The organism is Lysinibacillus sp. CTST325 (assembly GCF_054665055.1).
The window spans coordinates 1-56,938 of record NZ_BAAFHO010000017.1 but is presented as its reverse complement, the minus strand read 5'-3'; the positions used below and the strand labels follow the sequence as shown (position 1 = coordinate 56,938).

General features: G+C 35.6%; 62 protein-coding genes, 1 pseudogene and 1 riboswitch (1 of these 64 cut by a window edge). Of the genes and pseudogenes, 35 read left to right on the top strand and 28 right to left on the bottom strand.

The features are described from left to right. From ACYQ73_RS24670 to ACYQ73_RS24650, 5 genes are all read left to right on the top strand, one after another. Positions 1-205, top strand: the 3' end of a protein-coding gene (locus ACYQ73_RS24670; RefSeq protein WP_460014870.1) for a GNAT family N-acetyltransferase. The gene continues 320 nt to the left of window position 1, outside the view; 205 of the gene's 525 nt are visible here — the last part of the coding sequence; its start codon lies beyond the left edge, outside the window; it ends in the stop codon at positions 203-205. A gap of 28 nt (positions 206-233) precedes the next feature. Next, positions 234-578 (top strand): YunG family protein, encoded by a 345-nt coding sequence (locus ACYQ73_RS24665; protein WP_460014869.1) that lies wholly within the window; start codon positions 234-236, stop codon positions 576-578. A 425-nt stretch (positions 579-1,003) separates the two neighbouring features. Next, positions 1,004-1,597: an NADPH-dependent FMN reductase gene (locus tag ACYQ73_RS24660; protein WP_460014868.1), complete on the top strand. Its 594-nt coding sequence runs from the start codon at positions 1,004-1,006 to the stop codon at positions 1,595-1,597. A 241-nt stretch (positions 1,598-1,838) separates the two neighbouring features. Next, positions 1,839-2,777 carry a ring-cleaving dioxygenase gene (locus ACYQ73_RS24655; RefSeq protein ID WP_460014867.1) on the top strand — a complete coding sequence of 313 codons (939 nt, stop codon included), beginning with the start codon at positions 1,839-1,841 and terminating at the stop codon, positions 2,775-2,777. A 14-nt stretch (positions 2,778-2,791) separates the two neighbouring features. Next, complete coding sequence (locus tag ACYQ73_RS24650) at positions 2,792-3,400, top strand: flavin reductase family protein (RefSeq protein ID WP_460014866.1); 609 nt, start codon at positions 2,792-2,794, stop codon at positions 3,398-3,400. 45 nt (positions 3,401-3,445) lie between these two features. On the opposite strand, the gene ACYQ73_RS24645 is transcribed toward ACYQ73_RS24650, so the two are convergent. Continuing rightward, positions 3,446-4,381, bottom strand: coding sequence for an aldo/keto reductase (locus tag ACYQ73_RS24645; protein ID WP_460014865.1), 936 nt, complete (start codon positions 4,379-4,381; stop codon positions 3,446-3,448). 132 nt (positions 4,382-4,513) lie between these two features. Continuing rightward, a complete protein-coding gene (locus tag ACYQ73_RS24640) occupies positions 4,514-5,266 on the bottom strand; it encodes an IclR family transcriptional regulator (protein ID WP_460014864.1) in 753 nt (250 codons plus the stop codon). A 371-nt stretch (positions 5,267-5,637) separates the two neighbouring features. Between ACYQ73_RS24640 and ACYQ73_RS24635 the strand changes: the two genes are divergently transcribed. From ACYQ73_RS24635 to ACYQ73_RS24620, 4 genes are all read left to right on the top strand, one after another. Further along, positions 5,638-7,038 carry an amino acid permease gene (locus ACYQ73_RS24635; RefSeq protein WP_460014863.1) on the top strand — a complete coding sequence of 467 codons (1,401 nt, stop codon included), beginning with the start codon at positions 5,638-5,640 and terminating at the stop codon, positions 7,036-7,038. Between the two features lie 990 nt (positions 7,039-8,028). Beyond that, the gene (locus ACYQ73_RS24630; protein ID WP_460014862.1) at positions 8,029-9,081 is read left to right on the top strand and encodes an AI-2E family transporter; all 1,053 of its coding nucleotides are present in this window, start codon (positions 8,029-8,031) and stop codon (positions 9,079-9,081) included. A gap of 292 nt (positions 9,082-9,373) precedes the next feature. Then, positions 9,374-9,637 (top strand): CD3324 family protein, encoded by a 264-nt coding sequence (locus ACYQ73_RS24625; protein ID WP_460014861.1) that lies wholly within the window; start codon positions 9,374-9,376, stop codon positions 9,635-9,637. Positions 9,638-9,761: 124 nt separating this feature from the next. Then, complete coding sequence (locus ACYQ73_RS24620) at positions 9,762-10,301, top strand: GNAT family N-acetyltransferase (RefSeq protein WP_460014860.1); 540 nt, start codon at positions 9,762-9,764, stop codon at positions 10,299-10,301. 59 nt (positions 10,302-10,360) lie between these two features. Here the strand turns inward: ACYQ73_RS24620 and ACYQ73_RS24615 are convergent, their stop codons facing one another. Together ACYQ73_RS24615 and ACYQ73_RS24610 are read right to left on the bottom strand one after the other, a co-directional pair. Beyond that, positions 10,361-11,710, bottom strand: coding sequence for an MATE family efflux transporter (locus ACYQ73_RS24615; protein WP_460014859.1), 1,350 nt, complete (start codon positions 11,708-11,710; stop codon positions 10,361-10,363). Beyond that, on the bottom strand, positions 11,697-12,164 hold the full coding sequence (locus tag ACYQ73_RS24610; protein WP_460014858.1) for an N-acetyltransferase family protein: 468 nt from the start codon (positions 12,162-12,164) through the stop codon (positions 11,697-11,699). Before ACYQ73_RS24610 ends, ACYQ73_RS24615 begins: the two co-directional genes overlap by 14 nt. Before the next feature lie 167 nt (positions 12,165-12,331). Here ACYQ73_RS24610 and ACYQ73_RS24605 point away from each other — a divergent pair, with 167 nt between their 5' ends. From ACYQ73_RS24605 to ACYQ73_RS24595, 3 genes are all read left to right on the top strand, one after another. Continuing rightward, entirely contained in the window at positions 12,332-13,162 is an 831-nt protein-coding gene (locus ACYQ73_RS24605) for a MerR family transcriptional regulator (protein WP_460014857.1), read from the top strand. 358 nt (positions 13,163-13,520) lie between these two features. Next, positions 13,521-14,795, top strand: coding sequence for an SMI1/KNR4 family protein (locus tag ACYQ73_RS24600; protein ID WP_460014856.1), 1,275 nt, complete (start codon positions 13,521-13,523; stop codon positions 14,793-14,795). Positions 14,796-14,813: 18 nt separating this feature from the next. After that, complete coding sequence (locus ACYQ73_RS24595) at positions 14,814-15,989, top strand: DUF4272 domain-containing protein (protein ID WP_460014855.1); 1,176 nt, start codon at positions 14,814-14,816, stop codon at positions 15,987-15,989. A gap of 49 nt (positions 15,990-16,038) precedes the next feature. Here ACYQ73_RS24595 and ACYQ73_RS24590 read toward each other — a convergent pair whose 3' ends face one another. From ACYQ73_RS24590 to ACYQ73_RS24580, 3 genes are all read right to left on the bottom strand, one after another. Beyond that, positions 16,039-17,463 carry an erythromycin esterase family protein gene (locus ACYQ73_RS24590; RefSeq protein WP_460014854.1) on the bottom strand — a complete coding sequence of 475 codons (1,425 nt, stop codon included), beginning with the start codon at positions 17,461-17,463 and terminating at the stop codon, positions 16,039-16,041. Between the two features lie 180 nt (positions 17,464-17,643). Continuing rightward, a complete protein-coding gene (locus ACYQ73_RS24585) occupies positions 17,644-17,997 on the bottom strand; it encodes a hypothetical protein (RefSeq protein WP_460014853.1) in 354 nt (117 codons plus the stop codon). Between the two features lie 24 nt (positions 17,998-18,021). Then, positions 18,022-18,717 (bottom strand): DUF2225 domain-containing protein, encoded by a 696-nt coding sequence (locus ACYQ73_RS24580; protein ID WP_460014852.1) that lies wholly within the window; start codon positions 18,715-18,717, stop codon positions 18,022-18,024. 420 nt (positions 18,718-19,137) lie between these two features. Here ACYQ73_RS24580 and ACYQ73_RS24575 point away from each other — a divergent pair, with 420 nt between their 5' ends. Then, positions 19,138-19,911: a Cof-type HAD-IIB family hydrolase gene (locus tag ACYQ73_RS24575; RefSeq protein WP_460014851.1), complete on the top strand. Its 774-nt coding sequence runs from the start codon at positions 19,138-19,140 to the stop codon at positions 19,909-19,911. Positions 19,912-20,108: 197 nt separating this feature from the next. Continuing rightward, entirely contained in the window at positions 20,109-20,705 is a 597-nt protein-coding gene (locus tag ACYQ73_RS24570; protein WP_460014850.1) for a DedA family protein, read from the top strand. Positions 20,706-20,916: 211 nt separating this feature from the next. Here ACYQ73_RS24570 and ACYQ73_RS24565 read toward each other — a convergent pair whose 3' ends face one another. The 3 genes from ACYQ73_RS24565 to ACYQ73_RS24555 form a co-directional block, all read right to left on the bottom strand. Then, positions 20,917-21,654, bottom strand: coding sequence for a cyclase family protein (locus ACYQ73_RS24565; protein ID WP_460014849.1), 738 nt, complete (start codon positions 21,652-21,654; stop codon positions 20,917-20,919). Between the two features lie 98 nt (positions 21,655-21,752). Continuing rightward, positions 21,753-21,858: riboswitch (SAM riboswitch) on the bottom strand. Positions 21,859-22,004: 146 nt separating this feature from the next. Continuing rightward, positions 22,005-22,415, bottom strand: coding sequence for a hypothetical protein (locus ACYQ73_RS24560; RefSeq protein WP_460014848.1), 411 nt, complete (start codon positions 22,413-22,415; stop codon positions 22,005-22,007). 330 nt (positions 22,416-22,745) lie between these two features. Further along, positions 22,746-23,930, bottom strand: coding sequence for an MFS transporter (locus ACYQ73_RS24555; protein ID WP_460014847.1), 1,185 nt, complete (start codon positions 23,928-23,930; stop codon positions 22,746-22,748). A 110-nt stretch (positions 23,931-24,040) separates the two neighbouring features. On the opposite strand from ACYQ73_RS24555, the gene ACYQ73_RS24550 reads away from it, so the two are divergent. Further along, entirely contained in the window at positions 24,041-24,424 is a 384-nt protein-coding gene (locus ACYQ73_RS24550) for a winged helix-turn-helix transcriptional regulator (protein ID WP_460014846.1), read from the top strand. Between the two features lie 82 nt (positions 24,425-24,506). Here ACYQ73_RS24550 and ACYQ73_RS24545 read toward each other — a convergent pair whose 3' ends face one another. Together ACYQ73_RS24545 and ACYQ73_RS24540 are read right to left on the bottom strand one after the other, a co-directional pair. Next, positions 24,507-25,352 (bottom strand): aldo/keto reductase, encoded by an 846-nt coding sequence (locus tag ACYQ73_RS24545; protein WP_460014845.1) that lies wholly within the window; start codon positions 25,350-25,352, stop codon positions 24,507-24,509. A 330-nt stretch (positions 25,353-25,682) separates the two neighbouring features. Next, the gene (locus ACYQ73_RS24540; protein WP_460014844.1) at positions 25,683-25,808 is read right to left on the bottom strand and encodes a hypothetical protein; all 126 of its coding nucleotides are present in this window, start codon (positions 25,806-25,808) and stop codon (positions 25,683-25,685) included. A gap of 277 nt (positions 25,809-26,085) precedes the next feature. Here ACYQ73_RS24540 and ACYQ73_RS24535 point away from each other — a divergent pair, with 277 nt between their 5' ends. Then, complete coding sequence (locus ACYQ73_RS24535; protein WP_427505950.1) at positions 26,086-26,526, top strand: VOC family protein; 441 nt, start codon at positions 26,086-26,088, stop codon at positions 26,524-26,526. Between the two features lie 102 nt (positions 26,527-26,628). On the opposite strand, the gene ACYQ73_RS24530 is transcribed toward ACYQ73_RS24535, so the two are convergent. The 4 genes from ACYQ73_RS24530 to ACYQ73_RS24515 form a co-directional block, all read right to left on the bottom strand. After that, positions 26,629-27,243: a response regulator gene (locus tag ACYQ73_RS24530; RefSeq protein WP_427505951.1), complete on the bottom strand. Its 615-nt coding sequence runs from the start codon at positions 27,241-27,243 to the stop codon at positions 26,629-26,631. Next, a complete protein-coding gene (locus ACYQ73_RS24525; RefSeq protein ID WP_460014843.1) occupies positions 27,212-28,798 on the bottom strand; it encodes an ATP-binding protein in 1,587 nt (528 codons plus the stop codon). Before ACYQ73_RS24525 ends, ACYQ73_RS24530 begins: the two co-directional genes overlap by 32 nt. An 80-nt stretch (positions 28,799-28,878) precedes the next feature. Beyond that, entirely contained in the window at positions 28,879-30,840 is a 1,962-nt protein-coding gene (locus ACYQ73_RS24520; RefSeq protein WP_460014918.1) for an FtsX-like permease family protein, read from the bottom strand. A gap of 30 nt (positions 30,841-30,870) precedes the next feature. Further along, positions 30,871-31,605 (bottom strand): ABC transporter ATP-binding protein, encoded by a 735-nt coding sequence (locus tag ACYQ73_RS24515; protein WP_460014842.1) that lies wholly within the window; start codon positions 31,603-31,605, stop codon positions 30,871-30,873. Positions 31,606-31,901: 296 nt separating this feature from the next. Here ACYQ73_RS24515 and ACYQ73_RS24510 point away from each other — a divergent pair, with 296 nt between their 5' ends. Both ACYQ73_RS24510 and ACYQ73_RS24505 read left to right on the top strand, forming a co-directional pair. Further along, positions 31,902-32,570: a response regulator transcription factor gene (locus ACYQ73_RS24510; RefSeq protein ID WP_460014841.1), complete on the top strand. Its 669-nt coding sequence runs from the start codon at positions 31,902-31,904 to the stop codon at positions 32,568-32,570. After that, entirely contained in the window at positions 32,567-33,919 is a 1,353-nt protein-coding gene (locus ACYQ73_RS24505) for a HAMP domain-containing sensor histidine kinase (RefSeq protein ID WP_460014840.1), read from the top strand. The genes ACYQ73_RS24510 and ACYQ73_RS24505 overlap by 4 nt, the downstream gene beginning before the upstream one ends. Positions 33,920-33,987: 68 nt before the next feature. Here ACYQ73_RS24505 and ACYQ73_RS24500 read toward each other — a convergent pair whose 3' ends face one another. Next, entirely contained in the window at positions 33,988-34,308 is a 321-nt protein-coding gene (locus ACYQ73_RS24500) for a hypothetical protein (protein WP_460014839.1), read from the bottom strand. A 188-nt stretch (positions 34,309-34,496) separates the two neighbouring features. Between ACYQ73_RS24500 and ACYQ73_RS24495 the strand changes: the two genes are divergently transcribed. The 6 genes from ACYQ73_RS24495 to ACYQ73_RS24470 all read left to right on the top strand — a co-directional run bounded on the left by ACYQ73_RS24495 (position 34,497) and on the right by ACYQ73_RS24470 (position 38,952). Beyond that, positions 34,497-35,408 carry an ABC transporter ATP-binding protein gene (locus tag ACYQ73_RS24495; protein ID WP_053481808.1) on the top strand — a complete coding sequence of 304 codons (912 nt, stop codon included), beginning with the start codon at positions 34,497-34,499 and terminating at the stop codon, positions 35,406-35,408. Next, a complete protein-coding gene (locus ACYQ73_RS24490) occupies positions 35,405-36,115 on the top strand; it encodes an ABC transporter permease (protein ID WP_460014838.1) in 711 nt (236 codons plus the stop codon). The genes ACYQ73_RS24495 and ACYQ73_RS24490 overlap by 4 nt, the downstream gene beginning before the upstream one ends. Then, a complete protein-coding gene (locus ACYQ73_RS24485; RefSeq protein ID WP_460014837.1) occupies positions 36,115-36,849 on the top strand; it encodes an ABC transporter permease in 735 nt (244 codons plus the stop codon). The genes ACYQ73_RS24490 and ACYQ73_RS24485 overlap by 1 nt, the downstream gene beginning before the upstream one ends. Positions 36,850-36,981: 132 nt before the next feature. Next, positions 36,982-38,244, top strand: a complete 1,263-nt coding sequence (locus ACYQ73_RS24480) for an erythromycin esterase family protein (RefSeq protein WP_460014836.1) — start codon at positions 36,982-36,984, stop codon at positions 38,242-38,244. Positions 38,245-38,419: 175 nt separating this feature from the next. Next, a complete protein-coding gene (locus ACYQ73_RS24475) occupies positions 38,420-38,566 on the top strand; it encodes a hypothetical protein (protein WP_460014835.1) in 147 nt (48 codons plus the stop codon). A 227-nt stretch (positions 38,567-38,793) separates the two neighbouring features. Beyond that, positions 38,794-38,952, top strand: coding sequence for a DUF1540 domain-containing protein (locus ACYQ73_RS24470; protein WP_082337330.1), 159 nt, complete (start codon positions 38,794-38,796; stop codon positions 38,950-38,952). Positions 38,953-38,996: 44 nt separating this feature from the next. Here ACYQ73_RS24470 and ACYQ73_RS24465 read toward each other — a convergent pair whose 3' ends face one another. The 3 genes from ACYQ73_RS24465 to ACYQ73_RS24455 all read right to left on the bottom strand — a co-directional run bounded on the left by ACYQ73_RS24465 (position 38,997) and on the right by ACYQ73_RS24455 (position 41,238). Further along, entirely contained in the window at positions 38,997-39,242 is a 246-nt protein-coding gene (locus ACYQ73_RS24465; RefSeq protein ID WP_460014834.1) for a group-specific protein, read from the bottom strand. A 185-nt stretch (positions 39,243-39,427) separates the two neighbouring features. After that, the gene (locus ACYQ73_RS24460; protein WP_460014833.1) at positions 39,428-40,522 is read right to left on the bottom strand and encodes a sensor histidine kinase; all 1,095 of its coding nucleotides are present in this window, start codon (positions 40,520-40,522) and stop codon (positions 39,428-39,430) included. Beyond that, positions 40,513-41,238 (bottom strand): response regulator transcription factor, encoded by a 726-nt coding sequence (locus ACYQ73_RS24455; RefSeq protein ID WP_460014832.1) that lies wholly within the window; start codon positions 41,236-41,238, stop codon positions 40,513-40,515. The genes ACYQ73_RS24460 and ACYQ73_RS24455 overlap by 10 nt, the downstream gene beginning before the upstream one ends. Positions 41,239-41,396: 158 nt before the next feature. Between ACYQ73_RS24455 and ACYQ73_RS24450 the strand changes: the two genes are divergently transcribed. The 6 genes and pseudogenes from ACYQ73_RS24450 to ACYQ73_RS24425 all read left to right on the top strand — a co-directional run bounded on the left by ACYQ73_RS24450 (position 41,397) and on the right by ACYQ73_RS24425 (position 46,111). After that, positions 41,397-42,320 (top strand): ABC transporter ATP-binding protein, encoded by a 924-nt coding sequence (locus tag ACYQ73_RS24450; protein ID WP_460014831.1) that lies wholly within the window; start codon positions 41,397-41,399, stop codon positions 42,318-42,320. Then, positions 42,313-43,011, top strand: a complete 699-nt coding sequence (locus ACYQ73_RS24445) for an ABC transporter permease (protein WP_460014830.1) — start codon at positions 42,313-42,315, stop codon at positions 43,009-43,011. The genes ACYQ73_RS24450 and ACYQ73_RS24445 overlap by 8 nt, the downstream gene beginning before the upstream one ends. A 22-nt stretch (positions 43,012-43,033) precedes the next feature. Then, positions 43,034-43,906, top strand: a complete 873-nt coding sequence (locus ACYQ73_RS24440) for a DUF4097 family beta strand repeat-containing protein (RefSeq protein WP_460014829.1) — start codon at positions 43,034-43,036, stop codon at positions 43,904-43,906. Between the two features lie 359 nt (positions 43,907-44,265). Further along, positions 44,266-44,841, top strand: a pseudogene (locus ACYQ73_RS24435) (hypothetical protein). Positions 44,842-44,851: 10 nt separating this feature from the next. After that, positions 44,852-45,394: a histidine phosphatase family protein gene (locus ACYQ73_RS24430; RefSeq protein WP_460014828.1), complete on the top strand. Its 543-nt coding sequence runs from the start codon at positions 44,852-44,854 to the stop codon at positions 45,392-45,394. Between the two features lie 60 nt (positions 45,395-45,454). Then, complete coding sequence (locus tag ACYQ73_RS24425) at positions 45,455-46,111, top strand: uridine kinase family protein (protein WP_460014827.1); 657 nt, start codon at positions 45,455-45,457, stop codon at positions 46,109-46,111. A gap of 56 nt (positions 46,112-46,167) precedes the next feature. On the opposite strand, the gene ACYQ73_RS24420 is transcribed toward ACYQ73_RS24425, so the two are convergent. From ACYQ73_RS24420 to ACYQ73_RS24410, 3 genes are all read right to left on the bottom strand, one after another. Next, positions 46,168-46,809 carry an SIMPL domain-containing protein gene (locus ACYQ73_RS24420; protein ID WP_460014826.1) on the bottom strand — a complete coding sequence of 214 codons (642 nt, stop codon included), beginning with the start codon at positions 46,807-46,809 and terminating at the stop codon, positions 46,168-46,170. A gap of 121 nt (positions 46,810-46,930) precedes the next feature. Beyond that, entirely contained in the window at positions 46,931-47,233 is a 303-nt protein-coding gene (locus ACYQ73_RS24415; protein ID WP_049663111.1) for a YunC family protein, read from the bottom strand. A gap of 478 nt (positions 47,234-47,711) precedes the next feature. Then, positions 47,712-47,834, bottom strand: coding sequence for a hypothetical protein (locus ACYQ73_RS24410; protein ID WP_256469487.1), 123 nt, complete (start codon positions 47,832-47,834; stop codon positions 47,712-47,714). A gap of 309 nt (positions 47,835-48,143) precedes the next feature. On the opposite strand from ACYQ73_RS24410, the gene ACYQ73_RS24405 reads away from it, so the two are divergent. Next, positions 48,144-48,881, top strand: coding sequence for a polysaccharide deacetylase family protein (locus ACYQ73_RS24405; protein WP_460014825.1), 738 nt, complete (start codon positions 48,144-48,146; stop codon positions 48,879-48,881). Positions 48,882-48,983: 102 nt separating this feature from the next. On the opposite strand, the gene ACYQ73_RS24400 is transcribed toward ACYQ73_RS24405, so the two are convergent. Next, complete coding sequence (locus ACYQ73_RS24400) at positions 48,984-49,241, bottom strand: hypothetical protein (protein WP_460014824.1); 258 nt, start codon at positions 49,239-49,241, stop codon at positions 48,984-48,986. A gap of 107 nt (positions 49,242-49,348) precedes the next feature. On the opposite strand from ACYQ73_RS24400, the gene ACYQ73_RS24395 reads away from it, so the two are divergent. Both ACYQ73_RS24395 and ACYQ73_RS24390 read left to right on the top strand, forming a co-directional pair. Then, positions 49,349-50,140, top strand: coding sequence for a DUF2268 domain-containing putative Zn-dependent protease (locus tag ACYQ73_RS24395; protein WP_460014823.1), 792 nt, complete (start codon positions 49,349-49,351; stop codon positions 50,138-50,140). A gap of 133 nt (positions 50,141-50,273) precedes the next feature. Then, entirely contained in the window at positions 50,274-50,465 is a 192-nt protein-coding gene (locus ACYQ73_RS24390) for a hypothetical protein (protein ID WP_460014822.1), read from the top strand. A 4-nt stretch (positions 50,466-50,469) separates the two neighbouring features. On the opposite strand, the gene ACYQ73_RS24385 is transcribed toward ACYQ73_RS24390, so the two are convergent. From ACYQ73_RS24385 to ACYQ73_RS24375, 3 genes are all read right to left on the bottom strand, one after another. Next, complete coding sequence (locus ACYQ73_RS24385; RefSeq protein WP_460014821.1) at positions 50,470-51,792, bottom strand: CitMHS family transporter; 1,323 nt, start codon at positions 51,790-51,792, stop codon at positions 50,470-50,472. Positions 51,793-51,897: 105 nt separating this feature from the next. After that, positions 51,898-52,611, bottom strand: a complete 714-nt coding sequence (locus ACYQ73_RS24380) for a response regulator (RefSeq protein ID WP_460014820.1) — start codon at positions 52,609-52,611, stop codon at positions 51,898-51,900. Continuing rightward, positions 52,580-54,118, bottom strand: a complete 1,539-nt coding sequence (locus ACYQ73_RS24375) for an ATP-binding protein (RefSeq protein ID WP_460014819.1) — start codon at positions 54,116-54,118, stop codon at positions 52,580-52,582. Before ACYQ73_RS24375 ends, ACYQ73_RS24380 begins: the two co-directional genes overlap by 32 nt. A gap of 485 nt (positions 54,119-54,603) precedes the next feature. Between ACYQ73_RS24375 and ACYQ73_RS24370 the strand changes: the two genes are divergently transcribed. After that, positions 54,604-55,116 (top strand): DNA-deoxyinosine glycosylase, encoded by a 513-nt coding sequence (locus tag ACYQ73_RS24370; RefSeq protein ID WP_460014818.1) that lies wholly within the window; start codon positions 54,604-54,606, stop codon positions 55,114-55,116. A gap of 70 nt (positions 55,117-55,186) precedes the next feature. On the opposite strand, the gene ACYQ73_RS24365 is transcribed toward ACYQ73_RS24370, so the two are convergent. Continuing rightward, positions 55,187-56,044, bottom strand: a complete 858-nt coding sequence (locus ACYQ73_RS24365) for an endo alpha-1,4 polygalactosaminidase (RefSeq protein WP_460014817.1) — start codon at positions 56,042-56,044, stop codon at positions 55,187-55,189. Positions 56,045-56,174: 130 nt separating this feature from the next. Between ACYQ73_RS24365 and ACYQ73_RS24360 the strand changes: the two genes are divergently transcribed. Next, complete coding sequence (locus tag ACYQ73_RS24360) at positions 56,175-56,609, top strand: hypothetical protein (protein ID WP_460014816.1); 435 nt, start codon at positions 56,175-56,177, stop codon at positions 56,607-56,609. Positions 56,610-56,938 lie beyond the last annotated feature (329 nt).

Below are 56,938 nucleotides of genomic sequence, written 5' to 3'. Positions count from 1 at the left end.
TCGTATCGAAGGTTATACGCGAGTTGATAATATGGGTATGAGAAAATGTTTTGCGCAAGCTGGTTTTGTAAAAGAGGGCTATTTAAGAAATGCTTGGGAAAATGCAGATGGTACTGTAACAGATAGTATTGTTTATGGTGCAATCAAAGAGGATTGGATTTTAGGTAGAACAACGCCTATTAAAATCGATGACATACCATATTAAAACTATAGGTAGAAAAGGGTGTTGAGGAATGTATACAGAAAATGATCTGTTAAAAGCTTTAAAAAAATCCTGGTCCATTCAATCTAGCTCAAAATGGACTTTAGATAATCCTGCAAAAGGCCAATGCGGAGTCACTGCATTAGTTGTAAACGATATCCTTGGGGGCGAAATTTATAAAACGTGGCTTGATGAAGGCTGGCATTTTTATAATATTCTCGATGGGGACAGAAAGGATTTTACACAAGAACAATTTCCGTACAACCTCGAATATCAGGATGTTCGTTCAAACAGGGAAGAGGCTTTTCAAGATACAAACGTTATCCAATATAGCTATCTAAAATCACTAGTTTATGAGAATTTAAGAAAAAGCTAGGGAGTGAAAGTGTTATTTCGGATGAAAATCCACCTTTGTTTATTTTTGAATTTAAAAGCTACTCACCAAAAGTTGGGGATGACCTATGTGATGTGTTTTAACTGTGCGAAAGCGAAGCGACAGCAACAAATGTTTTAACTGTGCGAAAGCGAAGCGACAGCAACAACAAAGCGCCCAGTCGGAACGGAAATCAACCATTCGTTATAGTGATGAGCCATATTAATTAAAAAGCTAAGCAGAGATGTTGTTAACCCTATAACATCTCTGCTTTTTTTAAATATTAAACAAACATGTTGACGTAAATTAAACCATCGTGTTATTATTATCTCGAATTCAAGATAAATATATTCAAGATAAACGAATTCGAACCTTTTAATCCATGTAGAAAGTAAAGTTTTACTTTTCATCATAAGGAGGTAATCATATTGGGTTTTTTAAATAAATTATTTGCTTCAAAAAAAGAGGAGGAAAAAACAATGGCAGAATTAAATATCGGAATTATTATCGGATCAACACGTGAAGGGCGTGTAAGTCCACAAGTAGCACAATGGGTAAAAGAAATCGCAGATCAACGAGGAGATGCAAACTATACAATTATTGATATCGCAGATTACAAATTACCTTTACTAGGTGAACCAGGGCAAGATGCTTCAGGCGCTCAAGGTTGGTCAGAAATTGTTGCAAAACAAGATGGATTTGTATTTATCGTACAAGAGTACAATCACTCTATTACAGGTGCTCTAAAAAATGCACTAGATTATTTACGTGTAGAATGGAATAACAAAGCTGCAGGTATTGTATCGTATGGTTCTGTAGGTGGTGCACGTGCAGCTGAACATTTGCGTGGTATTATGGGTGAGCTTTTAATTGCAGATGTCCGTGTACATCCAGCATTGTCACTATTTACAGACTTTGAAAATGGTACTGATTTCAAACCAAAAGAAGTGCAAACAGATTCTGTTAACCAAATGTTAGATCAATTAATTCCTTGGTCAAAAGCTTTATATACAATTCGATAATCATGTTTAACTTATTTCAGCGGGTGTCCAAACACCCACTGAAATAGAGGAACTCAGTCTAAGAACGCCAAGTCCTGCGGCATTACCGAAATGACCGACATCGTGTCGGCCCTCATACAGGCCTAAGCACAAAGCCGATTCCGGACGCAATTATGCCAAGGCATAATTGATAGATTGAGGTAGACCGTTATTGGATAAAGTATAGGTGAGAAATACATTTATCATGAAAGGGACTGTTAACATGAAAAAACATACTGCGGGTATTCACCATATCACAGCCATTGTAGGGCATCCACAAGAAAATATTGATTTTTATGCTGGTGTATTAGGCCTACGTTTAGTTAAACAAACGGTAAATTTCGATGACCCAGGCACATATCACCTTTACTTCGGTAACAAAGGTGGTAAACCGGGGACAATTATTACATTCTTCCCATGGGCAGATGCTTATCAAGGCCGCATTGGTGATGGCCAAGTTGGTGTAACTACTTATGTTGTACCAGAGGGGGCACTACCTTTTTGGATTAATCGACTTGCAAAATTCGCTATTCCATTCCAAAAAACTGAACGCTTTGGTGAACAAGTAATACAATTGGATGATCCACACGGACTTCATATTGAATTAGTGGCACGTGCGGAAGGTGAATTGAATGGATGGACATTTGGTGAAGTAACTCCTGATGTTGCGATTAAAGGGTTTGGTGGTGCAACACTTTATTCGAGTCACCCTGAAGAAACAGCAAAGGTCTTAACTGAGGTCATGGGGCTTGAACAAGTAGCAACGAAAGGCGAGTATACTCGTTATAAATCCAGCGCAGATATCGGCAATACGGTAGATTTAAAAGTTGTTCCTGGTATGCGTGGTCAAATGGGAGTCGGAACAGTTCATCATATTGCTTGGAGAGCCCAGGATAATGCGGATCATCTAGAATGGCAAGAGTATGTAATGAATCATGGACAACATGTAACCGAAGTGAAAGATCGTAATTATTTTAATGCGATTTACTTCCGTGAACCTGGTGAGATTTTATTTGAAATTGCGACAGATCCACCTGGATTCGCTCATGATGAGACACCTGAAACAATGGGTAGCCAATTAATGTTACCAGCTCAATACGAACAGCACCGTGAACAATTAGAAAGAACATTAATTCCAATTGAAGTGCGTGTGCTTGATTAAGGAGGATGAGTCGTTTGATTTCGATTGATCCTACAAAAAATACTGAGCGTGAAAACTATAAATTATTAATTGGCAGTATTATTCCGAGACCAATTGCTTTTGTTACGACGAAGTCAGAGCAAGGAGTCATCAATGGCGCACCTTTTAGTTTCTTTAATATTGTGTCATCAAATCCACCGATGATTTCTCTAGCAGTTCAAAGACCACAAGGGCGCTTAAAAGATACCGCTCGACATATTCATCATCAGCAACAATTTGTTGTGCATATTGTAGATGAGGATAATGTTAAGCAGGTGAATGAAACGGCAGCTTCATTACCTGTAACGGAAAGTGAAATTGATAGAGCTCAATTTACATTAACTGATAGTGAGCTTATATCTGTACCAGGTATTCAAGAGGCGAAGGTTCGGATGGAATGTCGTTTAGTACAGACGATTCCTTTGATGAATGGCGACGAACAGACGGGTGATTTGTTCATTGGTCAGGTTGTACAATTTCATATAGATGATACCATTTATAATGAAGGTCGTATTGACCCAAGGAAATTAAAAGCAGCTAGCAGACTAGCTGGCTCGAATTACGCAAAAATTGGAGAAATATTTGCTTTAGAACGTCCTCAATAAAAAAATGCGAAAATGTTGATATAACAACATTTTCGCATTTTTACTTTATGCTAAAACTCTTTCTATAGTCACTAAATCTTCTCTGGTTAATAAGATATCGGTTGCTTTCACATTGGTAGCTACTTGGTTTTTATGTTTTCCGCCTGGGATAACTGCATCAATGCCATCTTGAGCTAATAACCAAGCAAGCGCTAGATTAGGTAATGTCGTTTGTTTTTCCTCTGCAATTCCTTTTAATCCATCTACTTTTAATAATGTTTGTTCAAATAATTCACCTTGGAATAAAGGATCCGAAATTCGCCAGTCTCCAGTGCTTAACTTAAAGTCTTTTGTATACTTGCCACCAAGTAGACCATATGCAAGTGGACCGTATGGAACAAAGGAAATATCATTTTTTACACAGTAAGGCAATAAATCTTCCTCTGCTGAACGGTTTAACATATTGTACGGAGATTGTAACACTGAAATATCATTGTGCACATTAGCTTCCATAAGTTGATCTAATGTAACGTTTGAAATACCTATTGCTCCGATTCTTCCTTCTTCTTTTAAGCGTGATAATTCCCCAATCGACTCAGCAAGAGGGGTCGCGTTATCTGGGAAGTGTAAATAGTAGAGGTCTACATAGTCCATTTGTAGTCGGTTCAAGCTATTTTCAAGTGCACTTCGTAAATATTGCGGATGACTATTTGTTTTTACTGAGCCATCCTCAAACCAATGTCTACCTCCCTTTGTCGCTAAAACAAAATCTTCCCTTGGATATTTTTTTAATACTTCGCCAACAAGTTCTTCTGAACGCCCTTTTCCATATATGTCAGCTGTATCGAAAAAAGTTATCCCTAAGTCAAGGGCAGCGGAGACTAGCTCTTTCCCATTTTGTTCATTTAAGTTTTCATATAAGTTATGGCCACCTACAGCATTTGTCCCAAGACCAATTTCGGAAATCTTAATATTTGTTTTTTTTAATGTATGAAATTTCATATTCCTACCTCCTCTGTTTTCTGTAATCAGAATAGAGTAAAAAAAATATTTTACCAACATACATAGTTATAGTTTCATATATAGAAACAAATGCGTATTAATTGCAATTAGAAGACTGATTGAATTTTTCAGTTATGCTAACAAGTAACTGATTTCTTCTGTTAATTGTTGACTTGCCTCTTCTAATCTTTTGACAAATGACCGAATGGACGTTTTCTTAATTTGATTCGTCGAACCGTGCAAAGCAATTGCACCGATGACTTCTTCATTCACATAAATCGGAACTGCAATACAAATTTTACCTACATTCGTTTCTTCAAGATCAACAGCATATCCTTGTGCTTTAATGACCTGTAAATGAGGAATCAATAGACCATAATCATAGAAGGTTTTTGTTGTAAATGTGTTTAGTTCAATACTATTTAATATTTCACGTTGTTTTTCAGGTGAAAGATGAGCTGATACTACTTTTCCTAGTGCGCTTGAATGCATAGGTGTCCGAGTATCGATTGCTTGATAAGTAGGATGTTCAAAAGGCTTCCTAATCACATTTTTTATCACCATCTCACAATCTTCCAAAATACCAATATAAGTAGTAATTTCTTCTTGGCGGGCTAATTGATATGGCGCCACGAGAGACGTCCATTGGATATCTTTGTGCCAATATAAGAGCTCATCCCTAAAGATATGCGGATTTAATTGATAATATTTATTATATTTAATAACATAATTCATTTTTTCTAGCGTATAAAGCATGCGAAAAACGGATGTCTTATTCATTGATAGTTCTTCCATAATTTCAGTTAATGTAAGAGAATGCTTTTGACGTAATACATCTAATATCAAAAGGCCCTTTTTTAAAGTCGATACTTCATAGGAATCCATTTTACCCTCTCCTAACTTCTAGATTTATAGCTTGTACAATAGCATCTTTAATATTGATTTACTAGGTTGGAACGTTTTCGGGAGAAATAAGTATAGATGGTGAAAACTCTATTCTATTTCTGTCTCACCATGGAAGAGCTCTTACAAGAAAAAAAGTGAAGCAGCTATGTCATAATCCCAGAAAAATAGTATTGGCAAAGTTTCATATAAAAGAGTGCGTCTATTAACTCGGTTGCAAGTAAAAGATAAATTGCTATATTAATCTAATTGTTGACTCGATTCGAAAATATAGCTAATATACTGATTATTGATAAAAATGCATAAAAATGATGAAAGTTATTACCTTTTTCGTTGGAAGTGGAGTGGTTATTATGGCGAATTTTTTACGAAAGAAGTCAATCGAGCAAGCCAATAAAATAACTGAAGTAGAACGTTTTAAACTAAAGCGTGAACTAGGGTCGTTGCAATTATTACTGTATGTACTAGGGGCTACAATAGGAGCTGGCATTTTTGTACTGCCAGGAACTACAGCTGCTCTACATGCGGGTCCCGGTGTTGTTGTTTCATTCTTAATAGGGGGCCTTGTAACAATAGCAGTTGGATTAGCCTATGTCGAATTCGCAGCGATGGCCCCTGTTGCCGGGAGTGCTTACACCTATTCTTATATTGCGTTAGGTGAAATGATTGCTTGGATAATCGGTTGGGATTTATTATTGGAATTTATCGTTATTTCTAGTACAGTCGCAGTTGGCTGGAGTGGCTACGTCAATTCGTTTTTACAATCTGTGGGAATTCACTTGCCAGAAGTTTTAACAAAGGATATTGCTCATGGTGGGATTGTGAATCTACCTGCTGTGGCTGGTTGGCTTATTGTAGCTTGGATTTCAATGAGTGGAATTAAAAATGTGGGTCGATCAAATATGTTATTTACAGCTGCAAAGGTTGGCGCGATTATCTTATTCCTTGCTATTGGGGCTTTTCACGTTAACCCTATAAACTGGACACCGTTTACACCGTTTGGCTGGTCAGGTGTAATGGCGGGAGCGGCACTAGTGTTCTTTGCCTTTACCGGATTTGATGGTGTAACAACAGTTCTTGAGGAAGTAAAAAATCCACAAAAAACAATACCAAAAGCTTTAATTGGTGGTCTAAGTATACTAACGCTTATTTATGCAATTGTTGCACTAGTATTAACAGGTATTGTACCATCCCCTGAGTTGGATGTTCCAAATCCTACTGTATATGCACTAGAATCTGTTGGAATTCAATGGGGAGGTGCTATCATTGCAGTATCAGTTATTTTTGGATTGCTTGCTACGATGATTGCAAATACAACAAGTGCGACACGCGTGCTGTTTGCAATGAGCCGAGATGGACTTCTACCAGAACGTATTGCACAAACAAATAAAAAAACAGGAGTACCTGTATTATCAACTTTAATTGTAGTTGTAACAGGCATTCTCTTATCAGGTTTTTTATCGATCGGAGAATTAGCGGAATTTGCTAACATCGGCGGTTTAACTGCTTTTGCTTTAACAACAGTTAGTGTTGTTGTTCTTCGCTTTACACGACCAGATCAACCACGTGTATTTAAAGTACCTGCGCTATGGCTTGTAGCAACTGTAGGTGTTGGAGGATGTATTGTATTAATTTTTAGTCTGCCGCCATTTACTATTGTGCGCTTTTTAATTTGGTTAGCGATAGGTTTAGTTATTTATATAGGCTATGGATACAAGCATGCTAAAATAAGCTCTAAAAATGAAAATCTATAAATGAGATGAACACCTCTTTAGCTTTAAAGAGGTGTTTTTATAACTAAATTAAATCAGATCTGGATGCACATCCTTGTAAATATTTACATATTATAAGTTTAAATTCCCTCACATATCCAGGATTCAATTTCACATATGAAAGGTGAACGCCAAGAAAGTCGTTTATTATTTGCTTTTTTGTGCCGTATTTATTTCCCCAATCCAAAAAAGATTATCTTAAATCTTGAAGTTCCGTATGTGCGCTTTCAAGGTTCTTCTCCTATTTCTGGTTCCAACTTCAGTTGAGCTAATGGCTCTCCGGGTGTAGTCCCGTTTTTCTCCATCCAATTTGTCCAGATATTCTTTGGTCCTGTTAGTTCAAATTGATAACATAAGGAGCAACTGGTGATGAATGTCCTTTAAGGTTTGTAACTTTCAAATACGCCATACTTTCTATTATTTTCAGTTTAAAATTTTAATAAGAATATCATACTGAAACTGAGGAGTAATACCAAAATCTGTTCTTGATTACAAAAGTATTTTGGGATGAAAGCACTTGGAACAGAGGGAGGCTTAGAGCCTGTGAAATGTGTACCCCTGAAAGTCATGTGAATATTTTGGTGAAAAGCAGAAACAAAAGACAAAAATTATAATTTTAATACCATTATAAAAGAACTTACATTGGATATGATGGTGTTCAAAGGGGTATAATAGACTAATAGAATTGAGGCTTATAACGCTGATACAGCTTTCAAAAATATTGTTATTAATTTGATAAGGCATACTATTCTTTTCGCTCCTTGGATGCATTAATTTCTTAAGAGACTTATAAAGCGCAAGCATTTAAGTCTTATTCTAAGTATTAATGGAAATAATAAACCAATGAAGGGGGGCATTTACATAAGAATGATACGTAATGTTTTACATCAATTTATTAATTGTTTTTGTTCATTTGATAGCGAAACCCAGGCAGTAAAGGCCGCAAAGCCGTTTTGTAGAAGGAGTGAATACATGAGTAATTTCTTTCGAAGCCATGGATTTAAACGTTTTTTAATCCTAGCTGGGATCGCTATTGCATTATATATGATGCGGAGTATGATCAATCTAATTCTTCTCACGTTCATTATTACGTACTTGATGAATCAACTTACCACGAAGACAACAAAAGAGGTTAGAAAGTACGTACGGATGGGCGAGAAGACTGTAACAATTACCCTCTATCTTTTACTTGTTGCAGGTATTGTTGCTATTATCTACAAGTACTTGCCTATCGTAACTCAACAAATTACACAGCTTTTTGATCTTATTGCTAGCTTTAGTCTCAATCCAAATGATAATGAGATTGCAAGGTATTTAGCTCCAACCTTTGACAAGATTGAACTGGGAAAATATTTAGAGCAGGGTGTAGACCTCACGCTGAAAAACCTTACGAATATTGGCAAAATCATTTTGCATATATTCATTGCACTAATTCTGAGCTTGTTTATTTTACTTGAGAAGAAACGTATTACGGAATTTACAGCAAAATTTAAGGATAGTAAGATGAGCTATCTCTACGATGAACTACATTATTTCTCAAAGATATTCATTCGTTCTTTCGGTAAAGTTATTGAAGCGCAGTTCATTATTGCCGCTGTTAACTGTGTTTTATCTGTTATAGCATTATACATTATGGGCTTCCCGCATTTAATTGCGCTGGGGATTATGCTCTTTATACTGGGGTTAGTGCCAGTTGCAGGGGTCATCATGTCGTTGATTCCTCTAACTATAATCGCATACAGTATCGGTGGTCCAATGTACATTTTCTATATCCTGGTTATCGTTATGGTATTACATGCAGTGGAGGCATACTTCTTAAATCCAAAGCTAATGTCTGCTAAGACAAATCTTCCAATCTTCTATACATTCATGGTCATTCTCTTCTCTGAGCATTTTCTTGGTGTATGGGGATTAATTATTGGTATCCCATTATTCATGTTCCTTCTCGATATTCTCGGAGTTACGTCCTTAGAGGATGAACAGCAACAGTCAATGGATATACAAGAGGATAAAACAATTGAATAAATTTTTCGTTCAAAAAGGAATCGAGTGTGTAATGATTCCTTTTTGTTTTTGTTATTGAAAATATTTACATATGCTAAAATGAACTATGAATATGTTGACAAGTTAGGGGGGAGAGAAGTGAGTAATTATGTTAAGTTGCTAGATACGGAAGCAGCCCATGCAAAGCCTAATTTTGATATGGCAATACTTTGCATGGGGTGAATTTCAATATTTGCCTTGAAGTATTTCTTATAAAATTAGCTTTGCTACCTTATTTTATTAATTTCAAAATAAAAATGAGGGGTTGGCATAAATGGCTTATAAGAAGGCTTCAGCTATCTTACCAAAAGAGCTTTTATTAGAAATCCAAAAATATGTTCAAGGTGAAACGATTTATATACCTAAAATAGAAAACACTTATTTAGAGTGGGGTGCCCGTTCAGGCACGAAGAAATATATTGAGGATAGGAATAAGTCTATAAAAGAAGCATTTACTCATGGAGTTTCCATTGAACAATTATCTAAGGAGTATCATTTAGCAGTAGAAACGATTAAAAAAATAATATATACGAAGTAATTTTTAAAGCACTAGCAGCTGATATGTTAGTGCTTTTCTTATGTCTAGAACGTTTCTTAATTGAACTAGGCATATTCTTTCAACTAGAAATCTTGTTCAATATAGTTAAAGGGAGGGCTTTTTTATGATTACAGGGCAAGGTGTATTTTTAAGACCGATTACTGAAAAAGATGTAGATAGTATCTACAAGTGTTTTCAAAATGAAGAAATTATGTATATGACGGGTACACGTAACATTTTAACGAAGGATCAGATTAGAGAGGCTTTGATTCGATTTAGCGAAGATTCCACACGCCATGATTTTGCTATTTGTTTAGTAGAAAATACCCGAGTTATCGGTGATTTAGCCATTATGGAAATAGACTTAGACAATAAAAAGGCAATATTTCGTATAGCTTTACATAGTATAGAGGATTGCGGCAAGGGATATGGGGCAGAGGCAGTTCAGCTTGTTCAAAAATTTACGTTTGAGGAGCTTCAGCTTAATCGCTTAGAGTTACAAGTTTACTCTCATAATATTCGGGGGATTAAATCGTACGAAAAGGTAGGCTTCAAAAAGGAAGGAACTTTAAGGCAATCCTTATATATGAATGGTAAGTATTCTGATGAAATAATTATGAGTATTCTCCGTGATGAATATATGCAATTAAAAAAGAGCCATTAGTACAGCTAACCCCCTCTCAATCATTGTATTGAAAGGGGGTTAACTTTATTTATATTGCTTTATTTTAAGGAACTTGCTTCTGAGAAAATGGTATGTGTTTTTTTCTTCATAAATATAAAAATTAGCAATGCGGTAATACCTTCTGCGACGGGGAATGTCCACCAAATAGCTTGTGGGCCAAATAATTTAGGCAATAGTACGAGAGCAGGGATAAATAATATAATACTGCGAAGTAACATTATGGTTGTGGCAAGACGTATTTTTTCAATTGATTGGAAGAATTCCGCAAAGACCATGTTCACTCCAAGGAATACATACCCAATTGCAAAGTGTACAAAGCCTTGTGCTGCCATATTACGAATTTCAAACGTACTATCACCGAATAAGGCTATTAGCTGGGAAGGGAATAACGTAGCAATTATGACAGTAGTTAAACCTAGAATAAATGCAGTGGCTATACCGATTTTCAATAACGCTGTTAATCTCTCAATTAATCTGGCACCGTGGTGATAACTAACGAGGGGCTGTAGGGCCATACCAATACCAAGGAATACTGTTAATAGTACGGTATGAATATAGTTAATCATCGCGTAGGCGGTTACTCCATCTGAGCCCAAATAGTGTAAAAATGTCACATTATATAAAATAACTATAACAGCGACGGAGGCTTCAACAATAAAACTAGGTAGCCCAATAGCGAATATTTTCTTTAAATCAGATAGGTTGAAAAACTTACGTACAAACTTTAATTCGGATTGTTTTCGGAAGAAATGTAGGCAAAGTACCGACATACCGATTATTGTGGAAAGTGCTGTAGCCAGGGCACAGCCAGTTACGCCGTAGTGGAGCACGAAAATAAAGATGTAGTTTAAAATAATGTTTAACACAGATGTAGTGATTAAACCCATCATCGCAAGCTTTGGATTGCCATCATTTCGAATAAAAATGCTTAGTAAGTTTTCAATTGTATAGAACACACCGAAGATCAAAATAACATGTAAGTACTCTTGTACATAAGGAAAGGTAGCATCACTTGCCCCGAATATATAGGAGATTTCCTTTAAATTTAATAAAAGTATTAGAATCAGTGTCATAACGACAACAATCATTGTTGTAAATGCTAATGTAAAGAGCTGGTTCGCTCTTTTTTTATTGCCCTCACCGAGAGAAATTGAAAATAGTGTTGCCCCACCCATACCAATCCAAAGGGAAATAGATAGTAAAATCGAGAAAATGGGTACGGCGATATTTACTCCTGCTAAAGCGGTAGGTCCAACCCCGTGACTAACGAAAATACCATCCACTAAAATATTCACCGACATCAGCAACATACCAATCATAGCTGGAAATAAGTATGATAAAAACAAGGGCTTCAGTGGTCTTGTTTCAATTGGATTAATGGTAGTCATAAGCATGTACCTCCTTTACCATCACCTTTTCACCATTGTCGTCTAGCTCACCGTTAAAGATGAATCCAAATTTTTTATATAACTGAATAGCTACTATATTGTTGTCATAGACACTTAAATATATATTTTGACAGCTGTATTTAGCTGTTAAGTAATGAATAAGCTGCTGTAAAAAATATTTTCCTAAACCTTTGTGCTGATGACGCTCATCAATGAAATAGCGATCTAACCAAACACGTTGTGTATTGTCCTTATGCAGGAACACACCATACATAGCGAAGCCGACTGCAATCTCGTCCTTAAACAATCCAACAGGAATAAAGCGTTTATCTGTTTCTGCCTCCGCTAAGCATTGCGTTGTACTTTCAATAAAATCTTGCTGATTATCTGCAATACGTAATGCCAATATTTCTTCTTCGTTTAAAGCTGTAATGTCACGAATTTCCGTGAACATAATGTCAAAACCTTTCTATTTTTAATTTCTTTCAGCCGGTCCGGACGCATTGTTTAGTTGTAGCGAAAGCAACGCGACAGCTACAATTATGTCGTGGCATAATTAATTGTGAATAGCTACAATCTAATGTATATAGTAACTATATAGTCAAGGAGGGAAACTTAAAAATGTTTAATAAAAATGTAAAATATTTTACAACTGGTGAGTTCGCAAAAATTTGTAAGGTTAATAAACAAACGTTAATTTATTATGATCAAATCGGCTTATTATCACCAATTATGAAGGATAGTAAAGACTACCGATATTATTCCATTGCACAATATGACTTTTTCAGTGTGATTGAGCTATTAAAGGCAGTTGGCATGTCTTTAAAGGATATTCAAAAATATATGGCAGAAAAATCACCTGAAAATTTCTTAGACTTAATGTATCAGCAAAAGGAAATCGTAGAGAAAAAACGTCGAGAGTTGGAGATGATTGAAAGCATTATTGAAGTAAAAATCGATTTAACAGAGGAAGCCTTACGCCTTGATTTTGATAGTATTACGATTGAACATCTGCCAGAGGCCACATTGTATTTAAGTAAAAATATCGAGGATTCTAAAGAGGAACAGTTTACGAAGGCTGTTTCAGATTTTATAGATGAATTAGATCGTTTTCAATTAGACACTGGTTATCCCATTGGAGGGATTACAAGAAGAGAGCAAGTATTAGCTGGAAACTATGATAATTATAGTTTCTTGTATATAGAGCAGCCACACCTACGAGAAGGTCATCCTTATTTTGAAGCGATAGAAGGGGATTTTATTGTAGGATACCATGTAGGAAATTCCACTACACTTGGTGAGTCTTACGAGCGATTATTTAAGGTCATGCGGGAAAAAGGCTTTGAACTTGGGGAATACGTATATGAGGAATATATTTATGACGCCGTTATTAAAAATCGTGAAGAGGATTATGTAACGAAAATTATGATAGAAATTAAAAAAGGTTGTTGATAAGTAAATTATCACTTTATAGTTACATTCAAATGTTCTATAAGGAGATATCTTTAAATATGATACTGAACAAGGTCTAGGAAATAAAAATAGTAAGGTAATTTATCATATATTTTAAGCCTTGAAGGAAGTAAAATATTAACATTTTAACATAAATTAAGCCTAGTTCTAATAAGTAAATGATTTCATGACGATACAAAAGAAAGTTGAGCGAGAAGTTTTCATGAATTTAAAGTAGAACGTAACACATGACTACAACTGAGCGTTACCACTTTATATCGACTATCGTTGATGGAACAGTATTTGCACTACTTAAACCCAATTATTCGACTATTTTTCTTAACACGGAGGGATCGTAATGCAAAAATGGGTTGAACGATGGACGCAATTAATAAAACAGTTTGAACAGCAAGGAGCTTGGGTGCATCCGCTTGAGATAGCACCTGTAGCTACAGAACAAGAGCTATCAATAGTAGAGGAGCGACTTGGCGTTCGTATTCCTTCTGAGTTCCGTAATTTATTACTACATTGTTCGCGACAAGTGGGGATGTATTGGTCTTTGCCAGATGAGGCCTTACTTCCTATTGAACTAGAGGAGACGCCATCAGGTGATTTTGGTTGGAGCTTGGAAGAGCTTGAATTCCCTGATTTCGGCGGTGCAGGTGAAAATCTAGATGAACAACTATATTTACAGTTTCACACGGCTGGCAACGGTGATGCACTTCTTATTAGAATTGAGGATGGCTCCGTTTGGTATTGGAGTCATGAGGAAGATGAGTTCGACCTACTTGCTGGGAGTTTTAAAATCTATACTGAACGAGCCACAGCTTTAGGTTGTATAGGTGCAGATTGTGGCCAGCATCGACAGTTTTGTAGTGAAGATGGTCTTGATTTGAGCCTGACTAGCTCTGAAATATGGCTGGAGTGGCTCGAACAATATTTCACACTAACTCTGAAGCAAGCAATGTCTAACTTAGAATCCTTATTAATATATGTATCGATGCATGGAGTGGAAGATAGCGTTCCGGAAGCATTTGCACAGTTTGATCCTAGTACGGTGTATTATGCACTTCGAAATAAAATTGAACAATCACTGCCACCAGCATATAAAGAAGTATGGAGTGAAGTGCTAGTAAAGGTTTGTGCGGTAGAGGCAAGTGATTGGGTAAGGACGCTCTGGAGTGACAAAAATAATATTCCTAGCCGAATTCGAGATTATTTAACAGCAAATTGTCTACCTGCGGAAGAAGGTTTATCGCTTGTTCTTCAAGATATCGACAAAAAGACAGTTGATTCCTATACAGCTTTACACCGACTACGTCATTTCCATAATCCGAAAATTATAGCTTGGATGAAGTCTTATGTTTCATTTCCGATAGATGGATGGTCTACACTTTTCGCAGAATCCCAGCCAAGTGCAGAGATGTTATTTGAATGGTTGAGTGGCAGTGAAGTGGAAAGGCTTACAGCGATACGGGCGGTATGGCAAATGATGCAGCAAGAAATTGCGCCAACAACATGTGTAGATAAAGACAATTGGAGACAATTGCTTGCTTTTTGGAAGGAAAACGAAATACTACGGAAAAATAAACAGCTGTTTAGCCAAGCTCTTGCAGGCTTAGATAGTTGGTGAATAAAAGGGGAGAGAAGAATGAACTATTTCACTATATTTGCATCTAAGAACAACATTGATGATATTGAAGTGAAAATTTCAGATGTTTTTGCAAAAGGCTTTGCTGTCGATAAAAATGATAATGAGTATGTCATAAAATCCAAGGCGCTGTTTAAAAAATATAAATTAATAATTAGAGTCATGTCTGAAGATACGAACCCAGATTACTTCGCTAATAATATTCCTGGGATGATGGGATATTACGACAATATTCCATTTGAAGATGACAATTTAAAAGAATTAGTTTTGACTCAAATATCTGTATTAAATACAGTGATTGCAATCGAAGCGGAAAAAGAGATAAATGAAGAACAGATACAGTTATTTACGAGGTTGTTATCAAGTATAGGTGGCATTGGTTTTTTACCGGAGGGTACTTTATTAGACGATGAAGGGATAGTAATTGTTTTTCCTGACGGGCAATCAGGACCATCTGACTTTAGACCCCACGCTTGTACACGAAAGGTAAGGGGACAAGAGGTGTCATCGGAAGAAGGTGAACAAAGAAAAAATAAAACGATAGCATATTTAAAAGAGAAAGCTATTCCTTATACAGCTTCCCTTCCTCAACTCCCAATAATAGAAGCTTGTCCGTTTAAAACCAAAGAAGACATTGCTAGAAGAGCTGTAGCCCTGTTAATTGTCATTCAATTTGCCTGTGATGTGGCGCAAGGTGGCAATGTAGAAGAATCGCGAGACTTTTTCATCAATATGTTACGTACATATAAAGTGGAAGACTATCTAACTAGCAACGAAAGAGACTTTTTACAAGCTTCTGAACCAGATGTGCAAGAAGCCGTTAATATTTCATGGCAATACGAGGCTTATTGGACGCTTATTTGGGCACTTGGCTTTGTTGAGAAGCTCGATTTTCCTGATGAAGTATGTGATTGCGAGTATGCCATTCAAGTTGTTTCTAACTGTGAAACGTTTGAACAATTTTATTTACAAACTGCTATGCGTAGTCAGGAAGAGATATTGGATGAAGCCGACAAGATTTACAGATACCATTGGGCTTGTGTAGATAGTCGGATAAAAGACCAAGCGGCTCCTGCCGAGATGAATGAAAGCATCGTCATGGAAAGACGAAGAGGCTTGTTCTGGATGATAGGGCATCGAAGTGAAGAATGGGATAACATGTCGATGGATACTTAAAAGAAAAATAGCAAACTAGAAGAAAAACTAGTTTGCTATTTTTATATTCTTATTTTATATAATTTGGTTTACTTACTTTATCAATCAGCAGAATACCATCATATTGATCGCGTGGAACAAGACTTTCCTGAATCATTCCCCAGCTATACGATACACGTGGTTCAAACATCCATGAGTTTCCTCGTTCATTTTGACGGTTTCGCATGTCGATAAATGTGTACGGTTTATTTGAAGATGAAACAATATCCTCGATTGATCCTTTTACTGGCGGTAAAACGGACATAGGTTCTTTTGAATTGTTTGCTGTTTCGCCACTAGTCATATAAAGACCAAGCACATAACTATATTTCTTGTAGATATCTGGTAGACGTTCACCCATCAATTTTACCGGATAAGGAGAACCCATTACTTCGGATTGTGCTTTACGTATATGGTCATTATGTGCCCAGACGATAAATTTTTCAGTTGGATAAATTTCCTCTGCTAACCAAAGGAGGTTTTCCATCATTGATTGGTCACGCCATTCCATTGTCTTTAAAAAAGAATCATATTTATTTTGCTCAAGTTCAATATTTGCTTGAATTGATAGTTCTACATATTCGTCTGCTAAACGGATACGGTCAGCTAAAGTACGTTCCATGAGCTTTACAATATGAGGCTCGCCCGGATACGCCGCTTTTAACTCGTTTTCTTTTAGCTGTACTTGTGATTTTACTTGTTTATACACTTCGATAATGCTTGGTTTCGCCTTTTGGTAGCCTTTTAGATCCTTACCGAAACTCCAGTCAACAAGTTGCTCCTCTACTTCACTGAACTGTTTAGCAAGCTTGCTATTTTGTAGCCAGTTGCCGTTTGTAAATGCACCTTGCTGTTGAATATCAAAGCCTGCTAATTTTAAAGGTTTTTCGGTATTCTGTGTTTTTTTAGCATACTCAAATAACGGCAGTGTTTCTTTTGACCACCATACACCAAAAATAGCATCCTTCATCGTTTGTTGCGCTGTTTGTTTATCAATTTGTCCTTGAGCATTCATGGCATTCCCCATACCACTTTCGAAGGCTAGGACATTGTAGCCCATTTCTTGGTGTAAAAATTGAATTAAACGTGTTTTCGCTAGGCTAAATTCTGCTGCGCCATGTGAACTTTCCCCTAAAAAAACGATGCGCTTATCATGCAATAAAGGCTTTAACATCTCTAAATCTTCAAATTTAGTAGATGGAATGTTTTGTTGACTAATTGCTTCAGGTTGAATGGATGTTAAGCTGTAAGCATGGTCGTTTGTCCACTTTTTCCAATCTTGAAGAGTTTCACTGGATGTGCGAGCTTGCTTCACTTCTAAATTGTTATCTAAAGCTACGCGTTCTTCTACCGCTGGAACTGCTGCCGATGCATTTGATACTCCGTTGAACGCTGCAAAGCTTGTTAACGCAATACTTAATGATAATAAAACCTTACGTTTCTTACCTTTTGTCACTTTCTATCAGTCCTTCGCTATATGTTAAGACCAATTATAGATAGTGAAGTTTAAAGTAAAAGGGGAGTTTGTTTAAATTTTGTTTAAATTTGGTCATATGTCATTATTTTGGATTGTTCGAGCGGAGGCAGATAAAAAAACATCTCCTAGCGTAAGTACACTGTAGAGATGTTAACTATTTTATTTATAGTGATACGTGCTAGCTCTAGGATTATTCCGCTGTATTTGCTTGAACCATGCACGATCCTTTTCCTCTTGTTTTAAAGTATTCACAATGGTTGATGAGCAGTTAACACAGATTTTCGCCTGAGTAACTTGTCCGCAGCGTTCACAGGGTGCGCCTAAATTAGGGAATATCGATTTTTTTAATTTCCCTGCTTTTACCCATTTATAGAGTAGCTCAGATGAAACCCCAGTTAATGCAACTACCTCATCATTCGTTAAATAGCGATTATTTTTTCTCAGTAAAAAATGATGTAGTTCTGAAAAAATATCTTCTTCTCTCACATCAATCCTTTTGGTAAATAGCTGCATGATTATTACTCTCCTCGTTTTACTTCAATTGATGACTTCTTCTATAGTTTTATTTGCGTTGTTCGGTTGCTCATCATATTTATAGTTTTCCCAGCGATTTCGTGCGAGTTTTCGATATTTATTGGAAACATTTCGATCTGCTATTAATCGAGAGAATCCTTTTTTCGCTTCAGCAATATCTCCAAGTCGGAGGCTTAATTCTGCATGTAAATATTGAATTCTCTCTCCGCCCTCTTGATTAGATGCAAAAGATTTGCTGTAAAAATCTCTAGCAGCAAAAAGATAGCGCATTTCCGATTCTTCATCATTTTTTAAGCGATATAGCCAGGCTATTTTTAAAGCGAAATTGGCCATAAGAAGTGACTCTTCCATGGATGCTCTTGATACAAGATAAGCTAATTTAAAGCTTACAATGGCATCATCAATCGTACGTTCCTTGCAGATATCCATTGGTTTTTGTAGCTCTTTTATGTACAGCTCATCAATAAGAAGCATGAAAGGCCCATATGTTCTTGTCATAGATTTGTGGTAAGCATAGCCACAATGTGGACAAACGGCAACTTCATACAATAACGGGTTTAAACCTTCGTAAACTGGCATGAAGTCTGTTTGTTCTTCGATAATTTTATATCGATTAGGGCGTACTTTATATGTGGTGAAATGCTTTTTACAAAACTTGCAATCCACACTACTTTCATAGTAGTAAATGTTAAATGCCATAAGAATCAACTCCTTTACATCCAGAGGATTATTTCTTTTGTTCTATTTATATGGTGGATAGTATCGTTCAATATATTTAATTTAACTACCTTTATATTAACAATTCTATGTTCTTTGGTATACTCCTTTAGAATTATTAAAATAAAAATGTTCATTACTTTCTTAGTTATTTGAAATTTCAATATGTACCCGTAATAGTGTTTATCGGTGTAGTTAAAGCAAGTTATACATTCGTTTTAGTTTGTCAAATAAAGTACAAATGTTTCATTAAATAACTATTAATTTTTTTTATTATCAAGTTGATATATAGGTAATAATGCCTATGTAATAATTTTGATATAAAGATATTTCTTAATGTAAAATTACAAGTATATTGATTGGGAAAATATAGGGTTATTAGTAAGCGATAAGGAGAGAACGATGGATTATAAAATTGTATTTTTTGACGTAGATGGAACGCTTGTTAATTATGAAGATGGTCGTATTGAAGAGAGTACAAGGAACGCTATTAAGCAATTAAAAAACAAAGGAATTCATCTTGTTGCTGCTACAGGGAGACCTTTATCAATGTGCCAGGAGTTAAGAAATATAGGAATAGAGACGTTTATTACAGCTAATGGAGCATATGCTAAGTATCAAGATCAAGTAATACATAAAATACCTGTTGCAAAAGAAATCGTCCAGGCAGTTAAAGCTTTTGCTGATGAAAATAAACAAAGTCTATCTTTTTTTACAGAACAATTGTCAATGAATAACGTCCAAGAGGAAAAGACATTAAAAGCCATGCGAGAAACATTATCTTTGCAAGAGTTTCCCGCTATTAATGAAGATATTTTAACGCAAGAGGTTTATTTAATGTGTTTATATGGTGATGAGGATATAGAGAAAAAGTATACTTCAAAATTTCCTCATTTATTATTTAAAAGGTGGCACCCTTACATTACAAATGTTTTGCAACATGATGTTTCTAAATCTATTGCTGTCCAGGCTGTACTAGCGTATTTCGACTTGAGTTCTGAGGAGGCGCTTGCTTTTGGGGATGGAGATAATGATATCGACATGCTGGAGCAGGTTGGCTTTGGTATTGCAATGGGAAATGGTAGCGAAGCATTAAAAAAAGTCGCTGATTATGTAACGAAGAAATCAGTTGAGGATGGTATTGATTTTGCTCTACGTGAGCTACAAATAATTTAATAGTAGGCTTAAACTAATAATAGGAATCATCTAGTCACTAAGAAAAAATTATGATTATGAAACGCATTTTTTATAATACAACATTGATGATTACATGGAGAAAACTGTATTAAATCCATAATACTCATAATGTTGTCTCCTTTGAGTTATGATAAAGCTAACTATTAAAAATTATTACGCTTTAGGTGGGATGATTTATGGCGCATCACGTGCAATCTCTTATTGAACATTATGGATATTTTGGCATCATTCTTATCCTAGTAGGAGGAATTGTCGGGCTGCCACTTCCTGATGAAATATTTTTGACATATGTAGGGTATAGCGTATATAGTGAAACGCTTGCACATATTCCAGCTTTAATTAGCGCTATGGTAGGTGCAGCGGGGGGAATTACCCTGAGCTACTATATAGGCTATAAATTCGGGCTACCTTTATTACGAAAATACGGTTCGAAGGTCCATATTACTGAACAGAAAATTGATTTTACTAAAAGATTATTTGATAAAATTGGACCAATATTATTATTAATAGGTTTTTTTATTCCAGGTGTACGTCATCTTACTGCATACATTGCGGCAATCAATAATTATCCTTATAAAAAATTTGCTTTCTTTGCTTATACGGGAGCAATTATTTGGACATTTACTTTTATTACCTTAGGGAAAGTACTTGGAGAGAAATGGCATTATGTAGGGCTATATTTATCCCGCTACAGTATTTATGTTATAGTATTGTTCATCATCATTATGTTGGTCGTTTATTTTGTTTTCAAAAGAAAGAATTCACCTAAATAAATTTAACTTCTTTCAGCGGGTGTCCAAACATCCGCTGCTGCCGCTACGTTAGCACTACGCTTTCGCACAAAAAACATTTGTTGCTTCGCTACGATTTCGCACAAAAAACATCTGTTGACCTAAAGCCTCCGGCGGATGTCATGGAATTATTTCGAGGCATAATTGATGAAAGGTCTGATTCAATATTTATGGAATCAGACCTTTTGCTATATTACGGTAATATTGCGAATGAACGGACAGGGAATCCAGATGCTTTTTCAGGCTTCGGCACAATATTAAATATAGCAGCGCCTTTTGGTGGTAGCTTATCTAAATTTGTCATAAGCTCAATTTGGTAAGTATCTTGCTCTAGCACAAAATACTCGCCGTCTAGCTTACTATTTTTACGGAAATCTGCTGCTGAATCCGTGTCAAAAGTTTCGTGACCAATAGCACTTACTTTTCGTTCGTTGAATAAAAATTGTAACGCTTCTAATCCCCAGCCAGGAATATGATTATTGCCATCAGCGTCTTTGTTACTGAAAGACTCTTTATCTGGCCAACGTTTACTCCAATCGGTACGTAACGCAACAAAGGTACCTGCCTCAATTTCTCCATATTCAGCTTCAAAGTCAAGAATATCCTGAACACTTAACGAGTAGTCGTTATTTACTTCGGCTTCTTTTGATTTATCAATAACGATGAGTGGTAGCACTAGTTCTTTTAGCTCCAATTCCTCTAAATAGCGTGTATCTCGCACAAAATGGATAGGTGGGTCGATATGTGTTCCGTATTGCCCTGGGAAAGTGAATTGCTGTGCAAAGAAGCCATCATTATGCGAAAATAATGTTTCAAATTTTGCATCATCAAACATAAAGAAATGTGGAGAATTTGGACCAAATGTATGTGTTAAATCTACCCATTCTTTTGATTTCAATAGTTGAATTGCTTGTAAAAGTTCGTTTGCCATAATAATTCCCTGCTTTCTTTTAATTTTTTTGAATGCAACAATAAAAAAAGAGTCCTCCTTGAAGAAGAGGACTCTCGTGCAAAGCAACTAAGTAAGTCTTCTCATCTTTCAAGGCAGAATTTTGCCAATTGGAATTAGCACCATACCTATAGGCTGGTTGCTGAGACTTCATAGGGCCAATCCCTCCGTCTCTCTTGATAAGAAAAAACGATATAAGAATTTTCAGAAATAATGATTACAAACACTTTAGCATATTTATTTATAGTTTACAAGTTCAATAGGGATACAAGGTTAAAGTTTATAAAGATGCTAAAGGCAAAAAAAGAGTCCCTCTTCAAAGGACCAACTCGTCACCAACCCAAAATTAGTGTTAGCTTACAACAGCTACTTTCAGTAAATGTTATACGAAATCCATCTGGTGTATAGGTAGTTTCGAATTTTAGAGTAATGCCTGTTGACGCAATTAACTTTTCAACTTCTGTTTTATTTGATTGTTGTGCTGCGTTCATAAGATCATGTGCAAATTGCTCTGATTCATCAATTTTATCCGTAAGTAATTGTGCTTGCTGCATAATAACCTTGATTCGATTCGCGGAAGTCTTCAATTTCTTTGTATTGACAATTGGAAATGGACTTCTATTCGTTGGGTTTGTCGGCATTGCTAGATGGCTAGAAGGGTGTTGAATTGTTGGTTGATTGGCCATTACCCATGCCGGAAAATAATTAGGATAGACAAAATACGGATAAGGATTGTAATACAACTAAATTCCTCCTATCCTATAGCTGATACATTATCTTATGTACAACAAAGACTTTAGGTGTTAATGGTGGAGTCGTCCGATAAAAACTGAAATTGTTCCGATAAAACGAGAAAAGATTCCGATAAAAGCTAAAATTGTTCCGATAAAATGAGATTTTGTTCCGATAAATCTACAAAGTAATTATATAAAAATGAATTCATCGCAATAACGTGGAGTTGATTTCCGTTCCGACCGGTCACTTCATTAACATGAACAAATGACTTTTGTAGTGAAAGCAATAGTCGGGAACGGTAATCCACCTCATTTAAAGCGCCATAACATTCACAAAGGTTATTGTTTATTTCTATCGAAGAGTAACCATAGGAACGTAGTCGCTGCAGCAATCATCACCATACAGAATCCATATATAGGAGTATGAGCTAATGATTGGTGGCGAACGATGATTCCTCCAATGTATGATCCTAGAAAAATACCAATGTTAAAGGCCGAAATATTTAATGCTGAAGCCATTGAAATAGCTGATGGTATATATTTTTCCGAAAGCTGAACGGCATAAAGCTGTAATCCCGGTACATTCATAAACATAAATAGCCCCATCATAAAGACCATTATTAATCCAACGATTGATGATTCTAAAAAGAAGTTGATGCCGAGTAGTGCTAATGCTAAGCCTATAAAGATAATAAAGATAGAACGTAAAGGGTTATTATTCGCAAAACGACCACCTAATGTATTACCGATGGCAACACAAATACCATATACAACTAAGATCACGACAATTGCCCTTGGTGAGTAGCCCATATACTGCTCTAAAATAGGAGAAACATAGGTGTATACAACGAATGCACCACCATACCCAATTGCAGTAATAAAGAGGACTAATAACATTCGAATATTCCCTAATACTTTACCCATATCTCGAATGGATATTGGATTCCCTTTGGATAAGTGACTTGGCACAAGCAGGGCATTACTAATTAATCCAATAATACCTATGATAACTATGAAAATAAACGACATTCGCCAATCGGTTACTTGTCCAATAAAAGTTCCTAGCGGGACACCAGTCACAGTTGCTAAAGTTAGTCCTGTAAACATAAAAGCTATTGCACTTGCTCGTTTATTAGGTGCTACAACATCTGCAGCTATAACAGAGGCAATGGACATAAACACACCATGTGCTAATGCTGAAATAACACGCCCAGTTAGTAGCAATGAGAATGAGGGTGCTAAGGCTGCAAGTAAATTACCGATAATAAACAGTACCATAACGAGCAGTAACACATTTTTGCGACTAAGGCGCGATGTTAATGCGGTTAAAAGCGGTGCACCAATAGTTACACCTAGTGCATATATGGATACAGTTAAACCCGCAGTACTTAATGTTATGTCAAAATCTTCTGTAATTAACGGAAGTAATCCGACGCTTATAAATTCTGTAGAGCCGATACCAAATGCACTGATGGCAAGTGCGAGTAAAGTTAGTTTGGCATTCGGCACTTTTGTATCTTTCATTCTAATAATATCTCCTTTGATTTTTTTTATAGTATATAGTAATATTCATATACACCTAAAAGTTATATAGGGTACTTTTAGTTACTTTTGAATATTACAGGGGGTTTACAATGAAAAAAGTTTATAATATTGGTGTTGAAGCCACTCTTGAAGTCATTGGGGGCAAATGGAAACCTATTATTCTTTGTCATCTTAACCACCATGGTCAGATTCGTACGAATGAATTTCGCCGATTGATTCCAGGCATTTCGCAAAAAATGCTAACGAGCCAATTACGTGAATTAGAGCAGTCTGGATTAATTAATCGTAAGGTTTTCAATCAAGTACCGCCAAAAGTTGAATATTCGCTAACACCTTATGGTCAAGAGATGGACCCTGTGCTGAACATGCTTTGCACTTGGGGTGAAAAACATATCGAAGTGCTACAAGATAAAGGTGAAGATGTACTGTTAATGCAACGTGATGAAGATATCGCAATAAAGCATACATCTTAAATAGATTGGAAAGAGACTGTCTAAAAAAGTTTTCTATACTAAGAAAATAAGACAGTCTCTTTCACGTTTGCATAGCTATCGTTTACATGACAAAATCAAACTCATCTGGGTTTGGTCCAACACGTTGATCTAGATTCATGGCGTTAATGATTGCCATCTCTTCATCAGATAGTGTGAAATCAAAAATATCAGCGTTTTGAATCATACGTTCTTTGCGCACAGATTTTGGAATTGTGACGATACCATTTTGAATATCCCAGCGCAAGATAACTTGAGGATTTGATTTCCCGTATTTTTCAGCAATTTTTGAAATAGTTTCATTATCAAGAAGTCCACCTTGCATTAATGGTGCCCAAGCTTCCAGTTGTATATTGTGCTCTTCGCAGAATGAACGTAGCTCAGTTTGTTGTAATCGTGGATGAAGTTCCACTTGGTTAATAACTGGTTTGATACGAGCTATTTTAAGAAGATCTTGTAAGTGTGATACATGGAAATTACATACCCCAATAGCTTTTATTTTCCCTTGCTCGTATAAATCTTCGAGTGCTCTCCAAGCTTCTGCAAATTTATTTTTACCTGGCCAATGAATGAGATATAGGTCTAAATAATCTAGCCCTAATTTTTCTAAGCTGTCCTCGTATGCTGCAATTGTCTCTTCATAGCTCAAGCCATCGTTCCATACTTTTGATGTAATAAATAAATCCTCACGTTTTAAACCAGTAGTTGCTAGTGCCTGACTAATACCTTCACCAACCCCTGCTTCATTACCATAAATAGCAGCAGTATCGATACTACGGTAACCAACCTCAATCGCATTTTTCACCATTTCTGCTGTAACATCATTCGGTACTTGAAATACGCCTAGACCCATACCAGGCATTTGTAAGCCGTTATTTAATGTAATTTTATCTTGTAAATGATTAATCATTTTTCTGTCCTCCAATTTCATTTGTGCTTTGTTGCTTTCTTATTATGCTTCCATGCCATTGCAAAAAAAAGTACGCACTTTTTGGTTTCATAGAAACGTGGAGGTAACTTTTGTGGAATATCAATGGTTCGCTGTAAGAAATTTTTATTAGTTCACGTTATTCGGTCTTCTGCATTAATTGCAATTAATGGTAATAAAGTAAAAATACTTATAGTTTGCAGGTGGTAGAAGGTTATTCAATGCCTGAAATAGAATAAGTAATTGATGCTTTTATCTTCATTCAGCAAAAATGTTTTCTGTAGCTTCATCTACAGAAGATAAGGATCCTATTTAGTAGTTGTACCAAACACATACTGAAATAGAGGAACTCAGTCTAAGAACGCCACGTCCTGTGGCAACGACTGAGTGACCAACATCATGCTGCGGACGCTGCGTTAGCACTACGCTTTCGCGCAAAAAACATCTGTTGGCCTAAAGCCTCCGGCGGATGCCACGGATCTTGAAAGGAATGAATAAAGGGTGTTAGCCTAAAACCTTCGCATCCTGCGAAAACGGCTAACTGACCTGCATCGGTAAAAACGCCACGTATGGCATTACCGAAATGACCGACATCGTGTCGACCCTCGTGCAGGCCTGAGCACAATTCAAAATCCGGACGCATTGTTTATCTGTGCGAAAGCGAAGCGACAGCGCAATTACGCCAAGGCCAAATTGATTTAAAGGAGAGAGTGGGATGAATCGTTTAAATTTAATCACATTGGGTGTAAAAGATATGGTCGAGTCTCTTAGTTTTTATCGAGAGGGTCTGGGATTTGAAGTGATTGTTTATGGTGAGGAAACAAACCCGGATGTTATTTTCTTTAATAATGGAGGTACAAAAATCTCACTATTTCCGATTCATCGTTTAGTAAAAGATATTAACGAAGCAAATCCACCTGCGATAGGAGATGGCTTTAACGGGATTACACTCGCTTATAATGGAAAATCTAAAGAAGAGGTAGATCAAGTATTTGATTTAGCTAAAAAGGCAGGAGCAAAAATCGTCAAGGAGCCAGAAACTGTATTCTGGGGTGGCTATAGTGGCTATTTCCAAGATCCAAACGGCTATTATTGGGAAGTTGCCTATGGAGACATGTGGCAGTTTGATGATAATGATATGTTGATTATTAAATAGATAAAATTTAAAGGAAGTTGTCTTATATAAATAATCAGATGAAATTTTATATTCAGAGCGTGACTTCATCAATGTTAATGGCACGCTCTGCTTTTAAAGTTGTTAATAATTAGGCTGAATATAGCCTAATTTTATTCCTTTCGTTACAGCTTCTAACGAGGAAGATACATCTAACTTATTAAATATATGCTGAATATGATTTGAAATCGTACGTTCACTTGCATATAACATAGTTGCAATCTCTTTACGTTTATATCCATCACATAGCAATTGTAATATTTGCTTTTCACTGTCAGTTAATTCCTCGATATAGTCCGTTGATAACGGATAATAGTAACTACCCTCGTTAATTTCCACTAAAGTTTGCAATAATTTATCAGGCATAATATTTTTATTAATAAACCCGCTGACGCCGATTTTTTGAGCTTCATACCGATAAACAGGTAAATCATGACCTGTTAAAATGACTATTTTTGTATAACATTCACTATTTATAATGCTCTTTGCTAATCCTAGACCATCCTCACTACTGATGTTACTTAAATTTATATCTATTAACGTAATATCCGGCTTAAACTCATTAATAATAGAAATAACATTTTCAACATTTTGTAATGAATAAAATTGTTCTATTTCAGGGGAATCTGCTAAGACTATCTCAAGGCTTTTTGCAAACAGAGCATGGTCATCTATTAATAAAATATTGATAGGATTCATCCCCTTTCATAGGAATAAGAATAGTAATACATAAGCCAGAAGGAGTGCATTTTGAAATTGACATGTTTCCATTTAATAAAAATAACTGCTCTTTTATTGAAGCCCAACCTCTATGATTATTAGTGTCAGTATTGTCCTTTAGCAAACCGACCCCATTATCCTTTACTATAAGCTGTATTTCGTCATTTTCTAGTGCCAGTTTTACAAATAGATTAGTACATTTAGAATGTTTGAATGCATTGGTTACTAGCTCTTTTAAAATTCGATAGATAATTAAATGATAAGGTTCAACTAAAAAGAAATGATCATTGCAGCTAAATTTCATTTTTATATGTTTGTTTCCATATTTCTGTTGAATCATATCAATCAAATTACTATAGTTTTCTTTTAATGTAAGTGTTTTTAATATAGTCGGGTGGTATTCTTGCATCTGTTCGCGTATAGACAAGTTTAGGTTATCTAATGTATTTACGATTATTTCGCGAACCTCTTGTTTAGTAGATTTATTCATCATATTTTTAACGGCTAATATATCCTGTAATATTTCATCATGTAAATAATTTGAAAAAGAATTTTTTAATTTTTCTTCTTTCGCTATCTGTACAAGATGCTGTACGTAAGAACCTTCAGGCAACGTTGTAGGTTGTACTGAACCAAAATGTAGCATTGTAGTTTTGGTGTCATGAAATAACAAGATAAAATAAAGCAACACAAACCAAAAAATCGTATGCAAAATAATAAAATATGTAATCATATTGAACTTAAACAATACGCCAAGTAAACTCATAAAAACAAGACAACATAACAACAAAAGTCCCATTTTATATTCTTTTAAAAGAAAATATTTTCTCAAAAATTTATGGTTTTTAAAAGCAATTGCGTGAATACTAAATAAAGGTAAAAAAATCGCTGTATACCATCCTAGATTACTTAAATGTTCAGGACTTTTTGCAAACAACACAGCGTATCCAATAAAGGGAACAATAAGGATAGTAGCAGATTGAAGTAGATGTTTTTTTTCATTTTTTAAAACAAATGAAATTCGTTTTCGATTCTTCAAAAATATAAAGATAATGCAACTAAAACTTGCAATTAATTGAAATGAAAATAGAAAGGCAAAAAGTGTATCATTTATCAATTTCGAAACGAGTGTGAATAGACATATAATTTTTAAAATGGAATCCGTTTCTTTTTTATAAATATAGATGGAATCTTGGAAAAAGAACAAGAGCAAAAATTGTACGGTCAAATATAGTATTACTATACCAAGCACTATGCTTAATGTATAAAACAATGGGTTTCCATTAAGCGTAAGCAAAAATTGCCAAGCTGTAAGGAATAGCAAATTAGAAAATTGTGATAGCGTTTTATTGTCTTTAAAGTTGATAAAACTGATATATGCCCCGTAGATAACCATAATCGTTATAAGTACTAATGGTAGAAACTTTGTAGTTCCTACAATATTTTTCTGCAAAAACTCATAACATAAAAAAGTAATGATAAAAAGTTGATGTATTAAAATAAAAAGTTGTTTATATTCATAGTACTTTTTCATCCGTTCACATACCTTTACTAGATTACATATAGATAAGCTGATGCATGCATATATACACCAGCTATACTTGTAATTTTTTACTAATTATTATTGAAAATAATTTTATTACATGCTCGTTTCGTTAACAAATAATAAATGATATATACTAGAGTGAAAACTATGACCGCGAATAAAATAGGTAATAAAAAGGCGCTGCTTTTTCCTAATAAGTCATCCATTAAAGCGGTTTTGTATGTGATCATTGCGAAAATACTGTGTGTTAACCCTAATACATAGGGAATGCTGAATAGCGCAAAAACTTCTTTACTAATGATTTTTTTTACTTTTTTCTTGTTATAGCCCATTCTTTGTAGAATAGCAAACTCATCTTTTTTTGACATAGCATTTGAAAGATTTTGGAAGTATAAAATGCTGCCTGTTGCAATAAAAAAGATAATCGTAACGAAGCTAATGAGTAAGAAGGTTGAACTATTTTGTTGGATCAGGAAGTCTATTTTTTGGTAGCTACTTGAAAAATAATTGTTATTTTTAAATAGGGGAGATAAGTTTTCGTAAACTTCTTTATTTTTCCTCATATTCGTCCCATTAATGCTCATTATCGTCTTTTCTGGTAGCCCGAAGGATTTTACTTCTTTGTAAAGTTTGTCTGAGATAATAAGCGTTCCTACACTATTGGCGAATCCTATTGGATTAAGTAATGTCGTATCTTTGACTTTAATATCTACACTATTTGTAGGCGTTATGTTTAATGTATATATATTTCCTTTATCTAGCTTCTTTTTGTCAGGTCGATATTTTACTAAAATACTTTCATTGTCATTTATATGTTCGAATTCTACCTTTTTTCCCTGATTACCTATTAGTTCCTTATAATCTGATTCGGAGATAAGATCAAATCCTGGATCTTCCTTAATACTATATTCTTGCGGTAAATTAGTAGAAGACGATGTTATTTGGATAATAGTTGTTTCTTTGTGTTTCACTTTACCAGCAGAATCCTCTGCGATTTGGATGACCTCAGTAGCCAATTGTTTGTTTTCCACTGGGAATTCTATAGCTGACGGAATAATTCGTTCTGTGGCAGCAACTGGATGGTAAAGAGTCAGGACGGTAGAGCCGAATAAAGCCAAAGTTCCTGAAACTAATAAAGTTAACAAAATTAAAGTCTTTGCCATCGAACGGATTTTAAAAATGTAGTTTGGAATGATAATAATATTTGATTCGTTATAAAACCAACTTTTCCTCTTCTTTAATTTTTGAATAATGAATGGTAAAAAAGAATGAATAAAGAAAATAGTACCTAGTATCACACTTACTAAAGTTACAAGTGCAATAGGTGAAAAACCAATCGTTTTCCACAATGATTGAATTCCTCTTGTAATATCAAGAGCTAAGAAATAACCGAACAATATAAGAAGTAGCCCAATGAATGAGAAGGCTGTATTAATTTTTACTTGTTTTTCTTCTTTTTTATCCATTCGTACTAACATTAGTAATGTACTTTTTCGAAGGATTATCCAGTTTGAGAATAATAAGACGATTAAAATAGCGAATATGAAAATAAATGTAAATATAACAGCTTTTATATTAATAAATGGTATTTCGGAAGTTTCGATTTGTAATTTTAATAATTTGACAATCGCTCCGACAATACCTTTATGTGCAACGGCACCGAGAAGGATCCCAACAATTAATGCAGCGAAACAAATTAAAATATTTTCGAGCGTTAAAAGTTTTACCATTGTTGACTTCCGATACCCTAAGAGCGAATAAATCCCAAGCTCTTTTGTTCTTTTTTTCATAAAGAAGGTATTTGAATATGACATATAGAATAATACAAATGCCATCACCAGCATCGCTACTACTCTTGACATTGTTTCTACTCTTCCATCTGACGAAATTTTCCCCAATACAATACTATTCATAGAAAATGAAATAAATGAGAAGAATACCGTCAGCACAAAGGCTACAGAAACGAAATAGAACGAGTAGAAGGAAAAATTATTCTTCAAATTCTTTTTTGCAATTGTTAATAATCCCACCATAATGCCTTCCTTTCACCCTATTGGTCTTTATTTAGAGATTTCCCTTAATATTTCTTCGAAGAATTGTATTCTAGTTTGATTGTTTCTTTTTAATTCCTTTATTATATTTCCATCTTTAAATAGCAGGATTCTACTTGAAAAGCTTGCTGCATAAGCATCATGGGTTACCATTAAAATAGTTGTATGAAGTTCCTCATTCACTTCTCTTAACTTTTGAAGTAACTCGGTTGCTGAGTGTGAATCTAATGCACCTGTTGGTTCATCAGCAAATAAAATACTTGGCTGTTTCGCAATCGCTCTAGCCGCGGCAACTCTTTGTTTTTGCCCGCCTGAAAGTTGACTAGGGTACTTTGATAATTGTTCGTATATACCAAAACGCTTTGCTAGATTATCGATCGTTGTATCTATTTCTTTTGGAGATTTGTGCAGTAAAGTAAGTGGGACTGCAATATTTTCCTTAACTGATAAACTATCTAGCAAAAAATACTCTTGAAATATAAAGCCTAAATGATTCTTTCTAAAATCAGCAGATTTGTTATCATTAAGTGTTTTTAGATCAACGCCATCAATTAAAATTTCACCCTCTGTTGGTGTATCAATTGTTGATAGAATATTTAATAAAGTTGTTTTTCCTGAGCCTGATGCACCCATAATCCCAACAAATTCACCTGATTGAATGTCAAAAGATACTTTGTTGAGTCCAGGTAATTGGTTTTTGTTGTAAATTTTAGTCACATTTTTTGCAGATACTAATGTTTTCATCTTATTGCTCCTTTCATTCCAGCAGTACGTAAAGTTTATTATTCAATCCGAAAGGACGCATGAGTAAAACACGCAACTTTGTTTAGCGTTAATGAATGTTGAATTCCAATTAAGGAGGCTTATCAACAAAACATGGGGGTTCATCTCAGTTCCGATTAGGCGCTGAGGGCGTTCGATAAGCTGTTATATAAGTTTGAAATTGAATAAATATTTGAAATTATATAATGCGAAATATGGTTTTTTAGTATAACGTTAGTTTTAAGGCTCTATGAAATCATAGATTAGGAGGATTACCATTGTATCGCATATTGTACATAGAAGACGAAAAAGAGATTGGTCAATGGGTTACAAAGGATTTAACAGAAAGAGGATATGAGGTTACATGGCTTGAATCTGGTGAAGAGGTCGATCAGCACATAGCCTCTAAGGATATCGCTATATTGGATGTGATGCTTCCAGGCTTAGATGGCTTTTCAATTGGCAAAAGAATTAAGCGGGAAAATAAAGAAATCCCGATTTTAATGCTGTCAGCACGAACAGCTGTAGAGGATAAAATAGAGGGCCTTAACTTCGCAGATGATTATTTGACAAAGCCATTTCACCCAGATGAACTTATAGCTCGTGTGGAGGTTTTACTAAGAAGATATCAAAAGAATGATGATGTGCTAGATCTTCAGCATCTAAAAATTTATACGAAAGAAATGCGGATTATCAATAAGCAGACCGATGAAGAAATTCAATTAACAGGTAAGCAGTTCTATTTATTACAGTATTTTATTCGCCACTTAAATCAAATTTTAACGAAGGAACAGCTTTATGAAGGTGTTTGGGGTGAAAGTTACATAGAAGGCGATAAAACATTAATGGTGCATATTCGATACTTAAGAGAAAAAATAGAAATTAATCCAGCCAAACCGACGATTATCGAAACCATTCGAGGCATTGGATATAGGGTGAAGCTATGAAATTTTTTCGATCATTATTAGCAAAGTATATGTTGATTATTTTTTCAGCCATTTTTATTGTTCAATTATCTTATTTTGCTATTGCCGCTTTTGTGTTTGGAATAGGAAAAACTGATTTTTCAAGTGAAGTTCTCAGGGAAAGCGAAGTAGAGGAAAAATGGCTTGAAGAAGCTAAGAGTATAAAAAATGTCACAGAGGAAACGATTGCTCAACATTTTAAAGATTGGAAGGGTCAATACCCTAAATCATCCATGTTCTGGGTAAGTGAGGACGGTACATTACTTACAACATTGAATGTGACGGAGCAATTACCATTAAAATGGACACCAGCATTTACGACAAAATTTATAAAAGATCATTATGGAGAAGATCCGTTTACAGTTATAGCTTTTTTAGGACAGGACGAATCAAATGGGTTTATCGTTTTTGAGATTCCTAGAGAAGTGTTTAATCCACCTCTTAAAAATGTTTATGAACAATATGGAGCATTCGTATTTTTCGGTGTTATTGCGATTATATTATTTTTCATTATAGTCTCCTTTTTATTTTTCAGAGGGATTCGAAAACGACTATTGCACCTTCAGGAAGCGATGGAAATTCGTGATGTAGACGGCTTACCTATTGCAGCAAAGGTCAAGAAGAAGGACGAAATTGGTCAGCTTGAACAAAGCTTTAATCGCATGGTGTGTGAGCTTAGGGAAAGTAAACATCGTGAGCAGCAGGAGGAACAGCTAAGACGTGAATTGATTGCTAATTTATCACATGATTTGCGAACGCCATTAACGAAAATACGAGCGCAATCATATTCAGTTAGTAAAGAGGTATTATCAGAGGATGGAAAGCTAGCGATTAAGGCAATGGAAACATCGATTGTTAATATCGACGCTTTAATAGAAAATTTAATGTCCTATACATTACTGATGGCTAGTAAATATAAATTTGAACCGAAAGACATCAACATTATACGTTTTGTACGTGAGCAAATGACGACATGGTATCCGGTGTTCGAAAAGGAAGGCTTTGAAATCGATATTGAGCTACATTCATTTGAGAAAAATGAATGGCAAATTGATCCGATTTGGCTTGGGCGTATATTCGATAATTTATTTCAAAATATTTTACGTCATGCGAGCAGCGGGAAATATATTGGCGTGGAAACCGAATCGACGGAGCACTATGATGCATTTATCATAAAGGATCACGGAAACGGAATGAAAAATGAATCCGATGCGAAAGGTGCTGGTATCGGCTTATCGATTGTTGATATTATGGTGAAGGGTATGGATTTAGATTGGGATATTGAGTCAAACGAAGCTGGCACAAAGATTAAAATTAAACACTACAAATAGAATATTTCGTGAAGCATGCTAAGACATGCTTCATTTCAGTAATTGTTCAAACAGTATGCCAGCAAAGCTTATGGCATGCTGTTTTTTTGATTCCAAGTAAAAAATTGTACAGATTCCTGTGGAAAAGCATAGAGAGCTTTACGGTCTAGTGATGAGGCATACATATGATTTCTAATAAATTGGTCCATCATTCGGAAGTTTGAGATGACTTTTTTGTTAAAACGTATATCATGCGAAAAAGTTGATTGGAGTGGAGGCTGGGCGACTTCTTGGGGATTAGCGTCACAGATGAGACCCTGGAGCGAGCACATAGGGGAACGAAGGCTAAGAGCATCACATCCTGTGATAATGCCTTCGTGACCAACATCCTGTTGGCCCAAGCGGCTCATCGGACGCCCCCAGGAAGCTCTGCTCTGTGCGAAAGCGTAGTGCTAACGTAGCGGCAGCAACAAAGCGCCCAGCCGGAACGGAAATCAACCCCACGTTATGGTAGAGAGCATTTTTTAAACAAAATTTAAACTTGGACCTTACCTGTTTTTAACCTTCGTTGCTTAAGATAATTACAGAGGTGAGGACAATGGAATATATCGTACAAACAGAAAACTTATCAAAAAGCTTTGGTAAAGAGCAAGCTGTATCAAATATAAATTTAAAAATACGTAAAGGTGAAATATATGGATTTTTAGGACCTAATGGAGCAGGAAAAACTACAACGATTCGTATGCTTCTTGGTCTAATGAAGCCATCTTCTGGGACAATCAAAATCTTCCAAAAAGATTTAACGAAAGAACGAATTAATATTTTAGCAAAGGTTGGTTCATTAGTAGAGAACCCTTCCTATTATCCCCATTTAACGGCCTACGAAAATTTAGAAGCATTACGAAAAATTTTAGGAGTACCGAAGTCACGCATCGATGAAGTATTAGAAATTGTTCGTTTGAAGGATGCTGCAGATAAAAAAGTAAAAGGCTTTTCTCTTGGGATGAAGCAACGTTTAGGTATTGCTGCATCTTTGTTACATAATCCTGAATTACTTATTTTAGATGAACCAACAAATGGTCTTGATCCATCTGGTATTATCGAAATTCGTAATTTGATTAAACGACTTCCTGAAGAGTATGGAATGACGATTATTATTTCAAGCCATCTATTATCTGAAATAGATCAAATGGCTACACAAGTGGGCATTGTGACAAAGGGGAAAATGATTTTCCAGGATTCAATTGAAGCGATGCGTAGATTTGCTCAGCCAAAGGTAGTGATTAAAGTGAGCGATAGTGAAAAGGGCTGGCGTTCACTAGTAGCAAATGGCATTAAGGCAGAACATAAGGATGACCTTATTTTATTCGATGAATGCTCAGATGAAAAAGTAGCACATATTGTACAAATCCTTGTACGAGAAGGTATTTCGGTTTACCGAGTAGAGGAAGAGAAACGATCTTTAGAGGAGATTTTCCTTCAAATGACAACAGGAGAGCAAGCGCTATGATAGGGAAGCTATTAACTTCTGACTTTTTGAAAATTAAACGCAAAGGATTATGGTTTTTAACAGCATTAGGACCAATAGGTGTTGTTGCCCTACAAATGGTGAATTACGGTCTAAGGAAGGACTATTTGTTAGAACAAAGCGAGGACGATTGGGGCTACTATTTATTAAATGTTCATTCATTTACACCACTTGCTATAGTTTTAGGGATTGCTATTTTAACTTCATTTATGGCGAGCATTGAAAATGAAACGAACGCTTGGAAGCAATTAATTGCACTACCGGTATCTAAATTAACAGTGTATTTATCAAAATTCACGGTTCTAGCAATTTTATTGTTTATGTCTTCCACGATTTTAATGTTATTGTCAATGGCTTATGGAGTGTTTTTAGATTTAGGTGATAGCATACCATATGCGGAAATTGCTAAATTTGCTTATTATCCATTTTTTGCTTCGTTGCCAATATTGGCACTTCAGCTTTGGATTGCAAGCGTTTGTCATAATCAAGGGATACCAATTACAGTAGGTATTTTCGGCGTGATTTTTGCGTATTCATCATTTGTATTGCCTGACTGGATGATTTGGAAATGGCCATCTTTAATGAATCAATGGGATGAGCCCGTAATTAATGTCATGCTTGGAGTTGGCATTGGTATTTTACTGTATATTATCGGAATGATAGATTTTGCTAGAAGGGATGTAAAGTAATGGGGTCTATACTGAGCGCTGAATGGTTTAAATTACGTAAATCAAAAATGGTGCCATTAATTTTTGCGGGGCCAATAATAGGACTTTTTATCGGATTAACATCAAATTTTGGTGACATGTCGGATTCTGGAATTAACGAATGGTATAGCTCATTAATTTCTATGAATTTATTGTATGCATTATTATTCCTACCTTTAATTTCAGGAGTATTTGCGAGTCTTATTTGTAGATATGAACATCAATCAGGTGGCTGGAAACAACTTTTAGCACTACCTGTGACAAGAGGGAAAGTGTTTGTTGCAAAGTATGTTTTAATTATGTTTCTTGTGATGGCGATGCAGATACTATATTTATGTTCTATATATGTAGTAGGTATTATGAAAGGCTACTCAGATCCTTTCCCAATGGAAATTGTGTGGAAAAGTATTCTTGGCGGATGGTTAGCGACAATGCCATTAGTAGCGTTGCAGCTATGGACGTCCATCATGTTTAAAAGTTTTGCTGCTCCATTTGCAGTAAACGTCACTTTTACTTTACCGTCTATATTAGCAGTCAATTCTGCACGTTTTGGACCTTATTATCCATGGGGACAGCCCTTCTTGATGATGAATGTAGGTGGCAATACAGGTGATGCATTCTTCGTGCCTTGGGATCAATTGTTAACAGTTGTAGGAGGAGGATTCGTACTGTTTTTCCTTGGCGGATATTTATATTTCCAACGAAAAGCCGTATAAAGTTAAAGTCTTCGGACGCAATTATGCTGAGGTATAATTGATTCAGTGGGGATCTACTTCATCCTCACTAATTCTTAGTCCTCACCAATCGGGTGATTAAGGCATTTAATAGATTAAGGGAGATTTTTTAAAATGGTTTTTGTTAAAAGGAGCTTTTTATTAATTTCAGCATTATTTCTTTTGTTAGCTCTAGCGGGCTGCGGAAAGGGTGAAGCCGTTAAAGATGCTGCAAAATATACATCTGCGATTGAAGATATCGATATTCCAAATGATGTGAAAGTAATTGGTTTTGGAGAAGCGACACATGGAAATGTTGAATTCCAAACATTAAAGAAGGATGTATTTCAAGCTCTAATTAAAAATGAAAATGTTCGTGTTTTTGTATTAGAAGGAGATTTTGGTGGCGCTCAACAAATTAATCAGTTTATTTTAAATGGTACTGGCACAGCTGAGGAAGCGGTAAAAGCTTTGGATTATGGTATCTATAAAACGGAGCAAATGATTGAGTTTGTTCAGTGGATGCATGATTATAACATGACTGCCGATGAGAAAGATAAAATTTATTTTTACGGTAACGATATGCAACGCTATGATTATAGTAAAAAAGGGTTGCTAGATTATTACGAAGTGGTTAATAGCGAAGGTGCTAAGAAATATAAGGCACAGCTAAAAGATGTGACGAATAAAACAATGAGAGATTTATCAACTAGTCAGCTAGAGGAGCTTGACAAAAATATTGATACCATCATAAAAGATTTGCAAACTAATAAAGACTCTTATGAAAAGCAATCATCGAAAGAAGCATATTTATTTGCTGCTCAATATGCACAAATTATGAAGCAGCGAACGCAATTATTTTTAAATGATAGTAATTATATGAATCTTCGTGATGAATATTTAGCGAACAACTTACAATGGATTGTTGATTTTGAAGCGGCTCAAGGTCATGATAAAGTACTAATGTCTGCTCATAATGGACATATAGAGAAAACTTCTGCAAATGTGGCAGGATACAAATCTATGGGCCAATACTTAGACGAAGTGTATAAAGATGCATACTTTGCTATTGGGACGGACTTTGTTAACAATACGTTTCAGGCACAAAATGGGTCTGGTGAAAGAAAAAATTATACGATTGAACATCATAATGCTTTAATAGACGCTTTTAGTGAGGTCAAGGACAATATTTTCTATGTTGATTTTAAAAAGGCTAATGAATCTCAGGAGTTAGCTGACATCGTAGCAAAAAAACAAAGAATGGGTAATATCGGAGACGATTTTAGCTTTTGGTACAAATTCACACAGATGCTTTATACGATTAAAATGACACCTGCTGAGGCATTTGATGGCATTATAATTGTTCAAGAGGCAACACCGACAAAAGTTATTGAATAACATGGAGAAAAACTATTGTGAAAATGAAATTAAACGATAACTCTAATGGCAAAATGAGGGGTTGAATTCCGTTCCGACTGGGCGCTTTGTTGCTGTCGCTTCGCTTTCGCACAGATAAAACATTTGCCGCTGATGCTTCGCTTTCGCGCAGAGCAGAGCTTCCTGGGGGTGTCCGATGAGCCGCTTGGGCCAACAGGATGTTGGTCACGAAGGCGTTATCACAGGATGTGATGGTTTTAGCCTTCGTTCCTCTATTGCTAATCCCCAAGGAGTCGCAAAGTCTCCACTCCGATCAACCACTACTTTGCATGTGTTTTTTTAGATGTCACTCTAATTTATAGTAATAAAACAATAAGTCAGCAGCAATGGATTGTCTGTGCGAAAGCGAAGCGGCAGCAACATTCACAAAGATTGCTTTGACTATTTTGTTTTTCAACACTATGAAATCGAAGTTTAGATGATGTATATTTCCGTTTCATTACACCTCCTATAACTAAGTATTGAATACCTCAATTTTGTTAATGATAAAAAAGAGGAGGTGTGGAAATAATGGCACAAGAAATTCTTTGTGAAGTCAATAACTGTACGTTTTGGAACGCTGGAAACAGATGTGGTGCAGAAAAAATCTATGTTGTAAGTCAAAAGGGACAGCAGGCATCTAATAGTGAAGAAACAGATTGTAAGACATTTAATCCTGAAACGCATTAAATCTAAAGGGTAACCATATTAATGGTTACCCTTTTCCCATATCTTTATAAATAGACATCAATTTTTTCCTTGTTAAATAAAAGCGCATGAGCGTATTGTACTTTTTCCTCTACATAATCTAATGAATACTGTCCATAGGAATCGGTTAAATCGCCAATTGCGCGAGATAAATTATCAATAATAGGAATCATCGTTTCTGAGTGAGTAAGTTCCTCACCCCTATTCATTTTATCAGTAATTTCATGAGCAAGATGTTGAATCTTTCTTAGTCGCAATTTTTCAGATTGCATGGAATCCTCCTTATTGAGCCAATTTTTGATGCTTAAATATATGTCAAACAATACGATTTCATGAATGGTTCTGGCAGGCGTTCAAAGTGATCAGGACCGTACCGAAAGTGAGCGGGTTTGCCTCAAAACTGCTCAAGCCCAACAACGACAGCTCAAGCGGAGTCCAAAAATGTTCAATTCTCATATTATTTTTTAGGGAATGTAATAATAAACGTTGTCCCATTAGAAGGTTCGCTCTGTACTGAGATAGTACCGTTATGAGCTTGAACAAGTTTATAAACAATCGCCATGCCCAATCCAGTACCTTCAGAAGAAGATTCTGTAGTAGTTCCACGATAATATTGTTGGAATATATTCTCCATCATATGTTGAGACATACCTACGCCATTATCCACAATGTGGATTTCTACATGCTCTGCCATTTCGAAAATCTGTGTATAAATATTTGTATTAGGTGGATTGTGGATAATGGCATTCATAAGAATGTTTTGTAATATGCGTTGCATGAATTTCGTATCAAATTCAATGTTTATAACAGATGTATCAGTTTTAAAGTGCAATATATAGTCATTGGCCTGTGGATTGTTGCTTATATTAGCAACAATTCTTTTTGTAAAGTCCACAATATCTTGATTGGTTTTATGTAAGGGTAACTGACCGTCTGTATTATTAAACTGAATGACGAGACTTAAATCTTGAATAAGTTCTTCCATATGCTTGCCTTTATCTGCAATCTCTTGAATAAAGGAACGAGCTTCTTCTTTGGACCAATCGTATTGCTCGTTTAATAATAGGGTAGAGTAGCCTGTAATATACGTTAATGGCGTTTTTAAATCATGGGATATACCTGCAATCCATTCTTGTTTTGCTTGTTCAACTTTTTCACGTTCTGTTTCAGCAGCTTTTAATTTCCCTGATAAGGATTGTAGGTGTTGAAGTACTTCTCGATATAACATATAACGCATACGGAGCTTTCCTTTGCGTGTATAGATTTTAGATAGGCCAACAGGTTGTGTATAGTTTTCCTGTGATAGCTGATGGATCCAAGACATTATAAAACCAAGAGGACCCCCGAAATACCAACCAAAAACAGCGATACAAACAATAGTGCTGAATCCGAAAATCCATGCGACTAGTAGACTTTGATAAGCTTCACTAACAGATTTTTTAAAGAGCGGAAGAATACCTTCGAGTCCGATTACAATACAAATTCCACTCAAAAGCATCCACAGAATAATCCCCAATGAAAGATGTAACGTAAATCGAGTATTTATTCGCATAGTGAATCCTCTTTCGGTGGAATGAATTTATACCCAATGCCCCTTAAATTCACAATGATTTTAGGATTACGCGTATCATCCCCAAGTTTTTTCCTTAGCTTCGAAATATGAATCGTGACTGTTTTCTCCTCACCATATACATCATTTCCCCACACGAATTCGTAGAGCTGTGAAGTTGTAAAAATACGATTTGGATTTTTACAAAAGAAGTGCAGTAGCTCTAGCTCTTTAGCTGTACATTCGACGAGTTGATTGTGAACGGTTAATGTTGCAGATTCAGGATTAAGAGCAAAGTAACCGAAATCAAATTTTGTACTTTGCTGTTGCTGAGAACTTTCATACATTTTTTGACGTCGAAGGATGACCTTTATTCGAGCGACAACTTCTAAAGGATTAAAAGGTTTTGTAATATAATCATCTCCGCCAATACCCAATCCCGTTAATTTATCAAAATCAGTAGAGCGAGCACTGACAAAAATAATAGGTGTATTTGTATGCTTGCGAATTTCTGTGCAAAGCTCAAAGCCGCTTATATCCGGTAGCATGATATCGAGCAAAATAATATCGTAATGATTTTCTTTTACAAGCTGTAGTGTATTTTTGCCTGTTGAAGCAGTATCAATATTGATAAAGTTTTCTTTCCGTAACGTAATTTCTAATAATTTTAATATACCAATCTCATCATCTACGATTAGGATTTTTTCAGCAGTTTCCATTTTTATCCCTCATTTCAATTTCATCATAACAGCTTCTGATTTTTATATCTTTATTCTCTTGAAAAAAATTACTGTCATTTTCCATCGAGTTTACTTTGATTTTACTTTCGTTTATTAAGCTTAATGTAACGAATTCAAAACGATAAGGAGTACATAACATGGAAACTGTTATTCAACTACATCAATTAAGTAAGAACTTTAAAGGAGTCGAAACCGTCTCGAATGTCAATATGAACGTTAAGAAGGGAGAGATTTATGGGTTTTTAGGTCCGAATGGAGCTGGAAAAACGACGATTATGAAAATGATTTTAAATTTAGTAAAACCAACTTCAGGTGATATTAAAATATTGAATCAATCCATCTCTACTACTTCCTATCAATACTTGAGCAAAATAGGAAGTATTATCGAGTACCCGGAATTTTACGATAGGCTAACAGCGAAGGAGAATTTAGAACTTCATTGTGAGTATATTGGGGTTTATGAAAAAGGAGCTACTGAAGAGGCATTAGAGATAGTAGGTCTTAATGGTGTTGAACATAAAAAAATACATGAATTTTCTCTGGGGATGAAGCAAAGATTAGGCATCGCACGTGCCATTGTTGCCAAACCGGAAATTCTTATTTTAGATGAGCCGATTAATGGTCTTGATCCAATTGGTATTAAAGATATTCGGGAACTCTTGCTACATCTAAAGGGGAAGTTTGGTATCACCATATTAATATCAAGTCATATCGTGTCAGAAATTGAATCAATAGCAGATACAATTGGCATCCTTCATCATGGGAAATTATTGAAAGAGGTACGAATGGACGATATTCGAAAAGAGAACATGGAGTATCTGGAGATAAAAATAGACGATGCAAAAAAAGCGATTCATGTGCTAGAGAACAAGTTAGGAATTCGAAAATATGAAGTTGTCAATCAGCATTGTATTCGAATTTTTGAACATGATATTTCTCAATCTCAAATTAATAAAGAACTTATATTCAATAACATTGCTGTCAATGGCATTGAAAAACAGCAACAGCATTTAGAAGAGTATTTCTTAAATCTTATTAATGGAGGGAATCAAATTGCTTAAACTATTAAGACTTGAATGGAAAAAGAATAGTATGTCTAGCTATTTTAAAAGCTTAATCATTTGTATTATTGGAATTTTTGCGGCAGTTGCACTTATGGCAGTTGGTTCTGAAGATGAAAAGATGTTTCTAGATTATACAGATTTTATGTCTTTGACAAATATTTTAATTCGCATTGTTTTTATCATTTTTTCGAGTGTGATTTTATCCCGTTTAGTCATTGACGAATACAAAAATAAGACGGTTCAATTATTATTTACGTATCCATTAAAAAGGAAAAAGATTATTTTTGCTAAGCTGTCTTTAGTTTTTGGATTCTGTTTCTTTAGCATTATTATTGCGACCTTTATGATGAATATCGCTGTTTATTTTTTAAATCCAATGATGAACTTGTTTGAGGCTCCCGTTGAGATACAGGAGATGGTAGCTACTATACCGTCTACCTTGATCATGGCTTTTATGATGGCTGGCGTAAGCTTAATTCCTTTGTACTTTGGTATGCGAAAAAAATCAACAGCTGCGACAATTACATCTGCTGTTCTAATTGGATTTTTGATTAATGCAACGGTTTCGAATGGGGATACATCTACAAGTTTATCTCAATTTATCATTGTCCCAACAATAATGTGTCTATTAGGGCTTATTATCGGCTATCTGTCCTATTATAAAGTCGATAAAGCAGATTTAACTTAAAAACGAGAAATGAGGATGTAAAGTGAAAAAAGTAATCATAGCCTCAATATTTGTTGTTGCGGTAGGAGGAATACTCTTCACCCTTAAAATCAATGGAGAAAAGAGCATCACTGAAGAACAGTCCTTTGATGTTGAGCAAATTGAAGAACTAGAATTAAACATAGAGTCCTGGAATATAGCATTAGAAAATACAGAATCTGATAAACTAGCAATTGAATTTGAAGGTAAGCAACAACAAAAGCTGCAAAGCAATCCTGTTGAAATAAAGAAAGACGGAAATAAAATAAAGGTACTTCAACAAGACACTGAAAAAGGGGCTATGAAAAATTTTAGCTTTGGAAAAAAAGCTACTATTCACATTTCAATCCCTAAAAATGCAGTGAGTAAGATTGCATTAAAAAATAGTTATGGTGATATCAAAATTAACAACATTGAAACAGAAGAACTTTCGATTTCAACGGATTCTGGCGCTAAAATCATTAAAGGGCTATCGGCAGATAAAGGTACAATTACATCAAAAGATGGTGAATTGAGTATCGTTGACAGTTCTTTAAATGAATTAACAATAACCGCTACAAACGGTGATAGCTATATTACTAGAGTCAACAGTCCGAAAACGAAAATTACTTCGACTAGCGGTGAGGTCTTAATGAAAGAAATCATCGAAGGGAAAGCACTATTTGTAGAAACGGCTTCAGGTGATATTACAATATCATACAAAGAGGCCCCAAAATCATTAGGGATTATAGCGAACAGTGAATCATCGGACATAAGCGTGAATTTAGAAGGTTACAAGAAAGAAAAACATACGGATCAATTAAAAACAGGTAAGATTGGTAATGCTTCGAACAAATTGGAACTAATTAGCAAAGAAGGTATAATAACTGTAAAATAAAAACCTACAATCTGTGAGGTTAATGAATCATGTTAAGACGAGAACTTGTTTCAAAAGTAGCGGAACATATTTTAACTTATTTCAGCGGGTGTCCAAACACCCGCTGAAATAGAGGAACTTAGTCTAAGAACGCCACGTCCTGTGGCAACGACTGAGTGACCAACATCGTGTTGGCCCAAAGCCTCCGGCGGATGTCACGGAATCGGAAAGGAGTACACATAGGATGTCAGCCTAAAAGCATCGCATCCATGCGATAACGGCTAACTGACCTGCATCCTACAGGCCTAAGCACAAAGCCGATTCCGGACGCAATTATGCCGAGGCATAATTGATATTTACAACTTCACCGTCCAAGTAGAGTGGCGATTAGTGGAATAACCGCTTCAGGGAAAACAACCTTTGCCAATGAACTTGCTGAAGAGCTTCGTCGAAGAAAAAAACGAACAAGCATTGATAATTTTCATCATCCAAGAGCGATTCGTTATAGACAAGGAAAAGATTCAGCAATCGGTTATTATGAAGATGCACACGATTATCAAGCACTAAAGGAAAAACTGCTAATTCTTTTGGGGGAAAATGGAGATCGCCAGTATTAGACGATTTCATTCGATTTAGAAAAAGATGAATATGTAAATCCTGAGCAACAGCTTGCAAAAGACGATACCATTTTCATTGTTGATGGAACATTCTTATTGAAAAAAGAACTAATACATTTATTTGATTATAAAATTTTTGTACAGACAGATTTTGAGCTAGCTAGAAAAAGGGGAGCAAAACGGGAGACGATTGCATTCGGAAGCTATGAAAGTGCTGAGATTATGTTCCTTAACCGGTATCATACTGCATCAAGTCTAAATTTAAAAGAACATGAACCACAACAACATGCAGATATTGTGGTTAATAACAATAATATCGATTCTCCCTATTTTCTCTAGGAGGTTAGAAATGACTAAACATATCTATGTAATAAGGCATTGCGAAGCCAAAGGACAATCTTCGTATGCTTCTTTAACGGAACAGGGCTTTCAGCAGGCTGAAGTTTTAGCTGATTTTTTCGCTGACAAAAAAATTGATCGAATTATTACTAGTCCCTTTTTAAGAGCAATTCAAACTATAGAACCGCTAAGTTCGAGAGAAAATATAAATATTGAAATTGACGAACGCCTTTCAGAACGCATATTAAGCACAAGTGATTTGCCCGATTGGTATGGAAAACTTCGAGCAACTTTTACCGATATGGAGTTAAAGTTTGAGGGTGGAGAGTCAAGTAATGAAGCGATGGAACGTATCGTTAACGCAGTTGAGGAAACTTTCAAAAGTGAGTCCGAACGTACAATTATCGTTAGTCATGGAAATATAATGACCTTACTTTTGAATCATTATAATAGTGATGTTGACTTTCCATTTTGGACACGTCTAAGTAACCCAGATGTTTTTCAGCTAAGTGTTAAGGATCATGAAGTGACTCTAGAACGTATATGGGAATGATAGAAATTTTTTGCTGTAAATGTATTTTGTGATAAAAAGAAGCGATAGTGGGGGAGTAAGATGGATAGGTTATTGCAAGAGATCGTTACTTGGGTCAACAAGGAAGAGAAACCAATCGTCATTGGTATTTCAGGACATGGTGCAGCAGGAAAAACAACGTTTGCTAATAAGCTTATTGACTGTTTAAACCGAAGTGAAGTGAATTATATGAATACAGACCCGTATATTGTTAGTTCGGATATACGCAAGCATTCAATTCTCAACTATACTTTTCGAAACGTAAAGCATCATTTTAAAATGACCGCTTGCCATCCAGCGGCACATCATTTACCTTCTTTGGAAAGAGATGTTCAGATGGTTAGAGAAGGTCTGGATTTATTGACAATTGATACGCATTATATGAAAAGTGCGTTAATTTCTTCAAAAACTAAAGTAACCATTATTGAGGGAATGAGTGTAGCATTTATTAACCCGAAGTTATTTGATTTAAAAATTTATTTTTATACAGATGGTGAGACGGAATTAAAGAGAAGGTCGGGTCGTGATGTACTTGAAAGGGGAGCTGATATCAAATATTTAATGCAGTCACATGAAGAACGTAGAATTCAATATGAATTGTTTATGCATTCGTATAGTCAGCATTTTGATATTATTTTAAAAACCTCTGATGAAGTAATATGTCTAGAAAAAAATACGTTTGAATTTAACGACAGATAATCTCTACAAGATTCAATAACTTTAAGAGCCTTCATGTTATGAGGCAGAAGGCTCCTTTAATATTGGAATTTCACGCGGACAGTCGCATTAATAGTCATTTGACCTTGTTCTATAGGTGTAGAAATGGTGGAATCAACCGTCGCCATTGATCTATATAGGACAGGTCCAATTTCATGTTCCTCAATGATTTCGATTGGCTGGGGCTGGATGAGCAAATGCATCGTCTCGGCAATTGTTTTGGCTTTCATTTGGGCATTATGAAGAGCTAAGCTGAGTGCCTGCTGGTAGTATGCATCCGTATTTTCAATGTTAAACTGTATAGAGGAAGTGCGGTTTGCACCATTTTGCACAGATGTATCAATGACTGAGCCAACCTGATTTGTATCAGTTACTTTAACGGAAATAGCATTTGTCACTTCATAGCCATTAAAAACTTGTTTACCATTTTCAAATTCATAATGAGGTGCAATATTGTAGCCTGCCGTTTGGATATGTTCCTTTGGGATATGAAGAGCTAAAATGGATTGTATGACACGATTCATAATCATCGCATTTTCCTGCTGTGCATCTTGTACATTTTTTGCTTGTGTACTTACCTCTACCTGAAGCTGGACATAGCCTGCTTTAGCCATTACTTTTCCGGTTCCGGTCACAACTATGACACGGGGAGTTTGCTGACTAACATTTGTATAATACATAGAATACCACCTTTCAAAAGGCTCATACTATGCAAGATGAAATCGTTCAATTGAGTTTTATAATGAAGAAAAAGCGCCTAGTTTAATGCTTTGACGCTTTATTTATATCCAAAAATATCGATTATACCATTTTTAATAATGCCTCTACGCCAGACATTCCTTCAGTAATACCAAGTTGATGCGCTTCATATGTCACGGATTCTAATGGAGCCGTCAATAGCTCATCAATTGTTTTCACACCAACTGCTCGACCAGCAATAATCTTCCGGTCTGCTAAGCGGTCATTTAATAGACCAACATCTAAAGCCCCACACATAATGTAGCCCGTATCATTTGAAATTGTCAGCAGTGTTGTTTTTGGCAATTGAACAACTACTGCAGTGAAAAAATGGCCTTTAATCATAATAGGCTCAATTATCACCATCCGAAATCACTCCTTTTCTCTATATACATATGGCGATAGATAAAAAGGTGTTCGACATTTTCACAAAAATTATTTGTTACCTGAAACGTACGATATAAATGTATTCTTTGTAGCACCGAAATGTATCATTGGGCAAAACGAGGGGTTGATTTCCGTTCCGACTGGGCGCTTTCCTGGGGGTGTCCGATGAGCCGCTTGGGCCAACACGATGTTGGTCACGAAGGTGTTATCACAGGACGTGATGGTTTTAGCCTTCGTTCCTCTATCGCTAATCCCTAAGGAGTCGCCCAGTCTCCACTCCATCAACTACTTCACTGCATGTATCTTCTTCTTATCACTTTAATTTATAGTTATAAAAAGAAATTACAGCAATTATATCTGTGCGAAAGCGTTTAAAGTACACTTTAATTTTTATGACACAATAGTTCCCAACAAAAAAGAATCAACTCGTTTTATATAAGTTGATTCTTCTTTTGATTTATTTTGTATAAGAAAGCATAGCTGTTTGTTTGAAATTTTTTAACGCAACCGTTGCCTCGTTTTTAGTTTTATACTCGAACATACGATAAGTATTTTGTTCAAAAACTGTAATAATCCACATAATGAAAGATCCCCTTTGTTGGTTTTTTTTGTATTATAACAGATGGTGAAATGATTGATTTTTTCTTGCGTTGTTATATATCAGATATGTCTTTTATTTTACATCAATTAGTGAAAAAAGAAAGTACTTTGTGAGTGTTTTCACATTTCGTTCAAAATTAACAGGGAATTTATGAAATTTGGGATGAATAGATTTTTTTGAAATAGTTAAGAGGAGAAAACAGCCAAACCTATACAAGTATAATTCATTGTAATTCGTAAATAGTAAGTTGACGGAGTTATGTGAATTTGAACTTGGGAGGTGATGCTTATGACACGTAAATATATATTGATTTTATCCTTTTGTTTTTTAATCATATCGGTATTTTTTACAGGGCTGACAACATATGCGGATAAAGGTCGACCATATTATGAGGAGACAGGGGAAGTTGTGTGGGATATTAACACAAAAGACAAAATAATTGCTCTAACCTTTGACGATGGACCTCATCCTAAATATACAGCGGCTATTTTAGATTTATTGGCAAAGTATGATGCGAAGGCGACGTTTTTTGTTATTGGAAAAAATGCAGAAAAATATCCAGACCTTGTTTTACGATCTTATTCTGAAGGGCATGAGCTGGCCAATCATACGTATTCACATCCGTTTAAAGCTTCCGTAGCTGAATTACAGGCACAACTACGTAAGACAAAGGAAATAATTTATGGTATTACTGGATTTGCACCAGTTTTGTTTCGTCCTGTAGGTGGTTACTATAATGATCAAATGATCAATTCCGCTGTTAAGGATGGATACAAAGTAGTTATGTGGTCTTGGCATCAGGATACTCAAGATTGGAAACAGCCGGGGGTTAACAAAATTATCCAAAAAGTGATGAAGGGGTCGAAGCCTGGAGATGTTATTTTGTTCCATGATGGAGGCGGCGACCGTACGCAAACCATTAAGGCACTGGAAGAAATCTTACCAGAACTTAAAAAACAAGGTTATACATTTGTCACAATATCCGAGTTGATTAAAAGTAAACAGCAACAAGAGCAAGTGCAATAAGGAAAAACAAGCCATTTCAGCAACATGAAATGGCTTGTTTTTTTCCCCCATGACTGTAAGTCTGTCATCGCGCAGCGGATAGTATAATTAGTCATTTCAATATTACCAAAATAATAGTGGTGCTAATGCAATTCCGGCAACCACTCCAAATGCGATTCCAACGCCAAAGCCTGCTCCTGATCCTCCCCAACCCCAGTAACCTAAACCATAACCGCCAAATCGTCTATCAGGTAGAATCCACACCTGTCTTCTATCCACCCTAGTTATTTCTCCATAATGTACTCTGCCGCCTCTTTCTGTAATTCTTACGCGTTTACCATGATATTTACAGCAAAGATTATAAGTATCAGCTGGATTCACAAACTATCCCTCCTTTCGACTTCCTTACAAGCTAATATATGCGGTTGCAATCATTATCACTAGCCGATTGTCTACTTCGGACATAAGCTATAGTAAGGAGGGAATGTATGTCAGTAATACCAACAGATGAGTGGCTCAATGAATTAATAGCTAGTCAAAGGCTTAATGACAGTAAAAATCCTGAGGACTTACAACGGTCTATTCTTTGCGGTCGTTTAGTAGATATTTTTATTGGTGGATCTCTAGATGAAATACAATTTGAACTACAGCAACAGGGGCTTTTCAAATCATATGAGAAAATAGACATTAACAAGTTAAAAAAACAAAACGTTTGGGAAGTAGTACAGAAGGAATTTATCTATTTAAAGGAGAAATGGAGCGGTCCGACTATACCAATCTATATCTTTCCGATAACACAGGAGCAAACGGTTACTAATAAAAATGGTGTTGCCTATCCAAATGCTTTGTTTTTATATATTGGAGAGCTTGAAAAGCAGGAGCTTAAAGCATTATTTGCACATGAGTATAATCATGTTTGTCGTCTACAATATTTAGATAAATCTCTAGACGCAGTGACGTTGTTAGATTCTTTAATTTTAGAGGGATTAGCAGAATGTGCAGTGGAGGAGATTTACGGTGATCAATGGCTAGCGCCGTGGTTGAGGTCCTACTCATTAGAAAAAATGCTAGCAATTTGGAAGGAGCATTTTTTACCTCAAATCAATATTCAGGGTTTAAACAATCATGCTGAATTTTTATATGGTGGAAAGCTTCCTCAATGGATAGGGTATTGCATTGGTTATGAAATTGTAAGGACGTATATAAAAAATCATTCAGCCAATAACCTGCATGTAAAAAGCTCAAAGGAAATACTTGCTGGATCTGATTTTCCATTATAAGACGATATCTATATAAAAATAGCCAGTTGCCGATTCACCACTTGACAACTGGTCTTTATTTTCATTTATAGGATTATCATCATAACGTGTGGTTGATTTCCGTTCCGGCTGGGCGCTTTCCTGGGGGCGTCCGATGAGCCGCTTCGCTTCGCTGCAGGGTCTCGGGCCAACACGAGGTTGGTCACGAAGGCGTTTATCACAGGACGTGATGGTTTTAGCCTTCGTTCCTCTATTTGCTAATCCCCAAGGAGTCGCCCAGCCTCCACTCCAATCAACTTATACACATAGCATACGTTTTAAAAATATCATCTCCAACAATCGATGATGAGCTAGATAGCAATAATTCCTATTGCTACAGCAATGAATAGTAAAGTGATGCTCAATCCCCACATCCAGAAGAAAGAGAATTTTAAGTGTTTCCCCATTTCTAAGCCGGATAAGCCTAAAGCTAACCAAACAGCAGGGGCAAGTGGCGATACAAATGTACCTACAATATTACCAATAATCATTGCATAGGCAGTTGAAAGAGAATCAATATCGAAAGATAAGCCAATCTGTTCAACTACAGGGAATAAAGCGAAGTAATATGCATCTGTACTTAATAATAAATCAAATGGTACCCCTAAAACCCCGATAATAATATGTAAATAAGATGATAGGGCTGATGGTAGAATGTGTACGGCGTTGTTGGCAATTGCAGTTAACATTCCAGTACCATTAAGGATCCCTAAAAATAACCCAGCGGCAATAATGATAGACGCCATCGTTAAGGCATTCGGAGCATGTGCTCGTACACGTTCCATTTGTTCTTTAGGAGAACGATAGTTGATTGGCAAGGCGATGGCCACACCAATTAAAAAGGCTAACCCTGCTGGTAAAATACCTGCAACTAAAATTCCAATAACAAGAACAGTAACAATTGCATTGATCCACAATAGTTTTGGTCGTTGTAAGCTTGTGTCTACTTCTGATGAAACAACACCTTGAGTAATAGCATGATCATCATTTGTGAAGTCAAGGGTACCGTATTGTTTTAGAATACGGCGCTTTTCTCTAAAGCCAAGGAACACCGCTAAAGCTATCATTAACACGACACCAATGATTTGAATAGTGATTAAAGGATACCAAAGTTCAGTTACATCCGTCTCTAAAACGGAAGCAACACGACCTAATGGTCCACCCCAAGGAATCATATTAATAACTGCTGCAGCTCCCCCAACTAATAACAGCAATAGATATGGATTCATGCGTAAACGTAAATATAAAGGTAATAATGCTGGAATTGTAATTAAAAATGTTGAAGCACCAGAACCATCTAGTTGTGCTACTACAGCAATGATTACTGTTATTACTGCAACAACAATAATGTTTCCTTTTGAAAGCGCAATCATTTTATTGATCAATGGTTCGAATAATCCTACATCCTGCATAATACCAAAGAAAATAATAGCAAAGATAAACATAACAGCTACGTTCATTACAGAGCTTAATCCAGAACTAAAGAATTCTCCTAATTCATCAAAATTAAAGCCAGCTATAAATGCTGCTACGATAGGTGGTATTACCATTGCTACAAGTGGCGATACACGACCACTAATAAGTAGAGCAACAATAATAATAATGGTTAAAAATCCGATTATACTTAAACTCAAAAATATTTCCTCCCTTTGTGATCAATCATTCAGATTATTTAAAAAATATCATAGTGCCAAAGAGAGGAAAACAATATAGTCATATGTTAAATAAAGAATATAAGATTAGTTTTGTTCATAAGTTCCATGATATACATATTTCCGTTCAGGTCTTCCGACGGTGCCGTAAATCAATTTTGTCTGTAAAAACTGTTCGCCGACTAAGTATTCTAAATAACGGCGGGCTGTTGAACGACTAGAACCGATCAGTTCGCTTAATTGTGAGGCTGTTAGCTCCTGGGTTTTGAGATCTTCAAAAATGCTTTTAACAATTTGTAATGTGTGCAAATCTATACCTTTTACAAACGGTTCTTCATCTACTATTTTATTGTTTGATTCACTATAGAATAATGAATCAAGGTCATTTTGAGTGACATTTTTGCTATTTTGAAATAAACGAAGTTCCTGCAAATATTTCTGAAATGCGCGTTGAAGTCGTTGCTCTTCAAAAGGTTTTATTAAATAATCTAAAATTCCTAAGTCTACTATATCTTTTATTAAACTTATTTCAGTTGCTGCTGAGATTACGATAATTTTTATAGATGGATAGAGGTGGCGTATATGACTTACTAATGAGCTACCTTCAACATCAGGAATATACAAATCTGTTAATATAATTTCTGGCAAACTAGAAGTCATCTTTAGTTTTTCAATCGTTTCTTTTCCAGTACGTAAATTTTCAGTAACGATAAATCCTTGTATATTATGAACATAATCTGCATGTATTTTTGCTACTCTAAAGTCATCTTCAATAATCCATACACTTTTTGATATTGTCATTCTCAATGTCTCCTTTAGGAACTATTATTAAAAAACATGCTCCTGATAAATCACCTGAATCCAATAAAATTTCCCCATTTATCTCCTGAAGAGCCTTCTTGCTTATAGCAAGTCCATGTCCGCGATCTAACCCTTCTTTAGTCGATACCCCTTTTGTAAAAATTTTATCGTAAATATGGTTATCGATACCCGGTCCATTGTCTTGAATCTCAAATAAGTAATGGTTTTTATAATTGTTGATTGATAGTTGAATCACTTTATCTGAGGACTCCCAGCTTTTTAAAGTTTCAATAGCGTTTTGAAGTACATTACCAAGAGCTGTTAGGATAGCATTTTCTTGCTGTTTGGATAATTCGATAGATGAAGAAATTTCGTTTAGCTCGAGTTTGATGCCTAGTTCTGCGGCTTCTGCAATTTTCCCCTGAATTAATGCAAGTAGAAGAGGGCTTGTTACATTGCTACTTAAAAACGCCTGATTTTTAAGTTGTATGTTGCGTTCTTCTTTAATAAATTCAATTGCTTCATTGTAATGCTTATGAACAAGCAAACCTAAAATGATATGAAGCTTATTAGCAAATTCATGAGTATATGCCCGTTGAACATTTGCATACTGCTTCATCTGTTTTAATTCATCAATGATTTTTTGAATATCTACTTTCTTTCTAAAGGTGTATAGTGAACCAATTTTCCTTTTCTTTTCAACTAAAGGCGTTTTATTTAAAATGATAATATGCTCATCAAGTGGTAGCTCTAAATTATGGATGTTTTTCTCTGCAACAATTTTAGGCGTAAAAATATGTTCAATTTTTGTACCCATCCAATCTGATAGAGATTTATTGTGAGCTGAATCTAACATTTCATAAGCACTTCTATTAATGGTCGTAATTTGATTAAAGTGATCGACAGCTATTATACCCTCAGCTGTTGTTTCTAAAATGACCTTGTTTTGTTGATATAATTTAGCGATTTGAATAGGCTCCATATTAAACAATAACTTTTTAATATAAATGGAAATAGCTATTGCACCTAATATGCCTATTAAAAGAATAATTAAGGTGTATTTGCTCCACTTGTGAATATAGCTTTCGATGATTGTGTCGATATTTTCTGTTAAAAAACCGACAGATACAACACCAATAATTTTATTGTCTAATATGATGGGAGCTTTACCTCGAATAGATTCGCCTAATGACCCCATGGTTTTTGAAATATAAGCTTGTCTATCTAGCAATGCAGCATCATTGTCTCCACCAACCATTTTTTCTCCAATTTTATCTTTTAAAGGATGGGAATAACGAATTCCTTCAGAATTACCAACGACAATATATGCTGCGCCAGTTTCTTTTCTTAAAGGCTCGACGATTGGTTGGATGATTTCACTTGGATTTTCTTTATCAAATGCTGTAATGATTTCTTCCATAGATGTGAGGGTTTTTGCAATATTTAATGCTTCGGCTCCCATCTGGTTTTCTGTCGTATCCCGTATATGTTCTTGTAATAGATACATGAACATTCCACATATTAAAATGATCAGGGTACTTATTAAAAAAATCATTCTAGCTGTAAGAGATTGTAACCAACTTCTCATATTTCACCTCTATGTAGTTTGATACTCGCCATCAATTTTTCTATTGTGAAAGGTGACAGACTGCTAACTTTGCGGAAAAATAAAAATATCTCGAAAATAGCGCATTTGTCTGATGATTAGTCTATCATAAATATCTAAGAAATAGAGAAGGGCCTTCAAGCTTGATCTATTTTAAGAGAGTGGGAAAATCACCTCCAAAAGATGTAGATGGCCATTTGTTAAAACGTATGCTTTGAATATAAGTTGATTTCCGTTCAGGCTTGACGCCTCCAGGAAAACGTCAAGCCTGAACGGAAATCAACCCCATTGTATAGTGATGAACCTTGATTTTTGGTATTTGATGCATGTCCTTCAATGACATTGACACAAATTTTCCGCTACAATATGAGCAAGGAGTGATTGTAATGTCAAACGAACTTAAAAATGTATTACCACCAGTTATTGACTTGTCATCGAAGGTGTTAATCGTCGGCTCAATGCCAGGGAAGCAATCATTAGAGAAGCAACAATATTATGGTAACCCACGCAATCACTTTTGGCCGATTATTGGGGAAATATTAGAGGTGGATGTACCTCTGGATTATGAACAAAGATTAAAATTACTAAAGAACCATCATATTGGCCTCTGGGATACAATAGAATCGTGTGAGCGCAAAGGAAGCTTAGATGCGGCCATTCGTAATGAAAAACCGAATGATTTTAAAACGCTTTTTGAACACTATCCAAATATTGAGCTAGTGCTTTTTAATGGCGCAAAGGCATTCGAGGTTTTTAAAAAGCATATTGGCCTTGAGGTTTTAGATGGTCGAGCATATCAGAAAATGCCTTCAACTAGCCCAATACCAGGTAAAAATATTAAATCTTTTGAAGAAAAGCTTGAGGATTGGCGAGTGATGCACTCTTATTTGCCTAGATAATTACATTACAAAGAAATCCCCTCCGATTAGTGTTACTTGGCGGAGAGGATTATAAGCACTATTTAATAGATTACTGCCATGTATTGTAGTAAGATCCTGCTGGGCTATAAAAGAATTTAAAATGGTATTTTTCAGCTAGGGCATGACTTTTCTTTTCATCGTTAAATCCGATTGTCATCACCTGTGTATCGAATTTTTCTCGTATCTGAACTAATTGCTGTATCATATCTAACGACCATTCATTTTCTCCGACTACATCATACGAAAAGTTTTCCCACATAACAAAATCGATATATGGTGCTGTAAAATCAGCTAAAGTTTGAAAGCCCCAATTTTGAGCAACAGACAAATCGTTATATTGCTGCTTTATTTTTTTTATAAAGGCAAGCATTGCATCATTTTGCGCGCCCTGTTCTTTTTCAGGTAAGTAGGATTCGATATTACCAACAGTATCTAAAAACACGCCATCCAATCCTTTTTGAACAATTTGTTTTTGAATTTCTTCTAGTAAAAGTTCTTGATAGTGTTTAGATGTCATATCCATTAAATACGAATCCCACTCAGAGAAATACATCTTTTCTCCATGCTCGTCTTTATAAAAATCCTCTTCTTTCAATTGGCTATAGAACTCTGAATTCCATTTGTCTGCTTCCGTTGCGTTAATATAGCCATAAATTAATGTTCCATTTTTTTGAGCCTGTTTAATATACTTCTGCTGCATTTCGATAGGTTCCACAATGACCAAATCTAGCTTAGCCATTTCCTTGCCAATCTTTTCGTTTCCTGCATCTAAATAATACTTGTACTTCTTAACAGCGGCTAGCCTGTCTTGAATCCTTGATTCTACAGAAGAGTTTGTAGAGTTTAAAAATAGCCAGATCCCAAAGGACAATAGGATTGTAGTAATAAGTAAAAATATTTTGCGCATAAACACCCCTTTTATTGGAAATCGTACCTTTTATTATACGGTGCCAACCGTGAAAATACGAATGCAGTTAGTCCGGCTGAACACAAGTTAATAGGCGACTGCTCAGCGGTTATTAGCCCTTTTACATATATTGAATTATGTAAAGGAGGGGTTTATCATATACAATCCATATGAAGAAATTATGCCACTGCCAGAACCCGGTTTCGAACCATCGTTTGGACTACCTGGTTTTAGACCACCACCATCTGAACCGCCTGGTTTTGGACCGCCACCACCATTAGGCCCACCAAGTTTCGGACCACCACCAGCAGGTCAAATGCCTCTTGGTCCACCGCCTAGCTTTGTGCCATCACTTCCACCTTTTGGAGTAGGTACAAGTGGTATTCAATCATGCTTATTCAGGAATACGTATATATGGATGTTCAATGGAACAGGCTTTTGGTTCTTCCTAACTGCTGTAGGAAGAGAGTTTATAGCAGGGTTCCGATGGAGTAGCAGAAGTGGTTGGCGCTTCCAAACCATTGCAAGAAGAAGTATTCGCTCGTATGAATGTACGAGATGGTAAGTAGGCGTATTAAGTAGCCATGTTAAACTTCGTTCCTCTATTACTAATCCCCAAGGAGGCGCCCAGTTTCTACTCCAATCAATCATTTTACTCAGTATGTATCTAGAAAGCGAATAGCTTAAAACGTAAATCACCTAAACGTCTGCATTAACCATTTTATTTTTCAACAATAATAAAACTCCTAAAGCATGTATCTCTGCTCTGAACTGCACCCCAATTGTTAGACACATCTAACAATTGGAGGTGCAGTTTTTCTATGGCTAAATATACTGTAGAAGATAAATTACAAGCAGTTGAGCGTTACTTAAATGGAAATGAAAGTGCTAATA

Bases quoted from the DNA above. Each gene is read 5' to 3' on its own strand.
- ACYQ73_RS24470 (WP_082337330.1), top strand. From the start codon at position 38,794: ATGGCACAAGAAATTCTTTGTGAAGTCAATAACTGTACGTTTTGGAAC.
- ACYQ73_RS24665 (WP_460014869.1), top strand. From the start codon at position 234: ATGTATACAGAAAATGATCTGTTAAAAGCTTTAAAAAAATCCTGGTCC.
- ACYQ73_RS24630 (WP_460014862.1), top strand. From the start codon at position 8,029: ATGAGTAATTTCTTTCGAAGCCATGGATTTAAACGTTTTTTAATCCTA.
- ACYQ73_RS24575 (WP_460014851.1), top strand. From the start codon at position 19,138: ATGGATTATAAAATTGTATTTTTTGACGTAGATGGAACGCTTGTTAAT.
- ACYQ73_RS24620 (WP_460014860.1), top strand. From the start codon at position 9,762: ATGATTACAGGGCAAGGTGTATTTTTAAGACCGATTACTGAAAAAGAT.
- ACYQ73_RS24580 (WP_460014852.1), bottom strand. From the start codon at position 18,717: ATGGCATTTAACATTTACTACTATGAAAGTAGTGTGGATTGCAAGTTT.
- ACYQ73_RS24550 (WP_460014846.1), top strand. From the start codon at position 24,041: ATGAAAAAAGTTTATAATATTGGTGTTGAAGCCACTCTTGAAGTCATT.
- ACYQ73_RS24555 (WP_460014847.1), bottom strand. From the start codon at position 23,930: ATGAAAGATACAAAAGTGCCGAATGCCAAACTAACTTTACTCGCACTT.
- ACYQ73_RS24535 (WP_427505950.1), top strand. From the start codon at position 26,086: ATGAATCGTTTAAATTTAATCACATTGGGTGTAAAAGATATGGTCGAG.
- ACYQ73_RS24605 (WP_460014857.1), top strand. From the start codon at position 12,332: ATGTTTAATAAAAATGTAAAATATTTTACAACTGGTGAGTTCGCAAAA.
- ACYQ73_RS24600 (WP_460014856.1), top strand. From the start codon at position 13,521: ATGCAAAAATGGGTTGAACGATGGACGCAATTAATAAAACAGTTTGAA.
- ACYQ73_RS24365 (WP_460014817.1), bottom strand. From the start codon at position 56,044: ATGCGCAAAATATTTTTACTTATTACTACAATCCTATTGTCCTTTGGG.
- ACYQ73_RS24420 (WP_460014826.1), bottom strand. From the start codon at position 46,809: ATGTATTATACAAATGTTAGTCAGCAAACTCCCCGTGTCATAGTTGTG.
- ACYQ73_RS24410 (WP_256469487.1), bottom strand. From the start codon at position 47,834: ATGTGGATTATTACAGTTTTTGAACAAAATACTTATCGTATGTTCGAG.
- ACYQ73_RS24375 (WP_460014819.1), bottom strand. From the start codon at position 54,118: ATGTATCTATTACAAGAACATATACGGGATACGACAGAAAACCAGATG.
- ACYQ73_RS24390 (WP_460014822.1), top strand. From the start codon at position 50,274: ATGAGCCGCTTCGCTTCGCTGCAGGGTCTCGGGCCAACACGAGGTTGG.
- ACYQ73_RS24545 (WP_460014845.1), bottom strand. From the start codon at position 25,352: ATGATTAATCATTTACAAGATAAAATTACATTAAATAACGGCTTACAA.
- ACYQ73_RS24495 (WP_053481808.1), top strand. From the start codon at position 34,497: ATGGAATATATCGTACAAACAGAAAACTTATCAAAAAGCTTTGGTAAA.
- ACYQ73_RS24490 (WP_460014838.1), top strand. From the start codon at position 35,405: ATGATAGGGAAGCTATTAACTTCTGACTTTTTGAAAATTAAACGCAAA.
- ACYQ73_RS24465 (WP_460014834.1), bottom strand. From the start codon at position 39,242: ATGCAATCTGAAAAATTGCGACTAAGAAAGATTCAACATCTTGCTCAT.
- ACYQ73_RS24380 (WP_460014820.1), bottom strand. From the start codon at position 52,611: ATGACAATATCAAAAAGTGTATGGATTATTGAAGATGACTTTAGAGTA.
- ACYQ73_RS24635 (WP_460014863.1), top strand. From the start codon at position 5,638: ATGGCGAATTTTTTACGAAAGAAGTCAATCGAGCAAGCCAATAAAATA.
- ACYQ73_RS24565 (WP_460014849.1), bottom strand. From the start codon at position 21,654: ATGGCAAACGAACTTTTACAAGCAATTCAACTATTGAAATCAAAAGAA.
- ACYQ73_RS24615 (WP_460014859.1), bottom strand. From the start codon at position 11,710: ATGACTACCATTAATCCAATTGAAACAAGACCACTGAAGCCCTTGTTT.
- ACYQ73_RS24415 (WP_049663111.1), bottom strand. From the start codon at position 47,233: ATGGTGATAATTGAGCCTATTATGATTAAAGGCCATTTTTTCACTGCA.
- ACYQ73_RS24525 (WP_460014843.1), bottom strand. From the start codon at position 28,798: ATGAAAAAGTACTATGAATATAAACAACTTTTTATTTTAATACATCAA.
- ACYQ73_RS24500 (WP_460014839.1), bottom strand. From the start codon at position 34,308: ATGAGCCGCTTGGGCCAACAGGATGTTGGTCACGAAGGCATTATCACA.
- ACYQ73_RS24505 (WP_460014840.1), top strand. From the start codon at position 32,567: ATGAAATTTTTTCGATCATTATTAGCAAAGTATATGTTGATTATTTTT.
- ACYQ73_RS24475 (WP_460014835.1), top strand. From the start codon at position 38,420: ATGAGCCGCTTGGGCCAACAGGATGTTGGTCACGAAGGCGTTATCACA.
- ACYQ73_RS24425 (WP_460014827.1), top strand. From the start codon at position 45,455: ATGGATAGGTTATTGCAAGAGATCGTTACTTGGGTCAACAAGGAAGAG.
- ACYQ73_RS24595 (WP_460014855.1), top strand. From the start codon at position 14,814: ATGAACTATTTCACTATATTTGCATCTAAGAACAACATTGATGATATT.
- ACYQ73_RS24515 (WP_460014842.1), bottom strand. From the start codon at position 31,605: ATGAAAACATTAGTATCTGCAAAAAATGTGACTAAAATTTACAACAAA.
- ACYQ73_RS24655 (WP_460014867.1), top strand. From the start codon at position 1,839: ATGAAAAAACATACTGCGGGTATTCACCATATCACAGCCATTGTAGGG.
- ACYQ73_RS24405 (WP_460014825.1), top strand. From the start codon at position 48,144: ATGACACGTAAATATATATTGATTTTATCCTTTTGTTTTTTAATCATA.
- ACYQ73_RS24585 (WP_460014853.1), bottom strand. From the start codon at position 17,997: ATGCAGCTATTTACCAAAAGGATTGATGTGAGAGAAGAAGATATTTTT.
- ACYQ73_RS24485 (WP_460014837.1), top strand. From the start codon at position 36,115: ATGGGGTCTATACTGAGCGCTGAATGGTTTAAATTACGTAAATCAAAA.
- ACYQ73_RS24625 (WP_460014861.1), top strand. From the start codon at position 9,374: ATGGCTTATAAGAAGGCTTCAGCTATCTTACCAAAAGAGCTTTTATTA.
- ACYQ73_RS24450 (WP_460014831.1), top strand. From the start codon at position 41,397: ATGGAAACTGTTATTCAACTACATCAATTAAGTAAGAACTTTAAAGGA.
- ACYQ73_RS24480 (WP_460014836.1), top strand. From the start codon at position 36,982: ATGGTTTTTGTTAAAAGGAGCTTTTTATTAATTTCAGCATTATTTCTT.
- ACYQ73_RS24530 (WP_427505951.1), bottom strand. From the start codon at position 27,243: ATGAATCCTATCAATATTTTATTAATAGATGACCATGCTCTGTTTGCA.
- ACYQ73_RS24640 (WP_460014864.1), bottom strand. From the start codon at position 5,266: ATGGATTCCTATGAAGTATCGACTTTAAAAAAGGGCCTTTTGATATTA.
- ACYQ73_RS24455 (WP_460014832.1), bottom strand. From the start codon at position 41,238: ATGGAAACTGCTGAAAAAATCCTAATCGTAGATGATGAGATTGGTATA.
- ACYQ73_RS24460 (WP_460014833.1), bottom strand. From the start codon at position 40,522: ATGCGAATAAATACTCGATTTACGTTACATCTTTCATTGGGGATTATT.
- ACYQ73_RS24610 (WP_460014858.1), bottom strand. From the start codon at position 12,164: ATGTTCACGGAAATTCGTGACATTACAGCTTTAAACGAAGAAGAAATA.
- ACYQ73_RS24395 (WP_460014823.1), top strand. From the start codon at position 49,349: ATGTCAGTAATACCAACAGATGAGTGGCTCAATGAATTAATAGCTAGT.
- ACYQ73_RS24645 (WP_460014865.1), bottom strand. From the start codon at position 4,381: ATGAAATTTCATACATTAAAAAAAACAAATATTAAGATTTCCGAAATT.
- ACYQ73_RS24370 (WP_460014818.1), top strand. From the start codon at position 54,604: ATGTCAAACGAACTTAAAAATGTATTACCACCAGTTATTGACTTGTCA.
- ACYQ73_RS24430 (WP_460014828.1), top strand. From the start codon at position 44,852: ATGACTAAACATATCTATGTAATAAGGCATTGCGAAGCCAAAGGACAA.
- ACYQ73_RS24570 (WP_460014850.1), top strand. From the start codon at position 20,109: ATGGCGCATCACGTGCAATCTCTTATTGAACATTATGGATATTTTGGC.